This window comes from Streptomyces sp. S3(2020), from assembly GCF_013044505.1.
Classification (GTDB): Bacteria; Actinomycetota; Actinomycetes; order Streptomycetales; family Streptomycetaceae; genus Streptomyces.
In genome coordinates this window covers 1-54,133 of sequence record NZ_JABERD010000049.1, presented here as the reverse complement: position 1 = coordinate 54,133, position 54,133 = coordinate 1, and the positions used below count along the sequence as shown (strand labels likewise).

The 54,133-nt window shown below is 71.1% G+C and carries 57 protein-coding genes; 34 read left to right on the top strand and 23 right to left on the bottom strand.

Annotated features, from left to right (window positions below):
* Positions 1-40 precede the first annotated feature (40 nt).
* Together HLK59_RS18120 and HLK59_RS18115 are read right to left on the bottom strand one after the other, a co-directional pair.
* Complete coding sequence (locus HLK59_RS18120; RefSeq protein WP_171142483.1) at positions 41-766, bottom strand: Clp protease N-terminal domain-containing protein; 726 nt, start codon at positions 764-766, stop codon at positions 41-43.
* Between the two features lie 112 nt (positions 767-878).
* Positions 879-1,505, bottom strand: a complete 627-nt coding sequence (locus tag HLK59_RS18115; RefSeq protein ID WP_171142482.1) for a LysE family translocator — start codon at positions 1,503-1,505, stop codon at positions 879-881.
* Between the two features lie 65 nt (positions 1,506-1,570).
* On the opposite strand from HLK59_RS18115, the gene HLK59_RS18110 reads away from it, so the two are divergent.
* A complete protein-coding gene (locus tag HLK59_RS18110; RefSeq protein ID WP_171142481.1) occupies positions 1,571-2,752 on the top strand; it encodes a DUF2786 domain-containing protein in 1,182 nt (393 codons plus the stop codon).
* 4 nt (positions 2,753-2,756) lie between these two features.
* Here the strand turns inward: HLK59_RS18110 and HLK59_RS18105 are convergent, their stop codons facing one another.
* From HLK59_RS18105 to rpmB, 4 genes are all read right to left on the bottom strand, one after another.
* Positions 2,757-3,284, bottom strand: a complete 528-nt coding sequence (locus HLK59_RS18105; RefSeq protein ID WP_171142480.1) for a DUF4232 domain-containing protein — start codon at positions 3,282-3,284, stop codon at positions 2,757-2,759.
* Positions 3,285-3,364: 80 nt separating this feature from the next.
* Positions 3,365-3,898, bottom strand: a complete 534-nt coding sequence (locus HLK59_RS18100) for a hypothetical protein (RefSeq protein ID WP_346779756.1) — start codon at positions 3,896-3,898, stop codon at positions 3,365-3,367.
* Positions 3,899-3,942: 44 nt separating this feature from the next.
* Positions 3,943-4,248 carry a 30S ribosomal protein S14 gene (gene rpsN / locus HLK59_RS18095; protein ID WP_171142479.1) on the bottom strand — a complete coding sequence of 102 codons (306 nt, stop codon included), beginning with the start codon at positions 4,246-4,248 and terminating at the stop codon, positions 3,943-3,945.
* A complete protein-coding gene (rpmB, locus tag HLK59_RS18090) occupies positions 4,248-4,484 on the bottom strand; it encodes a 50S ribosomal protein L28 (RefSeq protein ID WP_171142478.1) in 237 nt (78 codons plus the stop codon). Before rpmB ends, rpsN begins: the two co-directional genes overlap by 1 nt.
* A gap of 62 nt (positions 4,485-4,546) precedes the next feature.
* On the opposite strand from rpmB, the gene rpmG reads away from it, so the two are divergent.
* From rpmG to HLK59_RS18065, 5 genes are all read left to right on the top strand, one after another.
* The gene (gene rpmG / locus HLK59_RS18085; RefSeq protein WP_171142477.1) at positions 4,547-4,711 is read left to right on the top strand and encodes a 50S ribosomal protein L33; all 165 of its coding nucleotides are present in this window, start codon (positions 4,547-4,549) and stop codon (positions 4,709-4,711) included.
* A gap of 8 nt (positions 4,712-4,719) precedes the next feature.
* Positions 4,720-4,968 carry a type B 50S ribosomal protein L31 gene (locus tag HLK59_RS18080; RefSeq protein ID WP_171142476.1) on the top strand — a complete coding sequence of 83 codons (249 nt, stop codon included), beginning with the start codon at positions 4,720-4,722 and terminating at the stop codon, positions 4,966-4,968.
* 4 nt (positions 4,969-4,972) lie between these two features.
* The gene (locus tag HLK59_RS18075; protein ID WP_171142475.1) at positions 4,973-6,169 is read left to right on the top strand and encodes a GTP-binding protein; all 1,197 of its coding nucleotides are present in this window, start codon (positions 4,973-4,975) and stop codon (positions 6,167-6,169) included.
* A 5-nt stretch (positions 6,170-6,174) separates the two neighbouring features.
* Positions 6,175-6,408, top strand: coding sequence for a 30S ribosomal protein S18 (rpsR, locus tag HLK59_RS18070; protein ID WP_171142474.1), 234 nt, complete (start codon positions 6,175-6,177; stop codon positions 6,406-6,408).
* A gap of 352 nt (positions 6,409-6,760) precedes the next feature.
* Positions 6,761-6,979: a DUF397 domain-containing protein gene (locus HLK59_RS18065; RefSeq protein ID WP_206327272.1), complete on the top strand. Its 219-nt coding sequence runs from the start codon at positions 6,761-6,763 to the stop codon at positions 6,977-6,979.
* Positions 6,980-7,085: 106 nt separating this feature from the next.
* Here HLK59_RS18065 and HLK59_RS18060 read toward each other — a convergent pair whose 3' ends face one another.
* A complete protein-coding gene (locus HLK59_RS18060) occupies positions 7,086-7,562 on the bottom strand; it encodes an ATP-binding protein (protein WP_240982482.1) in 477 nt (158 codons plus the stop codon).
* A 354-nt stretch (positions 7,563-7,916) separates the two neighbouring features.
* Here HLK59_RS18060 and HLK59_RS18055 point away from each other — a divergent pair, with 354 nt between their 5' ends.
* The 7 genes from HLK59_RS18055 to HLK59_RS18025 all read left to right on the top strand — a co-directional run bounded on the left by HLK59_RS18055 (position 7,917) and on the right by HLK59_RS18025 (position 14,952).
* Positions 7,917-8,741: a helix-turn-helix transcriptional regulator gene (locus HLK59_RS18055; protein ID WP_171142485.1), complete on the top strand. Its 825-nt coding sequence runs from the start codon at positions 7,917-7,919 to the stop codon at positions 8,739-8,741.
* Between the two features lie 152 nt (positions 8,742-8,893).
* Entirely contained in the window at positions 8,894-10,354 is a 1,461-nt protein-coding gene (locus HLK59_RS18050; protein ID WP_171142471.1) for an aldehyde dehydrogenase family protein, read from the top strand.
* Positions 10,355-10,541: 187 nt separating this feature from the next.
* Positions 10,542-11,078: a DinB family protein gene (locus tag HLK59_RS18045; protein ID WP_171142470.1), complete on the top strand. Its 537-nt coding sequence runs from the start codon at positions 10,542-10,544 to the stop codon at positions 11,076-11,078.
* An 18-nt stretch (positions 11,079-11,096) separates the two neighbouring features.
* Entirely contained in the window at positions 11,097-11,738 is a 642-nt protein-coding gene (locus HLK59_RS18040) for a PadR family transcriptional regulator (RefSeq protein WP_171142469.1), read from the top strand.
* Between the two features lie 73 nt (positions 11,739-11,811).
* Positions 11,812-12,780 (top strand): ATP-binding cassette domain-containing protein, encoded by a 969-nt coding sequence (locus HLK59_RS18035; protein WP_171142468.1) that lies wholly within the window; start codon positions 11,812-11,814, stop codon positions 12,778-12,780.
* Between the two features lie 77 nt (positions 12,781-12,857).
* Complete coding sequence (locus HLK59_RS18030; RefSeq protein ID WP_171142484.1) at positions 12,858-13,586, top strand: ABC transporter permease; 729 nt, start codon at positions 12,858-12,860, stop codon at positions 13,584-13,586.
* Between the two features lie 205 nt (positions 13,587-13,791).
* Positions 13,792-14,952 carry an exo-alpha-sialidase gene (locus HLK59_RS18025; RefSeq protein ID WP_171142467.1) on the top strand — a complete coding sequence of 387 codons (1,161 nt, stop codon included), beginning with the start codon at positions 13,792-13,794 and terminating at the stop codon, positions 14,950-14,952.
* Positions 14,953-14,993: 41 nt separating this feature from the next.
* Here the strand turns inward: HLK59_RS18025 and HLK59_RS18020 are convergent, their stop codons facing one another.
* Both HLK59_RS18020 and HLK59_RS18015 read right to left on the bottom strand, forming a co-directional pair.
* On the bottom strand, positions 14,994-16,394 hold the full coding sequence (locus HLK59_RS18020; protein ID WP_171142466.1) for a glutamate decarboxylase: 1,401 nt from the start codon (positions 16,392-16,394) through the stop codon (positions 14,994-14,996).
* Between the two features lie 24 nt (positions 16,395-16,418).
* Positions 16,419-17,693 (bottom strand): ion channel protein, encoded by a 1,275-nt coding sequence (locus HLK59_RS18015; protein WP_171142465.1) that lies wholly within the window; start codon positions 17,691-17,693, stop codon positions 16,419-16,421.
* 133 nt (positions 17,694-17,826) lie between these two features.
* Here HLK59_RS18015 and HLK59_RS18010 point away from each other — a divergent pair, with 133 nt between their 5' ends.
* Positions 17,827-18,588 carry a MerR family transcriptional regulator gene (locus HLK59_RS18010; RefSeq protein WP_171142464.1) on the top strand — a complete coding sequence of 254 codons (762 nt, stop codon included), beginning with the start codon at positions 17,827-17,829 and terminating at the stop codon, positions 18,586-18,588.
* Between the two features lie 25 nt (positions 18,589-18,613).
* Here HLK59_RS18010 and HLK59_RS18005 read toward each other — a convergent pair whose 3' ends face one another.
* Positions 18,614-18,979: a YbjQ family protein gene (locus HLK59_RS18005; RefSeq protein WP_171142463.1), complete on the bottom strand. Its 366-nt coding sequence runs from the start codon at positions 18,977-18,979 to the stop codon at positions 18,614-18,616.
* Between the two features lie 133 nt (positions 18,980-19,112).
* On the opposite strand from HLK59_RS18005, the gene HLK59_RS18000 reads away from it, so the two are divergent.
* Complete coding sequence (locus HLK59_RS18000) at positions 19,113-20,045, top strand: VTT domain-containing protein (protein WP_171142462.1); 933 nt, start codon at positions 19,113-19,115, stop codon at positions 20,043-20,045.
* 12 nt (positions 20,046-20,057) lie between these two features.
* On the opposite strand, the gene HLK59_RS17995 is transcribed toward HLK59_RS18000, so the two are convergent.
* Together HLK59_RS17995 and HLK59_RS17990 are read right to left on the bottom strand one after the other, a co-directional pair.
* Complete coding sequence (locus HLK59_RS17995) at positions 20,058-21,725, bottom strand: threonine/serine exporter family protein (protein ID WP_171142461.1); 1,668 nt, start codon at positions 21,723-21,725, stop codon at positions 20,058-20,060.
* Positions 21,726-21,825: 100 nt separating this feature from the next.
* Positions 21,826-22,317 carry an inorganic diphosphatase gene (locus tag HLK59_RS17990; protein ID WP_171142460.1) on the bottom strand — a complete coding sequence of 164 codons (492 nt, stop codon included), beginning with the start codon at positions 22,315-22,317 and terminating at the stop codon, positions 21,826-21,828.
* A gap of 79 nt (positions 22,318-22,396) precedes the next feature.
* Between HLK59_RS17990 and dacB the strand changes: the two genes are divergently transcribed.
* From dacB to folE, 6 genes are all read left to right on the top strand, one after another.
* Positions 22,397-23,977, top strand: coding sequence for a D-alanyl-D-alanine carboxypeptidase/D-alanyl-D-alanine-endopeptidase (gene dacB, locus HLK59_RS17985; protein WP_171142459.1), 1,581 nt, complete (start codon positions 22,397-22,399; stop codon positions 23,975-23,977).
* A 131-nt stretch (positions 23,978-24,108) separates the two neighbouring features.
* Positions 24,109-25,233 carry a zinc-dependent metalloprotease gene (locus HLK59_RS17980; RefSeq protein WP_171142458.1) on the top strand — a complete coding sequence of 375 codons (1,125 nt, stop codon included), beginning with the start codon at positions 24,109-24,111 and terminating at the stop codon, positions 25,231-25,233.
* 193 nt (positions 25,234-25,426) lie between these two features.
* Positions 25,427-26,452 carry a tRNA lysidine(34) synthetase TilS gene (tilS, locus tag HLK59_RS17975; protein WP_171142457.1) on the top strand — a complete coding sequence of 342 codons (1,026 nt, stop codon included), beginning with the start codon at positions 25,427-25,429 and terminating at the stop codon, positions 26,450-26,452.
* A gap of 71 nt (positions 26,453-26,523) precedes the next feature.
* Complete coding sequence (hpt, locus tag HLK59_RS17970; protein ID WP_046260375.1) at positions 26,524-27,084, top strand: hypoxanthine phosphoribosyltransferase; 561 nt, start codon at positions 26,524-26,526, stop codon at positions 27,082-27,084.
* 196 nt (positions 27,085-27,280) lie between these two features.
* A complete protein-coding gene (ftsH, locus tag HLK59_RS17965; RefSeq protein WP_171142456.1) occupies positions 27,281-29,320 on the top strand; it encodes an ATP-dependent zinc metalloprotease FtsH in 2,040 nt (679 codons plus the stop codon).
* A gap of 120 nt (positions 29,321-29,440) precedes the next feature.
* Positions 29,441-30,046, top strand: a complete 606-nt coding sequence (gene folE, locus HLK59_RS17960; RefSeq protein WP_171142455.1) for a GTP cyclohydrolase I FolE — start codon at positions 29,441-29,443, stop codon at positions 30,044-30,046.
* Positions 30,047-30,098: 52 nt separating this feature from the next.
* Here folE and HLK59_RS17955 read toward each other — a convergent pair whose 3' ends face one another.
* From HLK59_RS17955 to HLK59_RS17930, 6 genes are all read right to left on the bottom strand, one after another.
* Positions 30,099-30,584 carry a DUF3180 domain-containing protein gene (locus HLK59_RS17955; protein ID WP_171142454.1) on the bottom strand — a complete coding sequence of 162 codons (486 nt, stop codon included), beginning with the start codon at positions 30,582-30,584 and terminating at the stop codon, positions 30,099-30,101.
* A 56-nt stretch (positions 30,585-30,640) separates the two neighbouring features.
* Positions 30,641-31,252, bottom strand: coding sequence for a 2-amino-4-hydroxy-6-hydroxymethyldihydropteridine diphosphokinase (gene folK, locus HLK59_RS17950; protein ID WP_171142453.1), 612 nt, complete (start codon positions 31,250-31,252; stop codon positions 30,641-30,643).
* Positions 31,249-31,608: a dihydroneopterin aldolase gene (folB, locus tag HLK59_RS17945; protein WP_171142452.1), complete on the bottom strand. Its 360-nt coding sequence runs from the start codon at positions 31,606-31,608 to the stop codon at positions 31,249-31,251. The genes folK and folB overlap by 4 nt, the downstream gene beginning before the upstream one ends.
* A 292-nt stretch (positions 31,609-31,900) precedes the next feature.
* Positions 31,901-32,404: a nuclear transport factor 2 family protein gene (locus HLK59_RS17940; RefSeq protein ID WP_171142451.1), complete on the bottom strand. Its 504-nt coding sequence runs from the start codon at positions 32,402-32,404 to the stop codon at positions 31,901-31,903.
* On the bottom strand, positions 32,401-33,360 hold the full coding sequence (folP, locus tag HLK59_RS17935; RefSeq protein ID WP_240982480.1) for a dihydropteroate synthase: 960 nt from the start codon (positions 33,358-33,360) through the stop codon (positions 32,401-32,403). Before folP ends, HLK59_RS17940 begins: the two co-directional genes overlap by 4 nt.
* A gap of 86 nt (positions 33,361-33,446) precedes the next feature.
* Positions 33,447-35,258 carry a phosphatidylglycerol lysyltransferase domain-containing protein gene (locus HLK59_RS17930; protein WP_171142450.1) on the bottom strand — a complete coding sequence of 604 codons (1,812 nt, stop codon included), beginning with the start codon at positions 35,256-35,258 and terminating at the stop codon, positions 33,447-33,449.
* 232 nt (positions 35,259-35,490) lie between these two features.
* Between HLK59_RS17930 and HLK59_RS17925 the strand changes: the two genes are divergently transcribed.
* Together HLK59_RS17925 and HLK59_RS17920 are read left to right on the top strand one after the other, a co-directional pair.
* On the top strand, positions 35,491-36,618 hold the full coding sequence (locus HLK59_RS17925) for an alpha/beta hydrolase-fold protein (RefSeq protein WP_171142449.1): 1,128 nt from the start codon (positions 35,491-35,493) through the stop codon (positions 36,616-36,618).
* Positions 36,619-36,812: 194 nt separating this feature from the next.
* Complete coding sequence (locus HLK59_RS17920; protein ID WP_240982479.1) at positions 36,813-38,138, top strand: hypothetical protein; 1,326 nt, start codon at positions 36,813-36,815, stop codon at positions 38,136-38,138.
* A gap of 153 nt (positions 38,139-38,291) precedes the next feature.
* Here the strand turns inward: HLK59_RS17920 and HLK59_RS17915 are convergent, their stop codons facing one another.
* Both HLK59_RS17915 and HLK59_RS17910 read right to left on the bottom strand, forming a co-directional pair.
* The gene (locus HLK59_RS17915; protein ID WP_171142447.1) at positions 38,292-39,626 is read right to left on the bottom strand and encodes a PH domain-containing protein; all 1,335 of its coding nucleotides are present in this window, start codon (positions 39,624-39,626) and stop codon (positions 38,292-38,294) included.
* Entirely contained in the window at positions 39,623-40,126 is a 504-nt protein-coding gene (locus tag HLK59_RS17910; RefSeq protein ID WP_171142446.1) for a PH domain-containing protein, read from the bottom strand. Before HLK59_RS17910 ends, HLK59_RS17915 begins: the two co-directional genes overlap by 4 nt.
* Before the next feature lie 31 nt (positions 40,127-40,157).
* Between HLK59_RS17910 and HLK59_RS17905 the strand changes: the two genes are divergently transcribed.
* Positions 40,158-41,309 (top strand): NADH-quinone oxidoreductase subunit D, encoded by a 1,152-nt coding sequence (locus HLK59_RS17905; protein WP_171142445.1) that lies wholly within the window; start codon positions 40,158-40,160, stop codon positions 41,307-41,309.
* Here HLK59_RS17905 and HLK59_RS17900 read toward each other — a convergent pair.
* Positions 41,274-42,311: an SAM-dependent methyltransferase gene (locus HLK59_RS17900; RefSeq protein WP_171142444.1), complete on the bottom strand. Its 1,038-nt coding sequence runs from the start codon at positions 42,309-42,311 to the stop codon at positions 41,274-41,276. The genes HLK59_RS17905 and HLK59_RS17900 overlap by 36 nt on opposite strands.
* A gap of 118 nt (positions 42,312-42,429) precedes the next feature.
* Between HLK59_RS17900 and HLK59_RS17895 the strand changes: the two genes are divergently transcribed.
* The 3 genes from HLK59_RS17895 (at position 42,430) to HLK59_RS17885 (ending at position 45,092) form a co-directional block, all read left to right on the top strand.
* A complete protein-coding gene (locus tag HLK59_RS17895; RefSeq protein ID WP_171142443.1) occupies positions 42,430-43,629 on the top strand; it encodes a sensor histidine kinase in 1,200 nt (399 codons plus the stop codon).
* Positions 43,630-43,734: 105 nt separating this feature from the next.
* Complete coding sequence (locus HLK59_RS17890; protein ID WP_171142442.1) at positions 43,735-44,406, top strand: response regulator transcription factor; 672 nt, start codon at positions 43,735-43,737, stop codon at positions 44,404-44,406.
* A gap of 53 nt (positions 44,407-44,459) precedes the next feature.
* A complete protein-coding gene (locus HLK59_RS17885) occupies positions 44,460-45,092 on the top strand; it encodes an AAA family ATPase (protein WP_171142441.1) in 633 nt (210 codons plus the stop codon).
* 4 nt (positions 45,093-45,096) lie between these two features.
* Here HLK59_RS17885 and HLK59_RS17880 read toward each other — a convergent pair whose 3' ends face one another.
* Entirely contained in the window at positions 45,097-46,203 is a 1,107-nt protein-coding gene (locus HLK59_RS17880) for a DUF5937 family protein (protein WP_171142440.1), read from the bottom strand.
* 154 nt (positions 46,204-46,357) lie between these two features.
* On the opposite strand from HLK59_RS17880, the gene HLK59_RS17875 reads away from it, so the two are divergent.
* Positions 46,358-46,582, top strand: coding sequence for a hypothetical protein (locus HLK59_RS17875; protein WP_171142439.1), 225 nt, complete (start codon positions 46,358-46,360; stop codon positions 46,580-46,582).
* 15 nt (positions 46,583-46,597) lie between these two features.
* Here the strand turns inward: HLK59_RS17875 and HLK59_RS17870 are convergent, their stop codons facing one another.
* Positions 46,598-47,764 carry an aminotransferase class I/II-fold pyridoxal phosphate-dependent enzyme gene (locus tag HLK59_RS17870; RefSeq protein WP_171142438.1) on the bottom strand — a complete coding sequence of 389 codons (1,167 nt, stop codon included), beginning with the start codon at positions 47,762-47,764 and terminating at the stop codon, positions 46,598-46,600.
* 173 nt (positions 47,765-47,937) lie between these two features.
* On the opposite strand from HLK59_RS17870, the gene HLK59_RS17865 reads away from it, so the two are divergent.
* The 6 genes from HLK59_RS17865 to HLK59_RS51090 all read left to right on the top strand — a co-directional run.
* Entirely contained in the window at positions 47,938-48,867 is a 930-nt protein-coding gene (locus HLK59_RS17865) for a DUF2520 domain-containing protein (protein WP_171142437.1), read from the top strand.
* Complete coding sequence (gene panC / locus HLK59_RS17860) at positions 48,864-49,865, top strand: pantoate--beta-alanine ligase (protein ID WP_171142436.1); 1,002 nt, start codon at positions 48,864-48,866, stop codon at positions 49,863-49,865. The genes HLK59_RS17865 and panC overlap by 4 nt, the downstream gene beginning before the upstream one ends.
* Complete coding sequence (locus HLK59_RS17855; protein ID WP_171142435.1) at positions 49,862-51,577, top strand: L-aspartate oxidase; 1,716 nt, start codon at positions 49,862-49,864, stop codon at positions 51,575-51,577. Before panC ends, HLK59_RS17855 begins: the two co-directional genes overlap by 4 nt.
* A gap of 5 nt (positions 51,578-51,582) precedes the next feature.
* Positions 51,583-52,560, top strand: coding sequence for a carboxylating nicotinate-nucleotide diphosphorylase (nadC, locus tag HLK59_RS17850; RefSeq protein ID WP_171142434.1), 978 nt, complete (start codon positions 51,583-51,585; stop codon positions 52,558-52,560).
* 5 nt (positions 52,561-52,565) lie between these two features.
* Positions 52,566-53,363 (top strand): type III pantothenate kinase, encoded by a 798-nt coding sequence (locus HLK59_RS17845; RefSeq protein ID WP_171142433.1) that lies wholly within the window; start codon positions 52,566-52,568, stop codon positions 53,361-53,363.
* A 126-nt stretch (positions 53,364-53,489) separates the two neighbouring features.
* Positions 53,490-54,133: hypothetical protein (locus tag HLK59_RS51090; protein WP_240982483.1), on the top strand; the 644-nt coding region annotated here is incomplete at its 3' end.

Genomic DNA, 54,133 nt, shown 5'->3' with positions numbered 1-54,133 from the left:
CCCCCGTCCACGCCCACGTCCACGGGATACGTCCAGGGGATCAGCCCTGCTTGCCCTGGATCTCCGCCAACGCCGCCGTCACGTTCTCCTCCGCCGCCTCCTTCGTGATGCCCAGTCCCGACAGCACGCCCTCGCCGTTCTCGAACTCCAGCACGGCCAGCAGGATGTGTTCGGTGCCGACGTAGTTGTGGCCCAGGCGGAGGGCCTCGCGGAAGGTGAGTTCCAGGATCTTCTTGGCGTCCGAGCCGTAGGGGACGAGCTCCGGGGCGTCCTCGGCGGCCGGCGGCAGTGCGGCGGTGGCGGCCTGGCGTACGGAGTCGAGGAGGACGCCCTGTGCGGTGATCGCCTTGGCGGCCAGGGCGTCCGGTTCGGCCAGCAGGCCGAGGACCAGGTGTTCGGGGCGGCCCTCGGCGTTGCGGGCGGCGACGGCCTCGTTGTGCGCGGCCATCACCGTGTTGCGGGCACGCGGCGTGAAGCGGCTGAAGTCCTGGTTGGCACCTGGGTCCGCGCTCTCCTTCGGCACGAACCGCTTCTGCGCGGCCTGCCGTGTGACGCCCATGCTCCTGCCGATGTCGGTCCAGGAGGCGCCCGAGCGCCGGGCCTGGTCCACGAAGTGGCCGATCAGATGGTCGGCCACGTCACCGAGGTGGTCAGCCGCGATCACCGCGTCCTCAAGTTGGTCGAGCGGCTGGTCGTGCACCTTCTTGATGGCCGCGATGAGGTCGTCGAGGCGTACGGAGGACGTGATGTTGGGGTTCGTCGTCATACTGTCAACGTTAGGTTGACACCCACAAGGTGTCAACCGAGAGTTGACAGTGAAATGCCTCCACGCGTGCGTGGCTCCACGCCCACGCCCACCCCCACGCACGCGCGTGCCCCTACTTCGGCGACACGGCCACCAACCGCACGGCCAGCCCCGTGAACACCGTCCCGCTGAAGATGTTGAGCCCCCGCGCCACCCGCCGACTGCGCCGCAGCAGCGCGGAGAGCTTGCCGGAGAGCAGTCCGATCGAACCGTCGACCGCGAAGCCCATGACCGTGATCGTGAGCCCGAGCACCAGGAACTGCTCCCACACGTGCCCCTTCTCGGGCGCCACGAACTGGGGCAGGAACGCCACGTTGAAGAGGATCACCTTGGGGTTGAGGAGGTTGGTGACGGCGCCCTGCCAGAAGGCCCGCCGCATGCCCGGCCCGGTCACGATCCCCTCGCCGACCGGCGAACGGTCCCGGAACGCCTTCACCGCGAGGTACAGCAGATAGGCCGCGCCCGCCCAGCGCAGCACGTGATACAGCGTCGGCAGCGCCAGGAACAGCGCCGACAGTCCGAGCGCCGCGGCCACCGTGTGCACGAACATCGCACAGGCCACCCCGAACGCCGCCATCACCCCGGCCGCGGGGCCACCCCGTCCGCCCATCGCCACGATGAACATCATGTCGGGGCCGGGAGTCACACAGAGCGCGAAAGCGGCCACGAGGAAGGCCGCGTAGAGAGACATGTCCACCATGCGGCCATGCTCGAAGCCCGCACGGGCGGCGGCACCCGATTTTCGGAGAGTGAGACGATCGCCCCGTGACCAGCAGCACCCCCGGCGGCAGGACCCGCAGAGGCAGCACCCACGGCGGCAGCACGCCCGGCAACAGCACGCCCGGAGGCAGTTCCCCCGGCACCGTCGACCGCGCCTTCGAAGCGGCCCTCTACACGGACGCCGACTCCGCCCTCGACACCGCGGCCTCCCTCCTCGCCGCCGACAGGACGGCCGACGCCGAACTGGAGCGCCGGGGAAGGGAGTTCGTGGCGGCGGCCTGGCGGCGCGGCTGGCAGCCCGCCGACGTCGTACGGATCGTGCGACGGGAGCTGGACGACGTCCACGTACGCCTGGCATCGGCGCTGATCCACGCGCAGGCGCCCGACGACCGTGCGCGCGGTCCCCGCTGGCGGGCCCAGCTCGAAGAGCTGACGGCCGACGCCCCGCCACAGGACCGTTTCTCCCGGGCCACCGCGGTGCTGGAGCTGTACCGGCTGCTGCTGCGCCTGCCCGCCCTGGAGCCCCTCGACGAGCCGGCCGGCCGCACGGCGCACCCCGAGTCCCGCATGCTCACCCGCATCCGCGCGCTGCTCGCGAAGGCCGAGGGGACGGACTACCCGGAGGAGGCGGAGGCGCTCAGTGCCAAGGCGCAGGAGCTGATGGCCCGGCACAGCGTCGACGAGGCGCTCCTGGACGCGCGGGCGCCCACGCACGACACCCCCGGCGCCTGCCGGATCGGGGTCGAACCGCCGTACGAGCAGGCCAAGGCGGTGCTGCTGGACGCGGTGGCGACGGCGAACCACTGCCGGGCGGTGTGGAACGAACCGCTCGCCTTCTCCACGGTCGTCGGCTTCGAACCCGATCTGGAGGTGGTGGAACTGCTCTACACCTCCCTGCTCGTCCAGGCCACGACGGCGATGGCCGGGGCGGAGGCGGCCCAGCGGGCGGGCGGCCGGAAGCGGACCAAGACCTTCCGGCAGTCCTTCCTCGCGGCCTACGCCCACCGCGTGGGAGTCCGCCTGCGGGCCGCGGCCGAGACCCAGGTGAGCGACGACCTGCTCCCGGTCCTCGCCACCCGCGAGGTCGCGGTCACCGGCCGCCTCGACCGGATGTTCCCCGAGACGACCACGACCCGGCTGCGCGGCGTCAGCGACGAGGCGGGCTGGGTCGAGGGCTCGGAGGCGGCGGACCGGGCGCAGGTGAGGTCCCGACGGCGACTCGGCTAGTCGCCTAGTCGCCGGACGTCTGGAACCCGCTCACCGAGGCGTCCGGTGTTTTCCCGTCGCTCCGCACGGCGACATCGCCGTACGACCACGTGAAGTCGTGTGTGTCGGAGGACCCGGGCAGGCTGAACCTGCCCTCCGTCACGGCGAGGCTGTCGCCGCCGGCCTCGCCCATGACGTAGGTGAGCGTGAAGGAGGTCTCGGCGCCCTTGGCGAGCGTCGTCCTCGTGGCCTTGGCGGACGGGTCCGGCTCGACGGCGACCGTGCCGAGGGTGACGGAGGGCAGGCCGTCGAGGGTGCACTTGGCGCCGCTGCCGTTGGTGATCGTGACGGGCACGTTGCCGGTGTCGCCGGCGGCGGGCGCGGCGTTGGCGGGCCCGACCCGCACCGTCATCGCGCCGATCGCGCAGGCGGTGTCGCCCTTGGCGCTGCTCGTGGCGGCCTTGTCCTTGGTGTCTCCGCTGTCGTCGGAGGAGCAGGCGGTCAGCGTCAGGGCCGCGGTGAGGACGGCGGCGGCGAGGGGGAGGGCGCGCATGAGGTGTCCTTGGGTGCTCAGGTGCTGGGTGTACGCGTGCGTGGATCATCACGCACGAAGCGGGGGATCCGTGACGAGGATCAGCCCAGGCTCGCCGTCGGCAGTCCGGACGGCAGCTGGCCGCCCTCCGCCTTCTGGTACGTCTCCGTGCCCAGACCGCCCTCCCACGTCACCTTGAGGCCGCTCTTGCTGACGGAGTCGACCATTCCGGCCTGTCGGTCCTTGCTGCCGTCCGTGCACTTGAGGCGGATCATCCGCATGCCGTCCTCCTCGCCCGCGGTCCCGCTGCAGATGGTCCCGCCGGTTGCGAAGAGCCCGGCCTCCGTGCCGTTGACCATCAGCACGACGGCCTTGCCCTTGGTGGTGGCGAGCCAGCTGCCCGCGAGCTCGTCCGACGCGGAGGCGGAAGCCGACGAGGAGGCCGATCCGCCGGTCCCGCCTCCCGTGTCCGCGGTCGCCGTCGACGATGTACCGGTGCTCGGCGACGAGGAGTCGTCGGAGTCGCCGTCCCCGCTGCACGCGGTCAGCGCGAGCACGCCCGCCAGGGACACGGCCGCCGCCGCGACCCGCATCCGCCGGTGGGACGTGGTGCGCGAGAAGATCGCCGAAGTCACTGGAGGCTCCTAGCTGTAGCGGTCGACGCAACGACCGCAGCAAGCTACCAGGAGGACTTACGAACCCCCGGAAGGTACCCGGCGTGCGCCTGCTCCCGGAGGCCGACGCGGGAGAGGCCGAAGGCGCGGAAGTAGCCGCGCGGCCGCCCGTCCACCTGGTCCCGGTTGCGCACGCGCGTGGCGCTGGCGTCCCGTGGCTGCCGGTCCAACTCCTGCCGGGCGGCGATCCGTTCGGCATCCGTCGAGGACGGGCGCCGGATGATCTCCTTCAGCTCGGCGCGGCGCCCGGCGTACCGGGCGACGATCTCCTGCCGCTTCCCGTTCTTCGCGATCTTGCTCTTCTTGGCCATCAGACCTTCACTCCCCGGGCGCGGATGCGGGCGACGGCCGCCTCGACGCCGATGACGTCGACGGTCTTGATCCCCTTCGTGCTCAACCGCAGCCGGACGTGCCGGCCCTCGCTGGGCAGCCAGTAGCGCTTGGACTGGATGTTGGGGTCGAAGCGGCGCGAAGTGCGCCGGTGGGAGTGGGAGATGCGGTTGCCGAAGCCGGGACGGGCGCCGGTCAGCATGCAGTGGGCGGACACGGGTGACGCACCTCTCTCGAAGCAGTTGTGTAAATGGAATTCATTTTCAGTAAGATACCAGCATGGCACGCAACGAACTCCGCCCGGTCATCAAGCTCCGCTCCACGGCGGGGACCGGCTTCACCTACGTCACCCGCAAGAACCGCCGCAACGACCCGGACCGTATGACGCTCCGCAAGTTCGACCCGGTCGTCCGTCGGCACGTCGACTTCCGAGAGGAGCGCTGACCACCGCCATGCGCAACGGAATCCACCCGTCCTACGGCCCGGTCGTCTTCCGCGACCGCGCGGCGGACTACGCCTTCCTGACCCGCTCGACGATGACGAGCGAGAAGACGATCGACTGGGAGGACGGCCACACCTACCCGGTCGTCGACGTCGAGATCTCGAACGTCAGCCATCCCTTCTACACCGGCACCGCGCGCGTGCTGGACACCGCCGGACGCGTGGAGCGCTTCGAGCGCCGGTACGGAAAGAAGGGCTGACCCCGTGACATCGTCCTCGGGGCTCTCCGTCGTGATCGTCGGCGGGCTGCACGCCGACGCCCGCAAGGCGGCCGTCGAGCGGCTGCTCGCCGACGTGCCGGGCAGCGTCGTCCTCCACCACGACCTGGCGACGGCCGCGGCGGGCACGGTCGTACGGACCATCCGCGACGTCTCCGGGATCCTCGCCGCGGGGGAGGCGCCCCTGGTCAACGACTGCGCGTGCTGTGCGCTGCGCGAAGACCTGGTGCCCGAGCTGCTCCGACTGGCCGACGACGGTTTCACGCGGCTCGCGGTCGTCGAGCTGTGGGACTCGGTGGAGCCCAAGGCCATGGCCGAGGTCGTCACGGCCGGCGGGCTCACCGTCACCGGCGTCGTCACCGCCGTCGACCCGGCGCTGGTCCTGCCGTACCTGGGCAACGGCGACGACCTCGCCGAGCGCGGCCTCGCCGCGGCCGCCACCGACCAGCGCACGGTCGCCGACACCTTCGCCCGCCAGCTGGAGTACGCCCCCGTCCTCGCCGTGGCCGACTCGGAGGCGGCCGACGACGAGGACCGCGAGCTGCTCGCGCAACTGCATCCGACGGCCCGCCAGGTCCCGATCGGCCACGCCGACCCGGCGGACGTGCGGCCCGGCGCACAGCCCGATGCGCGGGCATCCGCACACTCGCCCCTCGCGGCGGCCGCCCTCGCCGGCTTCGACGTGGAGGCCGCGGCCGCCGCCCAGCATCCCGCCTGCGCCCTCCTCCCCGCCGAGGCGGACGCCCACGGTGTCTCCACGCTGGTCTGGCACCGGTGCCGTCCCTTCCACCCGGAGCGGCTGTACGAGGCGCTGGAGGACATCACCTGTGCGGCCGCCCGCAGCCGTGGCCGGTTCTGGCTGGCCGACAAACCGGATGTGCTGCTGCACTGGGACGCGGCCGGCGGGGCGCTGTGCGTGGAGAGCGCGGGCCCCTGGCTCGCCTCCCTGCCGGACGCGGCCTGGGAGTTGGTGCCGCCGGTGCGCCGCGCCGCCGCCGCGATGGACTGGCACCCCGAGCACGGGGACTGCTGTCAGCACCTGGTGTTCACGTCGCCCGCCCTGGACCGCGACGGCCTCGAACGGCTGCTGGAGCACTGCCTGCTCACCGACACCGAGTACGCCGCGGGCCGCGACGCCTGGAAGCGGCTGCCGCCCGCCTTCGACACCCTCCTGGAGGTCTGACCCGCATGCCCCGCAAGCCCGAGCGCAAGCCCGCCAAGAACCGTCCCAACCCGCTGGACCAGGCGAAGATCACCTATATCGACTACAAGGACACCGATCTGCTGCGGAAGTTCATCTCCGACCGCGGCAAGATCCGCAGCCGCCGGGTCACCCGCGTCACGGCCCAGCAGCAGCGCCGGCTGGCCCGCGCCATCAAGAACGCCCGGGAGATGGCACTGTTGCCGTACGGCAACCGCTGATCGCCCGCCCCCTCCCGAGGCCCCGGCGTGGACACGGTTCACGCCGGGGCCGAACTTTGCCTCCGCACGATTAGGTGAAGCTTGGAACACAACAGGCGCGGTACGCGTCTATACCTCATACACGCGGGGGTTAAGCCGAGGGGCCAGGGTGCGGGGGAACGTATCCGGCGCCCCGTACGTCACATCTGTAACCACAGGACCACCCCGCGTGCACGTGCATCTGCTCATGCATCTGCACGTGAACAGAGCTATGATCCGGACCAGTTGACCTCTGCATCAATGGCCCCAAGGCCACCGCACCACCGGGGAGCGACCTGTGGACCACGACGTGTACAACGACGTGTACAACGGCATGGCAGCCACGGAGCTGAACGGGGTGGCCTGGCAGAAGAGCCGGCACAGCAACTCGCAGGGTTCCTGCGTCGAGTTCGCACGCCTCCCCGACGGAGGCGTGGCCATGCGCAACTCCCGGTTCCCCGACGGTCCGGCGCTCGTCTACACGCGCGCCGAGATAGAGGCGATGCTGCTCGGGGTGAAGGACGGCGAGTTCGACCACCTGGTACTGGGCTGACCTGCGGGAACCGGCATCCCGGCACAGCGTGGACGACTCAGGGCGATCGACGTCTCACGCCCTGTGACGCGCGTAGAACCGTGGCCTCGAAAAACGCCGCGGCGCCTCACTCGGCGGACTGCAGACGGAACAGCGCCCAGACGACCTTGCCGTTGAGCGTGCCCGCGAGCGGATGCCATCCCCAGCCGTCCGCGAAGGAGTCGACGAGGAACAGACCCCGCCCGGACTCCGCCGAGAAGTCGTCCGAGTCGCGCGCGACCGGACTGTCGTGGCTGGGATCGCGCACCGCGCACACCAGTCGCTCGGTCCAGCGCATCAGATGCAGCCGCACGGGCGGAATCTGTTCGGGCGCGTGTCCGTTGCTCGTCGGCAGACCGTGCCGCAGGGCATTGGTGACCAGTTCGGAGACCACCAGGCAGACGTCGTCGAACCGGTCGCCTATGTCCCACTGGTCGAGCGTTCTGCGGGTGAACTGCCGTGCCTCGCGCACCGCTTCGTAGCGGGCGGGAAGGGCACAGGAGGCGGCGTTGGACACGGCCGCGGGATCCAGCGGCGGAAGGCCCTGCCGTAACGGCTCGAGCATGGTCGATCCATTCGTCCCCATGCGAGGCACTCCCGGAGGTTCGCGGTCGTTGCGATGCAGCGGTTGCGCGGGACCATGGTTTCGGATGAGGAGTGCAGATGCAAGGTGCAGATGCACGTGCACGTGACCGAATTGGATGCTCCCGTACCGCTTGTTGGGCATTTTTTCCGCCAACTTCCTTACCTCTCTTGCCTTCTCCTCCCCTCCTGCTGTGTGGAATCTTTGGCTTCTTTCCATCTCTGTAATCGGACGAGTACAGCTCGAAGTGTTTTAGTGGCAGACTTCGGCTCCTGAAGACGGCTGGGGAGGCTGGCGAACGTGAGCGCGGGAGAGCCCGGATCGGTGGTGCGGCGCATGCTGCTCGGCTCGCAACTCAGGCGACTGCGTGAGGCACGCGGAATCACCCGCGAGGCCGCGGGCTACTCCATCCGCGCCTCGGAGTCGAAGATCAGCCGGATGGAGTTGGGCCGGGTGAGCTTCAAGACGAGGGACGTCGAGGACCTGCTGACGTTGTACGGCATCACGGACGAGCAGGAGCGCGCCTCGCTGCTCTCCCTCGCCCGCGAGGCCAATGTCGCGGGCTGGTGGCACAGTTACTCCGACGTCCTGCCGAGCTGGTTCCCCACCTATGTCGGCCTGGAGGGCGCGGCCACCCTGATCCGGGTGTACGAGGTGCAGTTCGTGCACGGCCTGCTCCAGACCGAGGCCTACGCCCGCGCGGTGGTGCGGCGCGGTATGAAGGGTGCGAGCGAGGCCGACGTCGAGAAGCGGGTGGCGCTGCGTCTGGAACGCCAGAAGTACCTCGCCGAAGTGGGCGGCCCCGAGTTCCACATCGTCCTCGACGAGGCGGCCCTGCGCCGGCCGTACGGCGACCGCGAGGTGATGCGGGGTCAGCTCCAGCATCTCATCGAGGTCTCCGAGCAGCCCAACGTGCGGTTGCAGGTCATGCCGTTCGGCTTCGGCGGCCACTCCGGCGAGTCCGGCGCCTTCACGCTCCTCAGCTTCCCCGAGTCCGACCTCTCGGACGTGGTCTATCTGGAGCAGCTCACCAGCGCCCTGTACCTGGACAAGCGCGAGGACGTCGCCCAGTACGAGAAGGCGCTCAAGGAGCTCCAGCAGGACAGTCCGGGCCCGGACGAGAGCCGGGATCTGCTGCGCGGCCTCCTCCAACTCTCCTGAGTGCTCCCGGGATCTTCGCAAAGTCTCCTAGGGTTTTCCCCAGAACATCGCTCTGCGTCCCCAACTCGCTTGTCGCACAAGTACGATGACGCGTGATCAGACCGTGACGTCGATCGCGCGTCGCGTGCGTCTGCTAGCGATTTGGGGATCACATGTCGTCGTACTTCACTGATCTGGCCCAGCAGTACATCGACGGTGAGTGGCGCCCGGGCACCGGCTCGTGGGACATCATCGACTTCAACCCGTACGACGGTGAGAAGCTGGCGTCGATCACCATAGCCACGGTCGACGAGGTCGACGAGGCGTACCAGGCGGCCGCCCGCGCCCAGAAGGAGTGGGCCGACACCAACCCGTACGCCCGTCGCGGGGTCTTCGAGAAGGCGCTCGGCCTGATCAAGGAGCGCGAGCAGGAGATCACCGATGTGATCATCGCCGAGCTCGGCGGCACGCGCGTCAAGGCCGGCTTCGAGCTCCACCTCGCCAAGGAGTTCCTGCGCGAGGCGATCCATCTGTCGCTGCGCCCCGAGGGCCGCATCATCCCGTCGCCGATCGACGGCAAGGAGAACCGCGTCTACCGGGTGCCGGTGGGCGTGGTGGGTGTGATCAGCCCCTTCAACTTCCCGTTCCTGCTGTCGATCAAGTCGGTGGCCCCGGCGCTGGCGCTCGGCAACGGCGTCGTGCTGAAGCCGCACCAGAACACCCCGATCACCGGCGGCACCTTGGTCGCGAAGATCTTCGAGGACGCGGGCCTGCCCAAGGGTCTCCTCAACGTGGTCGTCACCGACATCGCGGAGATCGGCGACGCCTTCATCGAGCACCCCATTCCGAAGGTCATCTCCTTCACGGGCTCCGACAAGGTCGGCCGCCACGTCGCCACCGTCACCGCCTCGCACTTCAAGCGCTCGGTCCTCGAACTCGGCGGCAACAGCGCCATCGTGGTGCTCGACGACGCCGACATCGACTACGCCGTCGACGCCGCGGTCTTCAGCCGGTACGTCCATCAGGGCCAGGTCTGCATGGCCGCCAACCGCGTGCTCGTGGACCGCTCGATCGCCGACGAGTTCACCGAGAAGTTCGTCGCGAAGGTCAAGAGCCTCAAGGTGGGCGACCCGCGCGACCCGGAGACGGTGATCGGCCCGGTCATCAACTCCTCCCAGGCGGACGCCCTCGCGAGCACCGTCGAGCAGGCGATAGCCGAGGGCGCGACGGCCCTGGTGCGCGGCGAGACGACCGACAACCTGGTCTCGCCGTCGGTCCTCACGGACATCCCGGCCGGCTCCGCCCTCCTCCACCAGGAGGTCTTCGGCCCGGTCGCCTTCCTCATCCCGGTCGACGGCGAGGAGGACGCGGTCCGTGTCGTCAACGACACCCCGTACGGCCTCAGCGGCGCCGTCCACACCGCGAACATCGAGCGCGGCGTCAACTTCGCCAAGCGCGTCGACACCGGCATGTTCCACGTCAACGACGGCACCGTCCACGACGAGCCGATCGTCCCCTTCGGCGGCGAGAAGAGCTCCGGCGTCGGCCGCCTCAACGGCGAGACGATGCTGGACGCCTTCACCACGCTGAAGTGGATCTCGGTCCAGCACGGCCGCAGCGGCTTCCCGTTCTGAGCGACGCGCACGAACCGTACGGAGCCGGCGACCGGGCCCTGAGGGGCCAGGTCGCCGGCTCCGGCGTTCTCCCGGCGGATCCCTCAGCGAGCCTTGTCCTTGAGGACAGAAGCTGACCGCAAGCCCCCGTAACTTCGTCTGTGTCAGGAGGCCTCCGGGCCCCGATCCCCGACGAAAGGCACCGGTCATGGTCACTCACGTGCGAGCCGAGGCGTACGGCGACGAGCGCGGCGCACTGCTCTCCTTCCTCGCCGAGCAGCGCGGCGGCATCCGCCGGTCCGTGCTCGGGCTGACCGACGAACAGGCGTCCGGCAGGCCCAGCGCGAGCGAACTGTCCCTGGCGGGCCTGCTCAAGCACGTCGCCGAGGTCGAGCAGGGCTGGGTCGCACGGGCCAAGGGCGAGGCGCCGGCGGTGAAGCGGGACGAGTCGAACTGGCACGAGTGTTTCGCTCTGGTCGACGGCGAGAGCGTGGAGCAGCAACTGGCGTACTGGGAGAAGGTCGCCGCCGAGACGGAGGCGTTCGTCCGCTCGGTGCCCAGCCTCGACGACACCTTCGCGCTCCCGGACGAACCCTGGTTCCCGCCGGACGAGTCGGTCTCCATGCGCTGGCTGGTTCTGCACCTGATCCGCGAGACGGCCCGGCACGCGGGGCACGCCGACATCATCCGCGAGTCCCTCGACGGGAAGACGGCTTTCGAGCTGGTGGGACTGGCGCAGAGCTGAGGTCATAACCTGGACCGCATGTCAACGATCCGTCTCCTCGTGCTGGCCGCGGTGCGCCAGCACGGGCGGACCCACGGCTACCAGGTGCGCAACGACCTGGAGTACTGGGGCGCGCACGAGTGGTCCAACGCCAAGCCCGGCTCGATCTACCACGCCCTGAAGCAGATGGCCAAGCAGGGACTGCTGCACGCGCACGAGATCGCGCCGTCCACCGCGGGCGGACCACCGCGCACGGAGTACGAGATCACCGAGGCCGGCACCGAGGAGTACCTCGGTCTGGTGCGCGAGGCGCTGACCTCGTACGACCAGAAGATGGACATGAAGTCGGCGGCCATCGGCTGCATGGTCGACCTGCCGCGCGCCGAGGCGGTGGCCCTGCTCAAGGAGCGCACCCGCAGGATCGAGGAGTGGCGCTCGGCCGTCACCGAGCACTACATCCCCGAGGAGGGGCCGGGGCAGCTCGGTCATATCGGCGAGATCATGAATCTCTGGGTGCACACGGCCGACGCGGAGGCCGAGTGGACCCAGGGGCTGATCTCCCGGATCGAGGACGGCGCCTACACCTTCGCGGGGGAGGGCGAGCCGTTCGTCGGTGTCCTCGCCGAGGACCAGGTGAACCCGTACGCGACGGGGGAGCGGCATCCGGAGGACGCCCGCTAATCAAGTTTGACCAATTGGCTTCGGGGTATTAGCTTCGAGCTGGTAGTCAAGTTTGACTAGCGAAGGAGTCCCAGTGGCCGACGCGGCGATCACCGTCGAAGGGGCACGCAAGAAGTACGGCAGCACCACCACCGCAAAGAACGCACTGGACGGCCTCGACCTGGAGGTCGGGCGAGGCACGGTGCACGGAGTGCTCGGGCCCAACGGCGCGGGCAAGACGACCCTGGTCCGCATCCTGTCCACCCTGCTCCGGCCGGACGCGGGCCGTATCGAGGTGGCAGGCCACGACGTCGTACGGCAGGCGCACGAGGTGCGCTTCCGCATCGGCCTGCTCGGCCAGCACGCGGCGCTCGACGAGGAACTCGGCGGCCGGCAGAACCTGGAGATGTTCGGCCGCCTCTACCACCTGGGCGCCCGCCGGGCACGCGCGCGTGCCGACGAGCTCCTGGTCCGCTTCGACCTGACCGGCACCGGCCGCAAACCGGTCCGCGCCTACAGCGGAGGCATGCGCCGCCGCCTGGATCTCGCGGCCTCCCTGATCACCGAGCCGGAGGTGCTCTTCCTGGACGAACCCACCACCGGCCTCGACCCGCGCGGCCGCGCCGAGGTGTGGTCCGCGGTCCGCACCCTCGTCGGCGGCGGTACGACGGTCCTGCTGACCACGCAGTACCTCGACGAGGCCGACCAGCTCGCCGACCGCATCTCGGTCGTCGACGCCGGCCGGGTGATCGCCGACGGCACACCGGACGAGCTGAAGGCCCTGACGGGCGGCGACCGCATCGACGTAGTACTGCGCGACGAGGGCCAACTGGGCGCGGCGGTCGCCCTGTTGCCGCTGCCAGAGGCGGGCGTCTCGGTCGACACCGACCGCCGGCTGCTCAGCGCCCCGGTCACCGACCGGATGGCGGCGCTCTCCGGGGTCGTACGGGCGCTGGAGGAGGCCGGGATCGAGGCGGAGGACGTGGCGCTGCGGCGGCCGACGCTGGACGAGGTGTTCCTGCACCTCACGGATGGGGACCGACGGGTCGAGGAGGCCGCGTGAGTACGAGTGTGGGTGCGGGTGCGGGTGCGGGTGCGGTGGCGTCGGGGCGTTCGTACGCGCTGACCGACTCCTGGACCATGACCCGGCGTGAACTCGCCCACTGGGCGCGGCAGCCGGTGCAGGTCGTGGTCGGGCTGGTCTTCCCGGTCATGCTCCTGCTGATGTTCGCCTATCTGGTCGGCGGCGGCCGGGGCGTGAGCGGTGACTACGTCGACTACCTGGTCCCCGGCATGCTCGCGCTCACCATGGCCTTCGGCCTGGAGGGCACGATGCTCTCCGTCACCCAGGACCTCAACAAGGGCGTCATCGACCGGTTCCGCGCGATGCCCATGACCAACGGGGCGGTGCTGGTGGGGCGTTCGGTGGCCGACATGCTCCAGTCGGCGCTGGGCCTGGCGGTGATGATCGGTGTCGCCTGCGCGCTCGGCTGGCGGGCGCACGGCGGAGTGTCCGGCTTCCTCGGCGCCGTCGGCCTCCTGCTGCTGTTCCGCTTCGCGATGCTCTGGATCGGCATCCACCTGGCGATGGTCGCGGGCAAACCGGAGCTGGTGCAGGCCGTGCAGATACTGGTCTGGCCGGTGGGCTTCCTGTCCAACGCCTTCGCCACGCCCGAGTCGATGCCGGGCTGGCTGGGGACGGTCGTGGAGTGGAACCCGATGTCCCAGACGGCCACGGCGGTACGGGACCTGTTCGGCGGGCCGGGCGGGGAGCCGGGGCATGTGTGGGCGGCGGTGGTGTGGCCGGTGGCGCTGGTGGCGGTGTTCTTTCCGCTGGCGGTACGGCGGTTCGGGGCGCTGAGCAAGTAAGCAGTCCGGGCTGTCGGCCCACATGCTGCCCGTCCGTACGGGCTGTCGGCCCGCACGCTGCCCGTCCGTCCGGGCCCGGTGACCGGGCCCGGACGGGCCGCCCGGAAAGCCGTCGTGAGGAAGTCGCGAGGAAGTGGGAACCCCGGCGCGGCGAGCGGTGTACCAGAGATGTCGGTGCATCGCGGACCGGGATCGGGGGGACGGCATGGAGTGGGTCAGGGGAAGGGCGGCGGTCGTGGTGGCCGTCGTGCTGGGCTTGCTGACGGTGATGACGGCGTGTACCCGGACGGACTCGGGCGGGCGGGCCGCCATCTCTCAGACAGCGGTGCCCGCCCGCGTCCCGTCGGGGACCGGACTGCCCGGGAGCGCGGTCGATGTCGGGTTCGCCGCGGACGGCAGCGGGTTCGCGCTGCTCGCGGAGTGCGGGAAGACCCGGTGCGTGCAGAGAGTCGCCGTGCTGGAGAAGGGCGCCCGGGCCTGGAGGCTGGGGACCTCGCCGCTTCCGGATGTGACGGGCGACCTCGGCATCACCGCCGGACTCGTCGTCCTCGGACCCGGCCGCGCGCTCATCACCGAAGGCAAGTGGCCACCGCCGGAGCGCACGTGGTTCACCGGCGACGCGGGGAACAGCTGGCGAGAGGCGACCAACGAGCCGACGGGCACCACGACGGCGGTCCCCGAGGGCGGGATCCTGGTCGAGAACTGCTCACGGCCCGACGAGGAGGGCAACGGCTGTGCCCGGTCCCGGCTGGCGGCGGTGCTGCCGGACACGGGGGAGTACCGGGTGCTGGCCGACCAGCCCCCGCTGAAGGGGGACGTGACCCTGGCGGGTCGGATCGGTGCCCGGCTCTACACCTCCGGCCTGGACCCGCTCTCCGGCAACCCCACGCTCGCCGTGAGCGAGGACCGGGGAAAGAGCTGGCGTACGTCCGTGATGCCCGCCGCGCCGAAGGGCTGGAGCATGAGCGTGGTGACCGACGGCTCCGTGCTCTACGCCGCCCACCACGGCCAGCTCCTCGACGAGGACGACGTGAAGAACGGCCTGCTCGCGATCGACCGCAGCACCGACGGCGGCCACACCTGGGAGCAGGTCTGGAAGCATCGCGAGGGAGTCGAACCCCGCTCGATCCTCGGCGCCCCGATCGCCGCCGCCGACGGCAGCCTCACGGTCCACGGCGAGGACGGCGTCTGGCGCAGCACGGATGACGGCCGTTCCTTCACCCGCTCCGGCGGCCGGGGACCACAGGGCTGGGTGTCCACGACCCCGCTCGGCTATCTGTGGGGCGACAGTTTCGGCGCCGGGAGGTACCGCATATCCGCCGACGGGGTCCACTGGACGACCTTCGACCTGGGCGACGGCACCTGACGGACCCGGACCGGCCGCCCCGCCCGGTGGTGGCACCCGGCTCAGTGGTGGAACCCGGTCGCCGCCTCCTTGTCCCGGGTCAGCGGATGCGTCTGGCGGCGCAGCTCCGGCAGCAGCCGGCGCAGGTCCTCCACGAACAGCTCGGCGAGATCGGCCGAGAAGCCGTTGCGGCACACCACGCGCAGCACGGACAGGTCCTCCCGGTTCGGCGGGAAGGTGTACGCCGGGACCAGCCAGCCGCTCTCCCGCAGCCGCCGGGACACATCGAAGACGTCGTACGCCGTGACATCGGGGCCGGTCGTGAAGGCGAAGACCGGCAGCTGGTCGCCCCGGGTCAGCAGCCGGAAGTCGCCGAGCGCCTCGACACGTTCGGCGAGGCGCAGGGCCACGTCCCGGGTGGACTGCTGCACGGCCCGGTAGCCCTCGCGGCCCAGCCGCAGAAGGGTGTAGTACTGCGCGACGACCTGGGCGCCGGGCCGGGAGAAGTTGAGGGCGAAGGTCGGCATGTCGCCGCCCAGGTAGTTGACCCGGAAGACGAGTTCCTCGGGCAGGGCCTCCTTGTCGCGCCACAGTGCCCAGCCGACACCCGGGTAGACGAGCCCGTACTTGTGCCCCGAGGTGTTGATGGAGGCGACCCTAGGCAGCCGGAAGTCCCAGGCCAGTTCCGGGTCGAGGAAGGGAGCGACCATGGCGCCGGACGCGCCGTCGACATGGACGGGGATGTCGAGGCCGGTCCGTTCCTGGAGTCCGTCGAGCGCGGCGCAGAGCTCGGCGATCGGCTCGTAGGAACCGTCGAAGGTGGAGCCGAGGATGCCGACGACACCGATGGTGTTCTCGTCGCACAGCGCGGCGGCGGCCTGCGGATCGAGGTGGAAGCGGTCGCCCTCCATGGGAACGAGGCGGGGCTCCACCTCCCAGAAGTTGCAGAACTTGTCCCAGCAGACCTGGACGTTGATCCCCATGACGAGATTGGGGCGGGCCCCGGGCGTCGGATTCCGCTTGCTCCACCGCCGTTTGAACGCCATCCCGGCGAGCATGCACGCCTCGCTGGAGCCGGTCGTCGAGCAGCCCACGGCGGTCGACGGATCGGGGGCGTTCCACAGGTCGGCGAGCATCGCCACACAGCGCCGCTCCAGTTCGGCGGTGCGTGGGTACTCGTCCTTGTCGATCATGTTCTTGTCCCGGCACTCGCCCATCAGGATCCCGGCCTGCGGTTCCATCCAGGTGGTGACGAAGGTGGCGAGGTTGAGCCGGGAGTTGCCGTCCAGCATCAGTTCGTCGTGGACGAGCTGGTACGCGGTCGAGGGCGGCAGCGGAGTGTCCGGGAGCCGGTGTTTGGGCGGTGCCTCGGTCATACCGGCGACCGGGTTGGCCTCGCCGAAGAAGGGGTTGACGGACAGCGGGCGCTCGTCGGGCGTTTCGGGGCCTTGGTGGAGCGGCATCGATCGACTCCTCAGGGGTGGGGTTCAGCGGACCGGGGTTCCGTCTGCGCGCAGTTGCATCTGGGGGCGGCCGGTCACCAGCAGCCAGGCGGGCAGCGAGGCGATGCACAGCAGGGCGATGATCGCCGGAGAGGACACCAGCACGGCGGCGGTGAAGAGGCTCACCCAGCCCTGCCGGGTGATGGCGAGGAGCATGCCCAGCACCCCGGCGGCGACACCGACCGCGGGATGGACCCCGGGCACCAGGGCATGGGCGCACAGCCCGAAGGCGACGCCCACGAACACGGCCGGGAAGATCCGCCCGCCGCGGAAGCCGCAGGACGCGGCGACGAGCAGCGCGGCCAGCTTCACCACCGTCATCGTGGCGAACTCCCCGGCCGACCAGCCGTCGGGGTCGGCCGCGATCTCCCCGACCTCCTCCAGCCCCTTGAAAAGGGTGAGGTGACCGCCGAGCGCCCCCAGCAGCCCGAGCACGAGCCCGCCGGCCGGCAGCATGAGCATCGGATGGCGCAGCCGCGCGAAGGCGCCGTGGACGTAGGGGAAGGCACGGACGGCGCACATGCCGAACAGCGCGGCGGCGGACGCGATCACCAGCACCGCCAGCAGATCGCCCCAGCCGGGCCGCCCGAGCGCGGGCAGATGCAGATCGAAGGTCGGATGGGCCACCAGAGTGGTCGTGATGGCACCCGCGGCGGCGGCGACGAGCGGCGCGAAGACGTTGTCCCACAGCGCGCCCTTGAGCTGCCGTCCCGCCAGCGCCTCGGAGATGAGGAGCGCCGCCGCCACCGGGGTGCCGAACAGCGCGCCGATGGTCGCCGCCTCCGCCAGCGCCGCCCACAGCCCGCCCGGCAGCCGGGGGAGCAGCCGACGGCCCAGCCAGAAGGCGAGCCCGACGTTCACGGCGATGATCGGGTTCTCGGGACCGAGACTGGGACCGCCCGCGAGCATCAACGCGGTCGCCAGCAGCAGCCCGGGCAGCACGGCGGGCGCCAGGACGGGAGCGTTCAGGCCCATGGTCGCCGGGTCGGGACCGGCGTGCCCCGGCACCTTCCACACCACGAGGCCGACCACCACACCGGTGGCGGTGAGCATGACGATCGTCCACAGCACGGAGTACCGGCCGACCCCCAGGGCATCGGGCAGGTTCTGCCACAGCACGTCCTGGAGCGCCTCGGCCGCCTCGCTCACTCCGAGGAAGAGCAGACTCGCGCCCACGCCCACGACCAGAGCGGGGAGGATCAAGGGGAGGAGCGCGCGAGCCGGGGCTGCCGTTGCCTGTTGCGCGGTGTCCTGGGCCACGGGCTCACGATAAACGGACAAAACCGGCGCGACACCTGGAGGAACCGGCTCGGGATCCCGAGCGGATCGGACTTGCACCTCACGCGGCGTGAGGCAGCACCGTGGAGGGCGTACCGAGAAGGGAGCGGACGAAGTGAGCTATTCCGTGGGACAGGTCGCCGGTTTCGCCGGAGTGACGGTGCGCACGCTGCACCACTACGACGACATCGGACTGCTCGCCCCCGGCGAGCGCAGCCACGCGGGCCACCGGCGCTACAGCGACGCCGACCTCGACCGGTTGCAGCAGATCCTGTTCTACCGGGAGCTCGGCTTCCCGCTCGAGGAGGTCGCCGCCCTGCTCGACGATCCGGCCGCGGACCCGCGCGCCCACCTGCGCCGCCAGCACGAGTTGCTGACCGCCCGGATCGAGAAGCTGCGGAAGATGGCGGTGGCCGTGGAGCAGGCCATGGAGGCACGGAAGATGGGTATCAACCTCACGCCCGAGGAGCGGTTCGAGGTCTTCGGCGACAAGGATCCGGAGCAGTACGCCGAGGAGGCGGAAGAGCGCTGGGGCGGCACGGACGCGTACGCCGAGTCGCAGCGCCGTGCCGCGGGCTACACCAAGGACGACTGGAAACGCATGCAGGCCGAAGTGGCCGACTGGAGCGAGCGCTACAGCGGCCTGATGGCAGCCGGTGAGCCTCCGGCGTCCGAGGCGGCCATGGACATGGCCGAGGAACACCGGCGGCACATCTGCGGCTGGTTCTACGAGTGCCCCTACGACATGCACCGGTCCCTGGGCGGGATGTACGTGTCCGACGAGCGATTCAGGGCGTTCTACGACTCCATGCGCCCAGGGCTCGCCGAGCACCTCAGGGCCGCGATCGACGCGAACGCGGCCCGGCACACCCCGTGAGGTCCCGGCCCGGGAGGGAGAGGGTCTACTCCCGGGTCACGATCACGGCCGTCCCGTACGCGCACACCTCGGTGCCGACGTCCGCCGCCTCGGTCACGTCGAAGCGGAACATCAGCACCGCGTTCGCACCACGCGCGCGTGCCTGCTCGACGAGCCGCTCCATGGCCTGGTTGCGGGTCTCCACGAGCGTCTTGGTGAGCCCCTTGAGCTCACCGCCGATCATCGACTTCAGCCCCGCCCCGATCTGGCTCCCCAGGTGCCGGGAGCGGACCGTCAGCCCGAACACCTCACCAAGAACCTCCTGTACCCGGAAGCCGGGTATGTCGTTCGTGGTCACGACCAGAACGTCGGGCCGGGGTCCCTGACCGCCGCCGTACTCTTCGATACCCATGCCCCACAGCTTTGTCCCAGCGGGCGCACAGTGCATCCTGGGAGACCGCATGGAACCTGGGTCATGACGGCTGCGTTGATACTTTTGGACAGCCAGCCCCAGCCCGTCTCCCAGCACCAGGAGCCACAGACCCGTGACCACGCTCGCGCTCGCCCCCGAGTGGCTCAGTCCGAACTATCTGATCGAGACGTTCAGCCTGCCCGGCATCCTGCTGATCGTCTTCGCCGAGTCGGGTCTGTTCGCGTTCCTGCCCGGTGACTCGCTGCTGTTCACGGCGGGTCTGTTCGTGGCCCAGGGCGAGTACATCAGCCAGCCGCTGTGGCTGGTCTGCTTCCTGATCGTGCTGGCGGCCGTCCTCGGTGACCAGGTCGGCTACATGATCGGAAAGTTCTTCGGGCCCAAGCTCTTCAACCGTCCGGGCTCCAAGCTCTTCAAGCAGGAGAACCTGGACAAGGCCCACGAGTTCATGGAGAAGTACGGCCCCAAGGCGATCGTCCTGGCCCGCTTCGTGCCGATCGTGCGTACCTTCGCCCCCATCGTGGCGGGCGCCGGCCGTATGAAGTACCGCACGTTCCTCACGTACAACGTCATCGGTGGTATCGCCTGGGGCTCCGGCGTCACCCTCGCGGGTTACTGGCTCGGCCAGATCGACGTCATCCACAAGAACGTCGAGGCGATCCTCGTCCTCATCGTCTTCGTCTCGGTCGTCCCGATCATCATCGAGTACCTCCGCGAGCGCTCCAAGAAGAGGAAGGCGGCAGCCGAGGCCCCGGCCCCCCAGCCCCAGGCCTACCAGCCCCCGTCCATGGACGACGCGACGACCCAGCTCCGCCGCATCCCGTCCGACGACGAGCAGCACCAGCAGTACGGCAACCAGCACGACCAGGGCTACGGCCAGCAGGGCCATCAGGGTCAGCAGCAGTACGGCTACGACCAGTACTACGCCCCGCAGCCCCAGCAACAGCCGCAGCAGCCGTACGCCCAGCAGTACCCCCAGGGATACGGCGACCAGCAGCAGTACGGCGGTCAGCAGAACCAGCAGTACCCGCCCAACCAGGGTTACTGAGACACCGGCTTCCTAGAAGCCGCGCGTCCGCTTCGCTGCCCGGCGTCCCGCCGCCGAAGCCCCGCCCGGAACCCTCAGGAACAACCGCGAGATCTCCGAACCCAGGTTCACCCCGATCGCGATGGCCATGGCCAGGGACGCGGCCGTGGCCAAGGACACCAGCCCCTTGTCCACGTCGTTCTGGGCGATGGCCAGCAGTCCGAAGTACGTGGCGGAACCGGGCAGCAGAGGCCCGATCGCAGCGGTCGTGTAGGGCAGCGCGGAAGCGAACCGGTACCGCGACATCATCTGTCCGAACAGCCCCACCAGCCCCGCCGCCACCGCCGTGGAGGCGACCGGTGAGATCTCGCCGACGTAGTGCATCGCGCCGTACACCGACCACGCGACCCCGCCGTTCAGGGTCACCGCCAGCACGGTCGACCGCTCCTGCTGGAGCAGTACGGCGAAAGTCAGTGACAGCATCATCGACGCCCCGATCTGCCACAGCGGCCGCTCGGGGATGGTCACCGCCACCTCGGGATTCAGCTCCGCACCCACCTGCACGCCGAAGTACAGGACCAGCAGCACACCCACCACGATGCCTACGAAGAAGTACATGACCTCCAGGAGCCGCGCCGACGCGGTGATGTAGAAGCCGGTCAGCCCGTCCTGCACACCCGCCACCAGCGCCCGCCCCGGCAGCAGCGCGAACAGCCCACCGGTGATGACCGCGGAGGCCTTCACATCGATGTCGGCCAGCGTCAGCGCGATCCCTATGGCGGCCGGAGGCATCGCGGCCACCGTGAACTGGTAGAACTCCGGCAGCCCGCGCCCCGCGCACAGCCATGCCAGCCGGTCGCCGAGCATCGCGCCCAGCGCGGCCGCGACGAACACGATCAGGTCACCGCCGACGAGCACGGAGGCCGCGCCGGCGAGCAGCCCGCCCGCCGAGGTCAGCACCCAGCCCGGGTACGGGTGCCGGTTGCGGCGGATCTCGGCGAGCCGCCGGTAGGCCTCCTCCAGGGAGATCGCCGACTCGGGGTCGCTGAGGTCGTCCACCAGATGGAAGACGGCCGCGAGCCGTGTGTAGTCGGTGCCGCGCCGTCGTACCGTCCGGGACGCGGTGACCGGATCGTCGACCAGCGACGGCTGGTACGAGATCGACAGCAGGGTGAAGGTGACGTTCGGCTCGCAGCGGTCCAGGCCGTAGGAGCGGCAGACGGCGAACATCGCCGCCTCCACGTCCTCCGCGCCCTCACCGCCCGCGAGCAGCAGCTCGCCGATACGCAGCGTCAGGTCGAGCACGCGCGGGACGGCCGGTCCCTCGTCCTCGACCTTCGGTGCCGACTCCGGGGCGGGCCGCTCGGTCACCGGCATCCGCAGCATCGTGCGCATCCGGTCCTGCCAGGGCGCGTCCTTGGTCAGACTGACCACCGGCACGCCGGTCGCCGGGGTGAACGTGGGCGCCTGCTTGGCGCTGTAGGTGCGCGGCGTGTTGAACGCCGACCCCTCCGACTCGGCCGAGGGCACCTGCGCGACGTCCAGCCCGTCGGGGACGGCGAACTCGCTCGTCGTCTCCGGCTCGGTGCCGCCTCTGGACACGGCGAGCCCCTCGGGGATCGCGAACTCGGACGTGATCTCGGGGTCGTAGCCACTCCGCGCCTCGTCCGACGGCGGCTTGCGGTCCTCCGCTTCCGTCACTCACAGCTCCTGTGTACGCACCTCCGGTTCGCACCAGTATGCGCACAGACACACAGCGGGCCGCACGCGTGTGCGTGCGGCCCGCTGGACATCAGGGGGCTCAGTGGCCGCCGGACTCCTTGAAGCGCTTGTACGACCGCTCGATCTCGATCTCGGCGTCGACGCGACCGACCCAGTTGGCGCCCTCTACGGACTTGCCGGGCTCCAGGTCCTTGTAGACCTCGAAGAAGTGCTGGATCTCCAGGCGGTCGAACTCGGAGACGTGGTGGATGTCACGCAGGTGCTCCTGGCGCGGGTCCGTCGCCGGCACGCACAGCAGCTTGTCGTCGCCGCCGGCCTCGTCCGTCATACGGAACATGCCGATCGCGCGGCACTTGATGAGGCAGCCCGGGAAGGTCGGCTCGTCAAGAATGACCAGCGCGTCCAGCGGGTCGCCGTCCTCGCCGAGGGTGTTCTCGACGAATCCGTAGTCGGTCGGGTAGGCGGTCGAGGTGAAGAGTCGACGGTCCAGGCGGATCCGACCGGTCTCGTGGTCCACCTCGTACTTGTTCCGCGAACCCTTCGGAATCTCGATCGTGACGTCGAACTCCACCGGTGGCTCCTCCATGATCAGCACATAGTTCTGGTGGTTAAGTGTCCCTCACGCCGGTGTGTGATCGCGAAAGGGGCTGGTGGTCGTGCCTGAACTGAGGCCTTGGCGGGCCGCGAGACCGCATGTGGCGCGGGTCGCGAACGCCGTACGACCCCGTCTGGCACGGGCCGCGACCGCCGCGAAGCCACGGGTCGCACGACTCGCCCGAACCATGTCGGTGCAGGTCACGAGGCCGAGAACCTGGCAGTACACGGCCGGAGCCGCCACCGCGGGACTGGCACTGACCGCCGTCGTGGTGACGGCCGCCGGTCCCTGGGACTCCTCCGGCCAGCGTACGGCCGAGCGGGACCGGGCCGCCGCCCAGGAGCACACGGGTGGCACAGATCACGGTCGCGATTCCGGTACGACGCAAGCGGCGCCCAAGCCCGCCCCCAGCGCCGCCTCCGTCCTCACCGGCCTCGGCGGGGCGGGCAACACGGTCAAGTCGGCGCCGAACGGACCGGCCCTCGCGGACGTCCTGGGCCCGCTCCTCAAGGACGCCGCGCTCGGCAGCAGCCGTGCGGCCGAGGTCGTCGACGTCGCCACCGGCAAGCATCTCTACGGCACCGGTGCGGACACCGCCCTCACCCCCGCCTCCACGACGAAGATCGCCACCGCGGTGGCCGCCCTGTCCGCCATGGGCTCCGACCACCGCCTCACCACGCGCACGGCCCTGGAACCCGACACCGGCGAACTCGTCCTCGTCGGCGGCGGCGACCCCACGCTCACGGCCCGCAAGGACACCGAGGGCTCGGCGAGCCTGCGCGACCTGGCCACCGAGACCGCCGAGGCACTGAAGAAGGACGGTGTGCGCAAGGTCACCCTCTCCTACGACACGACCCTGTACGCCGGCTCCGGGATCCATCCGATCGGCGCCGACAACGACAACCTCGCCCCGGTCAGCGCCCTGACTGCCGACGAGGGCCGCACGGACGACAGCACCAGCGGCACGGCGATCCGAGTGGAGAACCCGGCACTGGACGCGGCCCGCAAGTTCGCCGGCTTCCTGGAGGACGCCGGGATCAAGACCACGTCCCCCGGCCCCTCCAAGGCGACGACCCGCGCGAAGACACTCGCCGAGGTCTCCTCCCCGCCCCTGTCCGCCCTGGTCGAGCGCATGCTGACCAACAGCGACAACGACATCGCGGAGGCCCTGGCCCGCCAGACGGCCGTGGCGACGAAGGTACGCGCCGACTTCGAGGGCGGTGGCGCGGCGATCCTGGCGCAGCTGAAGAAGCTCGAACTCCCGGTCTCCGGCGCCTCCTTCAAGGACGGCAGCGGTCTCAACCGAGAGGACAAACTGACGGCGGAACTGCTGACGGCCCTCCTGGTGAAGGCGGGCGATCCGGCCCACCCCGAACTCCGCCCCGTCCTCACCGGCCTTCCGATCGCAGGCTTCACCGGCACCCTGAGCGGCCGTTACACGGACGGCGCGGCAGGCGTCGTACGAGCCAAGACGGGCACGCTGACCGGCGTGAACACCCTGGCGGGAACCGTGGTCGACCAGGACGGCCGCCTGCTGGCGTTCGCCTTCCTCGCGTCGGACACGACGAGCAAGGACGCGGCCCAGTCGGCGCTGGACCGGACGGCCACCGCACTGGCGGCCTGCGGCTGCCGCTGACCGGGGGCGCCGCCACCGCCGTATCGCCCTCGCGTCGAGCACACCCGTCCCGGTCGGCCTCACACCGCACGCCAGCGGCAACCGACCTCTGTGGCCTGCCCCAAGCGGGAACGCTCACGTACGGTTGACGCATGACGAGCATCGGTGGTGCCGAGATGGTCGACTGGAATCTCGCGGTGGCGACCGCGACCCGGCTCGTGCGGCCGGGCCCGGAGGTGAGCCGCGACGAGGCCAGGGCCGTCGTCGCCGAGCTGCGCAAGCACGCCAAGTCCTCGGAGGAACACGTCCGCGGCTTCACCCGAATGGGTACCGCGGAGACCCACGACACCCCGGTCCTCGTCGTGGACCGCCCCGGTTGGGTCAGGGCGAACGTCGCCGGCTTCCGCGAACTCCTGAAGCCACTGCTCGACAAGATGCAGGAGCGGCGCGGCAGCACTCCGGGCGGCGCGGTCCTCGGCGCCGTCGGCGGCAAGGTGACCGGCGTCGAACTCGGGATGCTGCTGTCCTTCCTCTCCTCCCGTGTCCTCGGCCAGTACGAGACCTTCGCACCGGCCACCCGCGAACTCCCCGCCGGCGCCAACGGCGGCGGGCGCCTCCTGCTGGTCGCGCCGAACATCGTGCACGTGGAGCGCGAACTCGACGTACAGCCCCACGACTTCCGCCTGTGGGTGACCCTGCACGAGGAGACGCACCGCACGCAGTTCACCGCGGTGCCCTGGCTGCGGGACCACCTGGAGGGCGAAATCCAGTCGTTTTTGGGGGAGACCGAGGTCGACCCCATGACCGTTCTGGAACGCGTCCGGGAAGCCGCCCAGTCGCTGGCCGGCGGGCGCCCCGAGGGCGAGGAGGACGACGGCGGCCGGTCGCTCGTGGAGATCGTGCAGACGCCGGCCCAGCGGGAGATCCTCGGTCGTCTCACCGCCGTGATGTCCCTCCTGGAAGGCCACGCCGACTTCGTGATGGACGGAGTGGGTCCGGAGGTCGTGGGGACCGTCCAGGAGATCCGCGAGAAATTCCAGCAGCGTCGCGCCAAGGGCGCCTCCCGACTGGACATGGCCCTGCGCAAGCTGCTCGGTCTGGACGCCAAACTCAGGCAGTACCGCGACGGCGAACGCTTCGTACGGGCCGTCGTCAACGAGGTCGGCATGGACGGCTTCAACCGTGTGTGGACCTCGCCCAACACCCTCCCGACGAAGACGGAGATCGCCAAACCGGCGGACTGGATCGCGCGGGTGCACCGCAAGACCGAGTCGTGAGACCTGCGGAAGGGTGGTGAAAGAAAACCGGCCGACGGCAGGCGAACGCCCCTTCAATCACCCGTCCGAGGGACCGTGGGCCCTGGGTAGGCGTGCAATGCTCGGGGAACGGCCCGGTTCTGTCACCATCTACACACTCTGAGTGACCGAACCTCGGGCTCACCCCCCGAAAACTTCATGAAGGGAACCGGACATGGGTCCCCATCCTGCGGTCGCGGCGATACGCCTGGCGGTCCGCCGCGTCCTCCACGACATCCTCAACGACCATCACACCTCTGCCGAGAAGACCCCGCATGAGCGCCCGCCGTCGCCGCTCGTGCTCGTGGCGTGCTCCGGCGGCGCCGACTCCATGGCCCTCGCCTCCGCCCTCGCGTTCGAGGCCCCCAAACTCGGCATCCGCGCCGGCGGCATCACCGTCGACCACGGCCTCCAGCCCGGCTCCGATCTGCGCGCCGACGAAGTCGCCCTGCGCCTGCGCGAACTCGGCCTGGACCCCGTCGAGTCCATCGCCGTGACCGTCGGCCGCGAAGGCGGACCCGAAGCGGCCGCCCGCGACGCCCGCTACGCCGCCCTCGACGCCGCCTCCGCACGCCACGGAGCCTGTGGCGTCCTGCTCGGCCACACCCGCGACGACCAGGCCGAGACCGTCCTGCTCGGCCTCGCCCGCGGCTCCGGCATCCGCTCCCTGTCCGGAATGGCCGCGGTCTCGGGGGCCGACGGCCGTTACCGCCGCCCCTTCCTCCAGCTCGACCGGCAGACCGCCCGCAAGGCCTGCCTGGTCCAGTCGCTCCCCGTCTGGGACGACCCGCACAACGCGGACCCCGCCTACACCCGCTCCCGCCTGCGCCACGAAGGCCTGCCCGCTCTGGAGAAGGCCCTCGGCAAAGGCGTGGTCGAGGCACTCGCCCGTACGGCCCAGCTCTCCCGCGACGACGCCGACGCCCTCGACACCTGGGCGCGCCAGGCCGAGGCCTCCGTACGCGACGCCGCAGGCCTCCTGGAGTGCGCCAAGCTCTACGCCCTGCCGCCCGCCGTGCGCCGCCGCGTCCTGCGCCAGGCCGCCATCGAGGCCGGCGCCCCCGCGGGCTCGCTGTTCGCCCGCCACATCGAGGAAGTCGACCGGCTGATCACCGGCTGGCGCGGCCAGGGAGCCATCAATCTCCCGGGCAAGGTCGTCGCCCAGCGCCAGGGTGGCAGACTGGTGATTCGGCAAGGCTGAATCCTTACGCCCCTCTCGGGGCCGGAACGCCCCTCACCGGGGGCGGACAGCCGGTGGGACGACCGAAAGTGATGCGGGTGGACGCGAAAGACATGGGCACCGACCTCAAAGAGGTGCTCATCACCAAGGAAGAGATCGACGCCAAGCTCGTCGAGCTGGCCGCGAAGATCGACGCGGAGTACGCGGGCAAGGACCTGCTCATCGTCGGCGTCCTCAAGGGCGCGGTGATGGTCATGGCCGACCTCGCGCGGGCGCTGTCCACCCCCGTCACCATGGACTGGATGGCCGTGTCGTCGTACGGCGCGGGCACCCAGTCCTCCGGTGTCGTCCGGATCCTCAAGGACCTCGACACCGACATCAAGGGCAAGCACGTCCTGATCGTCGAGGACATCATCGACTCCGGCCTGACCCTGTCGTGGCTGCTGTCCAACCTCGGCTCGCGCGAACCGGAGACGCTCAAGGTCTGCACCCTGCTGCGCAAGCCGGACGCCGCCAAGGTCGCCATCGACGTCGAATGGGTGGGCTTCGACATCCCCAACGAGTTCGTCGTGGGCTACGGCCTCGACTACGCCGAGAAGTACCGCAACCTCCCGTTCGTCGGTACGCTCGCGCCCCACGTCTACGGCGGCTGAGCCGGCCTTGGGGCCAAGCGAGCCTTCTTCGTAAGACGATCGGGAACCCCGGCGGGTTTCGCGCCGTTGAAGCATGCAGACGGGCTCGTTCAGCCGTCCCGTGCGGCTTTGGGCAACAAAGCTGGGGTACCGTCAGAAGAACTGTCTTATCAAACTCACTATGGCAGGAGGGACGGGGCGACACCGCTCCGTATGGATGGACGTGAAGCGATACTTCCGTGGGCCGGTCATGTGGATCGTGCTGGCCGTCCTTGCCGTGGTCGTGTTGATGCAGGTCGTCGGCTCGTCCGGCGGCTACAAGACGGTGGACACCGGCCAGGTCGTCCAGGCGATCAATGAGAACAAGGTCGAATCAGCCAAGCTCACCACCGGCGACGAGCAGACCATCAAGGTCCAGCTCAAGGACGGCGAAAAGGTCGAAGACAGCTCGAAGATCCAGGCGAGCTACATCGGCGACCAGGGTGTGGACATCGCCAACACCCTGCAGGGCAAGTTCCAGCAGAAGCAGATCCCCGACGGGTACACCGTCTCGCCGACGAAGCAGAACGCCTTCGTCGGGATCCTGCTCTCCCTGCTCCCCTTCGTCCTCATCGTGGTCGTCTTCCTGTTCCTGATGAATCAGATGCAGGGCGGCGGCTCCCGGGTCATGCAGTTCGGGAAGTCCAAGGCGAAGCTCATCACCAAGGACACCCCCAAGACGACGTTCGCCGACGTCGCCGGATCGGACGAGGCCGTCGAGGAACTCCACGAGATCAAGGAGTTCCTCCAGGAGCCGGCGAAGTTCCAGGCCGTCGGCGCCAAGATCCCCAAGGGCGTACTGCTGTACGGCCCTCCCGGAACCGGCAAGACCCTGCTCGCGCGCGCTGTCGCGGGCGAGGCCGGCGTGCCGTTCTACTCGATCTCCGGCTCCGACTTCGTCGAGATGTTCGTCGGTGTCGGTGCCTCCCGAGTCCGTGACCTCTTCGAGCAGGCCAAGGCGAACGCCCCGGCGATCGTCTTCGTCGACGAGATCGACGCGGTCGGCCGCCATCGCGGCGCCGGCCTCGGCGGTGGTCACGACGAGCGCGAGCAGACCCTGAACCAGCTGCTCGTCGAGATGGACGGCTTCGACGTGAAGGGCGGCGTCATCCTGATCGCCGCCACGAACCGGCCCGACATCCTCGACCCGGCCCTCCTGCGCCCCGGCCGCTTCGACCGCCAGATCGCGGTCGACCGCCCGGACATGCAGGGCCGTCTGGAGATCCTCAAGGTTCACCAGAAGGGCAAGCCGGTCGCACCGGACGTCGACCTGTCGGCGGTCGCCCGCCGCACACCGGGCTTCACCGGCGCGGACCTGAGCAACGTCCTCAACGAGGCCGCGCTGCTCACCGCCCGCTCGGACAAGAAGCTCATCGACAACCACATGCTCGACGAGGCCATCGACCGCGTCGTGGCGGGCCCGCAGAAGCGGACCCGGATCATGTCGGACAAGGAGAAGAAGATCACCGCGTACCACGAGGGCGGACACGCCCTGGTCGCGGCGGCTTCCCCCAACTCCGACCCCGTCCACAAGATCACCATCCTGTCCCGCGGCCGTGCCCTGGGCTACACGATGGTGCTCCCGGACGAGGACAAGTACTCGACCACGCGCAACGAGATGCTCGACCAGCTCGCCTACATGCTGGGTGGCCGCGCGGCCGAGGAACTGGTCTTCCACGACCCGACCACGGGCGCCGCGAACGACATCGAGAAGGCCACGGCGACGGCCCGCGCGATGGTCACGCAGTACGGCATGACCGAGCGTCTCGGCGCGATCAAGTTCGGCGGTGACAACACCGAACCGTTCCTCGGCCGCGAGATGTCGCACCCGCGCGACTACTCGGAAGAGGTCGCCGCGCTGGTCGACGAGGAGGTCAAGAAGCTCATCGAGACGGCGCACAACGAGGCCTGGGAGATCCTGGTCGAGAACCGCGACGTACTCGACGCGCTCGTGCTCCAGCTGCTGGAGAAGGAGACGCTGAACAAGGAGCAGATCGCCGAGGTCTTCGCTCCCATCGTCAAGCGTCCCCCGCGGCCGGCCTGGACCGGCTCCTCCCGCCGCACGCCGTCCACCCGTCCGCCGGTGCTCTCCCCCAAGGAGCTCGCACTGACGAACGGCGCCAACGGCGCGACGCCGGCGATCACGACGGCCAAGTCCACGGTGACGGAGTCGGCCCCCGTGGCCGAGCCGGCCCCCGAGGAACGTCCGGAGAGCTGACACCCCGGACCCCGGTGACCCCACCGGGCCCGGAATGGATGCCGCGCCCCCCAGGATCTAGCCTGGGGGGCGCGGCGCTTTTCGGCCGCGTCGGCAGGCACACCGAGGAACGAGGCAGAGATGACCGACCCCGTGACGCTGGACGGCGAGGGCTCGATCGGCGAGTTCGACGAGAAGCGCGCAGAGAACGCCGTGCGCGAGCTGCTGATCGCGGTGGGGGAGGACCCAGACCGCGAGGGGTTGCGGGAGACGCCGGGGCGGGTGGCTCGGGCGTACCAGGAGATCTTCGCGGGGCTGTGGCAGAAGCCCGAGGATGTGCTGACGACGACTTTCGACCTGGGGCACGACGAGATGGTCCTCGTGAAGGACATCGAGGTGTACTCGACGTGTGAGCATCATCTGGTGCCGTTCCGGGGCGTTGCCCACGTCGGCTACATTCCGGCCACCACCGGCAAGATCACCGGCCTGTCCAAGCTGGCGCGGCTCGTGGATGTCTACGCCCGTCGGCCGCAGGTGCAGGAACGACTCACCACGCAGATAGCGGACTCCCTGATGGACATCCTGGAGCCGCGCGGTGTGATCGTCGTCGTCGAGTGCGAGCACATGTGCATGTCGATGCGGGGCATCCGCAAGCCGGGCGCGAAGACCCTCACGTCGGCGGTACGGGGGCAGCTGCGGGACGCGGCGACCCGCAACGAGGCGATGAGCCTCATCATGGCCCGCTGACACGGCAGAGTGCCGCGGGGCTGTGGCACGGTGCCCTACGGCAGGTTCGGCGCTATGCGGCCGACGCCGCTCCCGTGTTCCGGTCGTCGTCCTCCGGGAGCTTGCAGACGTGCTCCAGGAAGATGGCGGCCACTATGACCGCGATGCCTGCCAGGACCGAGAAGCCGGCGTAGATGGCCTGGTCGCGCCGGGCGGGGATGTCGAGGGATTCCAGGAGGAAGACGCCCGTGCCGCCGTACATGCCGGCGACGAGGGCGGCGACCAGGGCGCTGGCCTGGCCGAAGACGACCGCGCGGGCCGCCATCAGGGGGTCGACGCCCTTGGCCTCGGGGCGGCGCTCGCGCTGGGCCTTGAGGCGGGATCGGATCGAGAGCGCCGTGGCGACCAGGACCACGGCGATCAGGGCGAGGACGATGGGGGCGGCCAGGGGGACGCTGGGCAGGGTCCCGATCGAGTTCCACAGGCGGGCGCCCGCCCAGGACAGGACTCCGGCGATGACGAAGACGCCGGCCAGCAGCCTGATGCGCAGCTCTCTCACGGTGACCCTTCAGCTCCCCCGGAACCCACGAACAGTGGTTGCCTTGACCTTAACGACTATTCGGGCAGCCGGAGTTCCAGGTCCGTACGGGGTTCCACGCCGATCCGGGTCACGGTGGCCAGCAGACCGGACACCGGGCCGCGGCCGGGCAGCTGGGCCTGCGGTTCCACGTCGTGCCACGGCGCCAGGACGAAGGCTCGTTCGTGGGCGCGCGGGTGGGGGAGCGTGAGCGTCGGGTCGTCGGAGACGACGTCGGCGTAGGCCACGATGTCGACGTCGAGTGTGCGCGCGCCCCAGCGCTCGTCCCGTACGCGGTGGAAGGCCTCCTCGACCGCGTGGGCCCGTTCCAGCAGCGAGGACGGGGGCAGCGTCGTCTTCACCACGACGACCGCGTTGAAGTACGACGGCTGGCTGCCGGGCTCCACGCCCCACGGCTCCGTCTCGTAGACGGGCGAGACCGCCTTCACGCGGACGCCCGGGGTGTCCTCCAGGGCGTCGATGGCGCCCTGGAGGGTCTCCAGGCGGTTGCCGAGGTTGGCGCCGAGGGAGATCACGGCCCGTTTCGGGTTGTGGAGGGTGGTGTCGGCGGCGTCGACCTGCTGCACGACGGAGGCGGGCACCGGTTGTACGGTCGGGTCGCTGTGACCCTCGGTGAACGAGGCAGTCATACTCGGCTCCGGATGATGGTGATCGTCACGTCGTCGAAGGGGACCGTGATCGGCGCGTCCGGTTTGTGGACGCAGACCTCGACCTCCTGGACCTCTTCGTGCTTCAGACAGGCCTGCGCGATGCGCTCGGCGAGCGTTTCGATGAGGTTGACGGGCTCGCCCTGGACGACGGCCACGACCTCCTCCGCCACGATTCCGTAGTGCGCGGTCTTCGACAGGTCGTCGTCGGCGGCGGCCGGCCGGGTGTCGAGTCCCAGGACGAGGTCCACGATGAAGGTCTGGCCCTCCTCGCGTTCCTCGGGGAACACACCGTGGTGCCCGCGGGCCTTCAGGCCGCGCAGCGCGACACGATCCACGCGAATCACTCCTGCAATCGTCGGTAACGGCCGGTTCGTGCCGTGTGCGGGCGGCACACCGGCCTCGAACGAATCTACCTGCGGGCACTGACAGGGCCGGGCCACGGGGGCTCGGGCCGAGCCGGGGCCAGGAGGTTTCATCGGGTGTTTCCCCTGGGGAACCCGGTGGCTCACGGGTTGGTAGCCGCCCCTACCCGGGGGTCCGTGATTCCAACCACTTCTTGGTCCCTGTGGGCGTTCCGGTGAGGCACACGTGGGTCGCCGGCGGGTGATCCGTGGTGTGTCCGCCCGTTCAGGAGGGTGTGTCGTCCGGTTCGTCCTCGTCGTTCTCGGCCAGCACGGGGGAGGCGTGGTGGGACCAGAGTTTCCAGCCGGACGGGGTGCGGCGGTACACGTTGGTCGCGACCACCAGCTGGCCGACGAGCGGGCCGAGTTCCTCGCCGCCCTCGGGAGCGGGACCGCCGCTGAGGATGTTCTCGGTGCAGGTGACGAGGGCGGTGTCGCCGGTGACGGAGACGTGCACGTCGGTGAGGAAGAACTGGATGTAGTCGGTGTTCGCCATGATCAGCGCGTACGACCTGAGGACCTCGCCGCGGCCGGTCAGCACCGGCCAGCCGGGGTGCACGCAGGAGACCACGCCGGTGTCGGCCGGATCGTGGTACTCCTCGTCGACGCCGAGGTCGGCCGGGGTGAGCCAGAGGGAGGACAGCTCTTCGAAGTCGCCGCGCTCCATCGCCTCGTAGTAGGTGGTGTTGGCGGCTTCCACCTGTTCGACGTCGGTGTGGGGGGCGCTCACAGGGCGCCTTCGGGGGATTGGGCGGAGTGGGTGCCCGGCGCGCGGCTTGTGGTGTGCGCCCCGCTTGCGGTGACCGAACCCGGCGTACCGCCCGGCTCGCGTGCTCCCTCCACGGCGCGTGCGACCCGTACCGCGTCCGCCGTCGCGCGCACCTCGTGCACGCGTACCGCCCACGCGCCGGCCTGCGCCGCGAGGGCGGAGACGGCGGCCGTCGCGGCGTCGCGCTCACGGGCGGGGGGCGGGGCGCTCTCCGGGCCGGCGAGGACGCGGCCGAGGAAGCGCTTGCGGGAGGCGGCGACGAGGAGGGGGTGGCCGAGAGTGAGCAGGCGGTCGAGGTGGGCGAGGAGGACGAGGTCGTGCTCGGCGTCCTTGGAGAAGCCGAGGCCGGGGTCGACCACGACGCGGTCGGGGGCGATGCCGCCGGCGAGGACGGCCTCCACGCGCGTGTGCAGTTCGTCGACGACTTCACCGACGACGTCGGCGTAGACGCCCTTGACGTTGCCGCCCTCCAGGAAGCCGCGCCAGTGCATGACGACGAAGGGGGCGCCGGAGTCGGCGACGACGGGGATCATCGCGGGGTCGGCGAGGCCGCCGCTGACGTCGTTGACGAGGGATGCGCCGGCGGCGAGGGCCTGTGCGGCGACCGAGGCGCGCATGGTGTCCACGGAGATGGTGACGCCCTCGGAGGCGAGACCGCGGACCACGGGGATGACGCGCTTGAGTTCTTCGGCCTCGTCGACGCGGGTGGCGCCGGGGCGGGTGGACTCACCGCCGACGTCGACGAGGTCGGCGCCCTCCGCGACCAGGGCGAGGCCGTGCTTGACGGCGGCCGTCGTGTCGAACCAGCGCCCGCCGTCGGAGAAGGAGTCGGGGGTGACGTTGACGACTCCCATGACCGCGCAGCGGTCCCATTCCGGAAGCCCGACGACGCGCCCGCGTCCGCTCTGCTTGCTCATACGTTCAGCCTAGGCCCAGACAGGAGCCGCAAGGCCGTCCGGCCTGGAGAGCGGGGTCCGCCCTCCGGATGCCGGGCCGGTCGAGGTCATGCCGCGCGGACGTCTCTTTCCCCGACGGCGTGGGCACACGCGCGTGCGCTGGTCCGGCGGCGGCGCAGGAAGCGCGGCACCGGGAGGGCGAGATTGACGAAGCCCTCGGCCTGCATGGCGGCGAAGCCGATGCGGGGCAGGTCGCCGGAGGCGCGGTAGACGACGAAGCGGGGCTCCCAGCGGGGCTGGAACTTCGCGTTGAACTTGTACAGGGACTCGATCTGGAACCAGCGGGAGAGGAAGACCAGCAGCCCGCGCCAGGCGCGCAGCACCGGACCCGCGCCGATCTTCTCGCCGCGCGCGAGGGCGGCGCGGAACATGGCGAAGTTCAGGGACACGCGCGCGATGTCGAACTTCGGTGCCGCCTGGAGCGCGGCCACGATGAGCAGTTCGTTCATGCCGGGGTCGGCGGAGCGGTCGCGGCGCATCAGGTCAAGGGAGACGCCGTCGGTGCCCCACGGGACGAAGTGCAGGATCGCCTTCAGGTCGCCGTACTCACCGGGTACGGCGTCGGCCTTGTGGGCGGTGGCGATCAGGCAGTCCCCGTCGGTGGGGTCGCCGATGCGGCCGAGCGCCATGGAGAAGCCGCGCTCGGTGTCGGTGCCGCGCCAGTCGTCGGCGGCGCGGCGGATGCGCTCCAGTTCGGCGTCGCCGAGGTCACGGACGCGCCGTACGCGGGTCTCGTAACCGGCGCGCTCGATGCGCTTGACCATCTGGCGCACGTTGCGCATCGCGCGCCCGGCGAGGGAGAAATCCGCGACGTCCACCACCGCCTCGTCGCCCAGTTCGAGGGCGTCCAGGCCGGTCTCGCGGGTCCAGACCTCGCCGCCGGTCTCCGAGCAGCCCATGACGGCGGGCGTCCAGGAGTGGGCCTGGGCCTCGTCCATGAAGCGCTCGATGGCACCCGGCCAGGCCTCGACGTCGCCGATGGGGTCGCCGCTGGCGAGCATCACGCCGGACACGACGCGGTAGGTCACGGCCGCCTTGCCGCTGGGGGAGAAGACGACGGCCTTGTCGCGGCGCAGGGCGAAGTGGCCGAGGGAGTCGCGGCCGCCGTGCTTGTCCAGGAGGGCCCTGAGACGCTCCTCGTCGTCCTCTGTGAGCTGCGCGGCGGGGTGTTCGGGGCGGAAGGCCAGGTAGATCGTCGTGATCGCCGTGAGCAGGCCCAGGGCGCCGAGGGAGAAGGCGACCGTCCAGGAGGTGTTGCCCTGGTAGTCGACGGGGCCCTCGAAGCCGAACAGGCCGTACAGGACGTGGGTGATGCGGTCGGCCAGGCTCGGGTCGCCGACGAGCGTCTTCGGATGGACGCTGACGATGACCAGCCCCAGCGCGAGGGAACCGGCGCCCATGAGGACGAAGTTGGCGAGCGCGCGCCACCGGCTGCGCGGGTCGGGCAGCGCCCTGAACTGGTCGCGGTGGATCAGCAGCGGCGCGAGCAGGGCGAGCGAGATGAGCGCGCCCACGGGGGAGTGGCGGTACGTGAACTGGGCGATCGCGCCGGCCGGCAGCAGGGCCACGGCGGCCCGCCAGGCCCGCCGCTTGCGGCGCCTGAGGCCGTGGGCGAGCAGGAGCAGCAGCACGCCCGTGCTCAGCGAGAGCGCCGCGGCGAACGGGCCGAGCGCGCCGGGGAGCACCTCGGCCATGGTGTGCATACGGCTGTGCCGGAAGCGCGGGAAGACGCCCGCGGCGATGTCCAGCAGGCCCACGATCGCGCAGGCTCTGGCGACCAGGACGGGGACTGCCTCGGGGCGCGGACCACGCAGTGCGTGCCGTGCCCACCGTGATCGGTTCGGAACCCCGCCCGACATTTCCACATCTGTCCTGACAGACATCGCATCCCGTAGTTCCGCGAGAGACCTTGGATCCGGGCCCGTATCGGGCGTCCGGCGACATTGCGCCCTCTAGGACGGTGTCTTCGAGGGAGAGGTTCACTCACTTCCTCAAAGCCGGTTCAAAGGCCGGGAAAAGGGCCGGACAAGCCTTCGCGAAGATCCGCGGGGAGTGCCGGCACGGGGAGAAAGCGCAGGCGGGAAACCAACCATGGGTCTCACGGGGAACAACGTGCTGGTGCTGGCGGTCGGGTCGGCGGTGCTGCTGTTCGTCGGCACGGTGTGGCTGTGGCCGCGGCTGTCGCGGCAAAGCTGGCGGGCCGTCGGCGGACGGGTGGGACTGCTGCTCGCGACCCAGCTGGCGCTCTTCGCGGCGGTCGGCCTCGCCGCCAACCAGGCCTTCGGGTTCTACGCCAGCTGGGCCGACCTGTTCGGCCAGGAGGACGAGCAGGGGGTGGTCGTCGACCACACGGCGAACGGCGGCTCGGGCGGCCCGCTCCAGGTGACGGACATCCGGCGGGTCAGGGAGACGGGCAGCGCGCGGCCGCAGAACGGCGGCCAGATCCAGAAGGTCGCCATTGTCGGCCGTACGACGCACATCGCCACGTCCGCCTTCGTCTACCTGCCGCCCGAGTACTTCCAGCCGCGGTACCGCGCGCGGACGTTTCCCGCCGCCGTGGTCCTCACCGGATATCCGGGCACCGCGCAGGCGCTGGTCGACAAACTCCACTACCCGGGCACGGCCCTGGACCTCGCCAAGGACGGCCGTATGCAGCCGATGATCCTGGTGATGATGCGGCCCACGGTGGCGCCGCCGCGGGACACGGAGTGCGTCGACGTTCCGGACGGACCCCGGACGGAGTCGTTCTTCGCCAAGGACCTGCCCGACGCCGTTCTCGCGCACTACCGGGTGGGGCGGAAGCCGGGCAGCTGGGGCATCATCGGCGACTCCACAGGCGGCTATTGCGCGCTGAAGCTCGCCATGCACCATCCCGAGGTGTACGCCGCGGGCGCGGGCCTCTCGCCGTACTACAACGCGCCGAGCGACCCCACCACCGGCGATCTCTTCCAGGGCGACAAGGGACTGCGCGATCGCGCGAACCTGTTCTGGTACCTCAAGCACATGCCCGCGCCCGACACTTCACTGCTCGTCAGCAGCAGCAAGATCGGTGAGTCGAACTACAAGGACACACTGAGGTTCATCGACCGCGTGAAGGCGACGAACCGGACGCACATCTCGTCGATCATCCTCGAAAGCGGCGGGCACAACTTCAACACCTGGCGGCGGGAGATTCCGGCGACGCTCCAGTGGATGAGCGGGCGGTTGAGCGATCGATGACAAATGATCTTGCTGTGGAGCCGGCGGATCATGTCCCGGTTGTCGAATTCGGTGGCGGGTCTGATTCCTGATGTCGTGTGAAGGCTGCGGTATGGCTGTGTTTTTACGGGCCGGGGCACCACGATTCGCCTACGCGCGGTAAGTTTCTGGCCATGCCACGTGGACGTCACCGCCATTCCCCGCCCTTGCACAGGATGCTTCCCCCGTCGGCGATCGCAGGCGTCTCCGTCGTCTGCGCCTTCGGCCCCTGGGCGTTCTCGCAACCTGCCGTGCTGCGCGTCGTCGCCGCGGCCGCCGCGGCGACGGCGGTCGTCGGTGCGGCCGTCATGCGCCGCTGGGACACGCAGGCCGGCAAGCAGGTCGCCGACCTCATACGCGCGCGTGCGAGCGACGAATGGCGATTCGAGGAACGGGTCGCCGAACTGGAGACCGACCTTGAGGAGTCGCGCGAACTGCGCGGCAAGCTGGAGCAGCGGCTGAGGTCCAAGCGCACGGAACTGGCGGGCCTGCGCAACGAGCATGCCGCCCTGCTGCGCCGGTACGCCACGGCGGAGACCGAGCGGGCGAGCGCCCTGGAGGGCCGCCGGCTGCTCGAGATAGAGGCGGCTCCGCCGCGCGAGCTGCCGCCCGTGCCGGTCGATGCCGACGAGGAGGCCGAGGCTGTGGCTGCCCCGGCCGAGGACGAAGCGGTGGAGACCGGGGACGAGGCGGCGGAGACCGAGGGCGAGGCGGCGGAGAGCGCCGAGTCCGCTGAGAGCGCCGAGTCCGTCGACGACGAGTCCGAGGCGCCCGCGATCTTCTCGCCGGAGGGCTCCAAGCTGTTCCTGCGGGCGAAGGCGGCGCTGTCGCGGTTCGAGGGTGGCGAGGGCGCCAAGAAGGACGACGCCCCCGAGGCCTCGGCCAAGGACGACTCGGCGAAGGACAGTTCGACGAAGGACGGCTCGTCCGACGGCTCGTCCAAGGACGACGGTTCCCCCAAGGACGACGGCACCCCGGACGGCGACGGCGGCCCGAAGGGCGACGGCCCCGCGAAGGACGTTCCGGCGCAGGCCGGTCCCGTCACCGCGCGCGTGGTCACCTCCGGTGACTCCGGAGCGGAGGCCGCGCAGGAGGACGAGGCGCAGGGGCAGCCCGTGGCGGTCGACGGGCATACGCGCGCGGCCGCCGTCACCACCACGCAGGCCAAGCCCGCCCTGCCCGCGCAGCAGCCTTCCGGGCACTTCGTCGCACCGACGGCGGTGGCCGTCGTGCCGGCCGCGCCCGTGCGGCGTGCCGCCGTCGAGGGCGGCTTCGACTTCTTCGGCATGCAGAAGGAGTCCGCCGCGCTGGAGTCCGTGCAGAACGAGGACCTCGCCGACGTGGTCGGCCAGGAGGCGCTCGCCCTCCACAAGGCCGAGTCCGAGGCGGAGTTCAAGCCGGCGGACGAGCAGTCCCGGGGCATCAGCCAGGTCATCGACCTGACGGCGCACGACGAGACCGAGCAGATCGATATGCAGGGGCTGCGGAGCGCGGTTTCCTGAACGACGCGTCGACGAGAGCCGCGCGGACTCCCGAGGGGGCCGCGCGGCTCTCTTTTTCCGCCGCGGCCCGGGCGCGGACCCCCAGCGGCCCGGGCAGGGGCCCAGCGGCCCGGCCAGGCGCCCAGCCGTCCCGGCAGACACCCGGCGGACCGGTCAGGCCATCCACCGGTCGGGCCGGGCGTCCCGCCGCCCCGTCCGTGATCTCTCCGCCTGCGCCCGCAGCAGCTCCGCGGCCTCCTCCACGTCCCGCAGACGCGCTGTGACGGTCTTGTTGGCCCCGGTGTCCACATGGACGTCGGCGAGCCGCCAGACGCGCTGCCAGGGCCCCTGGGCGAGCCGTACGCTCTGGACCTTCGCGTGCGGGACGAGGGCGAGGCTGCGCCGCAGCAGTCCTGTCCGGGCCGCGAACACCGCGTCGGTGACGGCGAGTCCGTGGCCCCGCCACCACACCGGCACGCAACGCCCGGCGCGCCGCGGCGGCCGGGACAGCGCCGACAGGGGCGGTACGACCACGCCGGGCAGCACGCGCGCGACGATCGCCTCGGCGACCTCGCGCGCGGCGACCGGCACCAGCACGGAGTTGGACGACCCGGCCACGTCCAGTTCGACCCGCACCCAGCCGCGCCGCCGCCACAGCAGCGGCTCCACGATCCGTACGGTCTGCACGCGCCCCGGCGGCACCGTCTCGTGGGTGCGGTCCAGGAGCCCGTGGTCGATCCGCAGCCCGTCGGGCGACTCGCCCACGGTCCAGTCGTACTCGCCGACGAACCGCCCCACGCTGCTCGCGCCCGCCGCGCCGAGCAGCGGTACGCCGGTCGCGAGGACCGTCCACAGGCTGTGGGTGGCGAACCACAGGAGGGGCGGTACGACGAGGGCGGCGGCCAGCGTGGCCCAGGTGGCGCCCGTCAGGACGAGGGCGATCGCGAGGTCGCGCGGAGGCGTGCGCAGCAGCTCGCGCGCCGGAGCCTCGCCGACTTCGTGCGCCGTCTCGGGTGCGAACCCGGCGGCGCGGGCGAGGAGTTCCGCGCGCAGCGCACGCGCCTCGCGCTCCCCCAGGAAGGCCAGTTCGTCCTTCTTGTCGGTGCCTATGACGTCGAGTTTGAGCTTCGCGACGCCCGCCACGCGCGCGAGGAGCGGCTGGGTGATGTCGATCGCCTGGATGCGTTCCAGCCGGATGTGCGCGGTGCGCCGGAACACCAGGCCGGTACGGATGCGCAGTTCGGCCTCGGTCACCGCGAAGTGCGTGTACCACCAGGTGAGGAAGCCGTAGAGGGCGGCGGCGGGGACGAACACGGCGAGGACGATCAGCAGGACCGTGGGGGTGAGCCGGGTCAGCTGGCGCTGCGCCTGGTCGGGGTCGTGCACCGCCCACCCGATGAGCACCGCGACGGGCGCCCACGCCCGCCTGAGCGGCGTCACGGGATGCAGCCGCCGCTCGGTCACGGGCGGCTTCTGCCGTACGTCGTCGTCGATGCCCGGCGTCGTCACAGGCCGGCCGATCGTGCCTGGCCGAGCTCGGTGAGCCGGTCGCGCAGCCGTTCCGCCTCGGCCGGGTCCAGGCCCGGGATGGTCGCGTCGGTCGCCGCGGCCGCCGTGTGCAACTGCACGCTGGACAGCCCGAAGTGCCGTTCCACGGGCCCGGAGGTGACCTCGACCAGCTGCATCCGCCCGTACGGCACGATGGTCTCCTCGCGCCACAGGACGCCCTTGCTGATCAGCAGGTCGTCGGCGCGCTCGGCGTACCGCCAGGAGGCCCAGTTGCGGCCCAGCATCACCCAGCCCCACGCCATGAGGGCGAGCGGCAGCAGCGCGAACGCGGCCCATGAGGGGCCCGCGACCCAGTTCAGCAGCAGGCCGACCGCCACGGTCAGCAGCCCCAGCCACACCACCAGCAACAGCCGTCGCATCCGCAGCAGCCCCGGAGGCAGGCCGATCCACACCGGCTCACCCTCCGCCGCCTCCGTATCCTGCCCGTTCCCCGTCTCCATGAGGTCAGCGTACGTAGGACAGACTGTGTCCATGACTCCCACGACGGAGACCACGGTCGGTATCGGCGGCGCCGCGGAGAGCACCGACATGGTGCTCAACATCGGACCCCAGCACCCGTCGACGCACGGTGTGCTGCGCCTCAGGCTCGTCCTGGACGGCGAGCGGATCCAGCACGCGGAGCCGGTGATCGGCTATATGCACCGGGGCGCGGAGAAGCTCTTCGAGGCGCGCGACTACCGCCAGATCATCATGCTCGCCAACCGCCACGACTGGCTGTCGGCCTTCTCCAACGAGCTGGGCGTGGTCCTCGCCGTGGAGCGCATGCTGGGCATGGAGGTCCCCCCGCGCGCGGTGTGGACGCGCACCCTGCTCGCGGAGCTCAACCGGGTGCTCAACCACCTGATGTTCCTGGGCTCCTACCCGCTGGAACTCGGCGGCATCACGCCGGTCTTCTACGCGTTCCGGGAGCGCGAGGTGCTCCAGAACGTCATGGAGGAGGTCTCCGGCGGCCGCATGCACTACATGTTCAACCGCGTCGGCGGCCTCAAGGAGGACCTGCCGGCCGGCTGGGCCACGCGCGCGCGTGGCGCCGTCGCCGCCGTGCGCGGGCGGATGGGCGTGTACGACGACCTGGTGCTCGGCAACGAGATCTTCCGGGGACGCACGCGGGGCGTGGGCGCGCTCTCGCCGCAGGCCGTGCACGCGTACGGCGTGAGCGGGCCGATCGCACGCGCCTCCGGGGTCGACTTCGACCTGCGCCGCGACGAGCCCTACCTCGCCTACGAGGAGCTGAAGGACACCCTGAAGGTGGTGACCCGCGAGGAGGGCGACTGTCTCTCCCGCTTCGAGGTCCTCCTGGAGCAGACCCACAACGCCCTCGACCTCGCCGACGCCTGCCTCGACCGCCTCGCCGAGCTCGCGCCCGGCCCGATCAACCAGCGGCTCCCCAAGGTCCTGAAGGCGCCCGAGGGCCACACGTACGCGTGGACCGAGAACCCGCTCGGCATCAACGGCTACTACCTCGTCAGCAAGGGCGAGAAGACCCCGTACCGCCTCAAGCTCCGCTCGGCCTCGTACAACAACATCCAGGCCCTCACAGAACTGCTCCCGGGCACCCTGGTCGCGGACATGGTCGCGATCCTGGGGTCACTGTTCTTCGTGGTCGGGGACATCGACAAGTAGCGCCGCCAGGGGTGTGGCCGCCGTGTCCGGGAGGGCGACCGGCTGGAGCAGCCAGCCGAAGTCGCCGAGGCCGCCGGGCGCGGTGAGTTCGGCGGCCTCGCCGGCGCTCGCGAGGGCGCGTACGTAGGCCGCGGGCTGTGTCGAGGCCAGTGCGAGCGGGGGGCGTGCGCCTGCGAGGCCCAAAGCGCGCAGGGCGGCGCGCTGTGTCAGTACGCGCCCCCCGGGCAGTGCGCACGCGTCCAGCGCGACGTGCGCCGTGATGTCGCACGACCCGTCCGGTACGGGCGCCGTCTCGCGCCCCGCGCGGAAACCGGTGAGCGTCCCGAAGAGGGGGCGCGCGCCGAGCGTGTGCGCGTAGTCGACCGCGACCGCGAGCCCCCGTCCGACCGCGGCGACCGCGGCGGCCCACGCCTCGTCCCGGGGCAGCCCCACCTCCGCCCGCAGCCCCTCCTCGGCCGGCAGCGGCCACCACCGCGCCAGCCACTCCGCCTGCGCACCCGAGAACGGCTCCCCGAGCCGCTCGGTCCCGTCAGACCGTACGAGCACCGTGCGCGGCACCCCCGCGGAGTCGGTCTCGGCGATCTCCACGGGCACGTTGTCCAGCCATTCGTTGGCGAACAGCAGCCCGGTGATGCCGCGCGGGGGCTCGGTCAGCCACTCGATCCGGTGGTCGAGGCCGGGCGGGCGTTCGGCGAGTTCGACGGCGTACGCGCGCGTGCGGGCGGCCACGTCGGAGGGCAGCGCGGCGAGCACCCCGGTGACCAGCTCGCCGCGGCCGGCGGCCATGTCGACGAAGTCGAGCGTGGCGGGCCGGCCCAGGGCCTCGTCGACCCGGCCCAGCAGCCGCGCCACGGCCCCGGCGAACAACGGCGACGCGTGCACCGACGTACGGAAGTGACCGGCCGGGCCCTCGGGCCGGTGATAGAAGCCCTCAGGTCCGTACAGGGCGGTCTCCGCGGCCGCGCGCCAGCCACGCCATCGGCCCGCCGTCTCGTCCGTCACGCCGCCAGATTAGGCGTACAGGGGAACGGGGCCTCCACCTTGGGGAGTACGTGGGCCGGGAATGGATCGGTCCTCCGGTTGACCCCTGCACGCTTCACGCTTCCCTACGCTGGGTTACGTGCAGCGCCTCTATGACTTCCTCCGCAGACACCCGACAGGGGTCGACACCTTCTGGGCCGTCTTCCTGTTCGGGATCTCGCTGCTGAGCGGAACCGCCAGCTCGGCGGTGCGGGGCAACGACTCCCCGGCGTTGATCGTTCCGATCGCGTTCCTGTTGTGCCTGGTGATCGCGCTGCGCCGGCTCATGCCGGAGAAGATGCTGATGCTGTCGGTCGGGATCGGGCTGGCGCAGCTGGTGCTGAACGTCCAGACGATGGCTGCCGACTTCGCGATGCTGGTGATCGTCTACACGGTGGCCGCGACGGGCTCCCGATGGGCCTCCCGGCTCGCGCTCGCCGTGGGGCTGTGCGCGGCGCCGATGGCGCAGACGCGCTGGCCGCTGGACGGCAGCGCGCTGGGCAACGCCGCGAAGGCGATCTTCCTGACGGTGCCGTTCGCCCTCGCCTGGGTGCTCGGCGACTCGATCCGCACCCGGCGCGCCTACTTCGCGCAGCTGGAGGAGCGCGCGAGCCGGCTGGAGAAGGAGCGCGAGGCGCAGGCGAAGGTCGCGGTGGCCGCCGAACGCGCCCGTATCGCGCGTGAGCTCCACGACGTGGTCGCGCACAACGTGTCGGTGATGGTGGTGCAGGCCGACGGAGCCGCCTACGTCCTCGACACCGCGCCCGACCAGGCGAAGAAAGCCCTGGAGACGATCTCCTCCACCGGCCGCCAGGCCCTCGCCGAGATGCGCCGCCTGCTGGGCGTGCTGCGCACCGGTGAGCACCAGGAGGTCGGCGAGTACGTCCCGCAGCCCGACGTCGAGCAGATCGACGACCTCGTCGAGCAGTGCCGCACCTCAGGGCTGCCGGTCGACTTCAAGGTGGAGGGCACACCGCGCCCGCTGCCCAGCGGCGTCGAACTCACGGCGTACCGCATCGTGCAGGAGGCGCTCACCAACACCCGCAAGCACGGCGGGCCGAACGCGGGCGCCAGCGTGCGCCTGGTGTACTTCGACGACGGGCTCGGCCTGCTCGTAGAGGACGACGGCAAGGGCGCCCCGCACGAGCTGTACGAAGAGGGCGGCACCGACGGACAGGGCCACGGCCTGATCGGCATGCGTGAGCGGGTCGGGATGGTCGGCGGCACCCTGGACGCGGGACCCCGCCCCGGCGGAGGGTTCCGTATCAGTGCGCTGCTCCCGCTCAAACCGGCGCATTGATGCCGACGCACGCCCTGTGTTGACACCTGTAACAACCCCGCTGTGAACCCCGCCGCCGTAATCAGCAGAGCCCCAAGAGCCCGGAAGAGACGGAAGAGGAACCCGATGGCGATCCGCGTGATGCTCGTCGACGACCAGGTGCTGCTGCGCACCGGGTTCCGGATGGTGCTCGCCGCCCAGCCGGACATGGAGGTCGTCGCGGAGGCGGGCGACGGCGTCGAGGCCCTCCAGGTCCTGCGCGCGACCGCTGTCGACGTCGTCCTGATGGACGTGCGCATGCCGAAGCTCGACGGCGTGGAGACCACCCGCCGCATCTGCCAGGAGGCCAACCCGCCGAAGGTGCTGATCCTGACCACTTTCGACCTCGACGAGTACGCCTTCTCCGGGCTGAAGGCGGGCGCGTCCGGTTTCATGCTCAAGGACGTGCCGCCCGGCGAGCTCCTCACCGCCATCCGCTCGGTGCACAGCGGCGACGCGGTGGTGGCCCCCTCGACCACCCGCCGCCTCCTGGACCGGTTCGCGCCGATGCTGCCGAGCACCGGCAAGGAGCCCCGGCACAAGGAGCTGGAGCGGCTCACCGACCGCGAGCGCGAGGTCATGATCCTGGTCGCCCAGGGGCTGTCCAACGGCGAGATCGCCGCCCGGCTCGTCCTGTCCGAGGCGACCGTGAAGACCCACGTGGGCCGCATCCTCACCAAGGTCGGCCTCCGGGACCGGGTCCAGGTGGTGGTCCTGGCGTACGAGACGGGGCTGGTGCGGGCCGGCGGGCACGGCTGAGGCACCGCCCGGAACGTGACTCCCGCGTAACCGGCGCCCACTAGGGTCTGCGCATGCTTCTCTGGATCAACGGCCCCTTTGGGGGCGGGAAGACACAGACGGCGTACGAGATCCAGCGGCGGCTGCCCGGCAGCGTCGTCTGCGACCCCGAGCACGCCGGCTTCGGCCTGCGCCGCATGCTGCCACCCGAACTGCGCGGGAACTTCCAGGACTTGACGTCATGGCGGCAGGGCGTGGTCGAGGTGCTCGACCTCGCCCTCACCAAGCACGAGGGTGTGGTCATCGTCCCCATGACGGTCACCGACTCCAGCTACTTCGCCGAAACGGTGGGCCGGCTCGGCGAACTGGGCCACGACGTACGCCACTTCACCCTCCTCGCCCAGCGCGAGACCGTCGTCAAGCGGCTGCGCGAGCGCGTTTTCGGACACCTCCTCCAGTACGTGGGCGGGAAGAACGCCGGTCTGGGACGCGAGACCTGGGCCGTGCAGCAGCTCGACCACTGTCTGGAGCGGTTGCGGGAGCCCGAGTTCGCCGAGCATCTGTGGACGGACGAATCGACCGTGCCGAAGACGGCCGACCGCATCGCCGTCCTGGCCGGGCTGAGGCTGCGGCCGAACAACGAGGGCGCACTGCGGACGAGGCTGCGGCAGGTACGGATCGGGGTGAAGCACATCCGGTTCGACTGACCGGCTACCGGAGGATCCCCTCCAGGAAGTCGCTGCCCAGCCGGGCCACGACCGCGATGTCCAGCTGGTGCTGCACGTACCGGCCGCGACGGCGCGTGGTGATCAGACCCGCCTTCTTCAGGACGCCCAGGTGCCGGGATATCTCGGGGGCCGTCATCCCGTGCGCCTGCGCCAGCTCGCTCGTGGTCCAGGCGCTGCGGGCCAGGTGGCGGCAGATCCGCATCCGGACGGGGTGGGACAGGGCGGTCATGCGCAGGGCGAGCTGCTCGACGGAGGGCGGCGCGGCGAGCTCCGGGCTGCCGACCGGGTAGTGCACCACGGGCTGCCAGCCGGGCCGGTACAGGACGGCCAGGTGGGGCCAGCCGAGACTGGTCGGTACGAGCAGCAGGGTGCCGTCCCCCGTGGTGGTGCGGCCCACGCTCAGTTTGTCGACGGTGATCTCGGCGGCGGCCTCGTCCAGCGTGATCGCCGGGGACGCGGCGGCCAGCGCCTCGGCCAGGCCCTTGCGGCGCACCAGGTCGGTCTTGTGGCGGGCGTCGGCCGTGAGCTGGTGGCGCAGCCGCGACCAGGCCTCCGCGAAGAACGCCTCGTCGCAGTCCTGGAGGAACTGCCGCAGCCAGGCCCGGATCCTGGGCGGATCGGTCAGCAGCAGCTCGGTGAACCGCACCTGGCGCGGCCCCCGCGCGGCCGCCAGTTCCAGGGCACGCCGACGGCCCTGCTCGGCGTCGACCAGCCAGTCGGCCCCGATGTCGTAACAGGTCGCGCAGCTGAACTCCAGCGCCGCATTGACGAACTGCTCGTCCGTGAGCTTGTCCAGCAGGTCCAGCTCCTCGGCGAGCGTGGCCCCGGGAAGGGTGGCGCCGCCGGGGATGCCCGCGTAGGGCAGGAACAGGTCCGCGAAGGTCGTCGTCCACAGGAAGTCCGCGTCGCACATCCGGTCGGCCAGATGCGGGTCGAGGCCGGCCTGTACGCCGGTCACCCAGCCCTGGAGTCCCGGATGGTGACCCGGCTCGGCCAGCGCGTGCAGCGCCATGCCGAGCTCGGCCAAGGGGGAGGGCACGACGGCGACCCTCTCCGGCCGCAGCCCCGCGATGTCGATGCGCACGCTCATGACCTCATGGTGCACCCCGCCACTGACAACGCCGCCCCCGATTGACGGCCGCCGTCAATCGGCGCGACGTCGCCGCCGTACCGGCGCAACCTGGGATCACGGGGCAACCGCGGAGCCCGACCCATCGGAAAGCGTCCCGAGAAGGCGATTCGCCATGAGTCTCACCCAGCAGTACCTCCTCGACACCTACCGTGCCCAGCGCCTCGGGCAGCCCGCCCCGCCCGCGCCCGGCGCCCACGACTGGCAGGTCGTGCGCGAACTGCGCGACCACCGGCAGTTCCGGGCGGTGCTCGCCGAACGGCCGGCCCACGGGCGGATACGGCGGGCCCTGAGCCGGTGGCTGCACCGGCGGCCGCGGCGGCCCGCGACGCCGGCATGATCCACCGGACAGGCCCTAGCCGCTGAGCCGGGCCACGAAGTCCGCCACCGCCGCCTTCACGTCGTCGGCCGTCCACTCCAGGCCGGCGGCGCCGACGGTGACCTCGGCGAGGGCCAGACCCGGCCCGCCGCGGTCCCAGTAGCCGGTGAACAGATACGTCCCCGTCTCCTCGGCCTGCCGTACCGCCGTCTCCAGCAGCACGTCGGCGTCGTACGGCAGCCAGATCTGGAACTGGTGGGTGTGCGGCTCCTCGGGGTGCACGCGCGCCCATGGCACGCCCGCCTCGGCGAACCCCTCGCGCAGCGCGGCAGCCACCACGCGCGCGTGACGGACGTACTCCGGCAGCCTGGGCAGCTCCCGCTCCAGGCCGACGAGCGCCGACAGCGCGGTGGGGAACTGCTGGAAGGCCATCCCGCCGTACCGGTGGCGCCAGGTCTTCGCCTCCTCCACGAGCGTCTTCGGGCCGGCGAGCGCCGCGCCGGCCAAACCGTCGAGCGACTTGTAGAACGACACGTAGACGCTGTCCGCCAGGCTCGCGATCTCGTCCAGGGGTCGGCCGAAGTGGACGGTGGTCTCCCACAGGCGCGCCCCGTCGAAGTGCACCACCGCGTCCCGCTCGCGCGCCGCCTCCACGATCTCGGTGAGCTCCTCCCAGGACGGCAGGACGAATCCGGCGTCCCTGAGGGGCAACTCGAGCATCAGCGTGCCATAGGGCTCCTCGAAGTCGCGCACCTCGTCCGCGGTGGGCAGCCGGGGCTCGGCGGTCAGGCGCACCGGGCGCAAGCCGCTGACCTGGGCGAGGGCATGCCGTTCATGGACCTCGGGGTGGGCCAGGGCGTGCAGGGCGACCATCTGGTTGCCGGTGCGGCCCGCCCAGCAGCGCAGGGCGACCTGCTGGGCCATCGTGCCCGTGGGGAAGAACGCGGCGGCCTCCTTGCCCAGCAGGGTCGCGACCCGCTCCTCCAGGGCCGCCACGACCCCGTTCCCGTAGATGTCCGCTGACTCGTCCACGTCGTACACCTCGGGTGCGGCCTCCGCGAGCGACGCGAGCCGCTGCCGGATCGTGCCGCTGAGTCCTCCGCGCCACAGGACCCGCCGGGCCGCTCGCAGGGCGGCCCGGCGCCGCTCCCGCAACTGCTCCTCCGCCGACTGCTCTTCCACCTGATCCGCAGCATCGCTCATGCCTCGGATCATCCCGCGCGGCCCTTCCCGCGGGCACGCGCATTTCCCTTCACGTACGACGTGTGACAACCCACAGCCTGTGGACAACCGAACGCCCCTCGAACCAATCGCGTTAACATGACGAGAAATCGTCCGGTACCCGGAGCGGACTGGAACGGGAAGGCCGTCGTCGAGTGAGTACAAGCCAACTGCCAGACCCCAAGGACCGCCCCGCGCGGCTCACCGTCGGCGTCGTCGGTGCCGGTCGGGTGGGCCCCGCGCTGGCCGCTTCCCTCCAGCTCGCCGGGCATCGTCCGGTGGCCGTCTCCGGGGTCTCCGACGCCTCCCGCAGACGGGCCGCGCAGCTGCTCCCGGACGTCCCCCTGGTGCCGCCCGCCGAGGTGCTCCAGCGTGCCGAACTGGTGCTGCTGACGGTCCCGGACGACACCTTGCCCGGCCTGGTGGAGGGCCTCGTCGAGACCGGGTCCGTCCGGCCGGGACAGCTGCTCGTGCACACCTCCGGGCGGTACGGCACGAAGGTCCTCGACCCCGCCCTGCGCGCGGGCGCGCTGCCGCTGGCCCTGCACCCCGCGATGACCTTCACCGGCACCCAGGTGGACGTCCAGCGGCTGGCCGGCTGCTCCTTCGGGGTCACCGCGCCCGACCAGCTGAGGCTGGCCGCCGAGGCCCTCGTCATCGAGATGGGCGGCGAGCCCGAGTGGATCGCCGAGGAGCGGCGCCCGCTCTACCACGCGGCCCTCGCGCTCGGCGCCAACCACCTCGTCACCCTGGTGGCCCAGTCCATGGAGCTGCTGCGCGAGGCCGGCGTCGAGGCCCCCGACCGGATGCTCGGCCCACTGCTCGGCGCCGCCCTCGACAACGCCCTGCGCTCCGGCGACGCGGCCCTCACCGGCCCCGTCGCGCGCGGCGACGCGGGCACCGTCGCCGCGCACGTCACCGAACTGCGCAAGCACGCCCCGCAGACCGTCGCCGGCTATCTCGCGATGGCCCGCGCGACCGCCGACCGGGCGCTCGCCCACGGGCTGCTGAAGCCCGAGCTCGCCGAGGACCTGCTCGGGGTACTCGCCAACGGGACCGACGGCACCAAGGGAGATGCCGGATGACCACCACCCTGCTGCGCACCGCCGAGGAGCTCCACGCGCGCGTCCGCCACGGCCGCCGTGCCGTCGTGATGACCATGGGCGCCCTGCACGAGGGCCACGCCACCCTGATCCGCAACGCGCGCGAGATCGCCGGCCCCGAGGGCGAGGTCGTCGTCACCGTCTTCGTGAACCCCCTCCAGTTCGGCAAGGGCGAGGACCTCGACCGCTACCCGCGCACCCTCGACGCCGACATCAAGATCGCCGAACAGGCGGGCGCGGACGCCGTGTTCGCGCCCTCCGCAGAGGAGGTCTACCCCGGCGGCGAGCCCCAGGTCCGGGTCAGCGCGGGCCCCATGGGGGAACGCCTGGAGGGCTCCTCGCGCCCCGGGCACTTCGACGGCATGCTCACCGTCGTCGCCAAGCTGCTGCACCTCACCCGGCCCGACGTCGCCCTGTACGGCCAGAAGGACGCCCAGCAGCTCGCCCTGATCCGGCGCATGGTGCGGGACCTGAACTTCGGCGTCGAGATCGTCGGCGTACCGACCGTCCGCGAGGACGACGGCCTGGCGCTGTCCAGCCGCAACCGCTTCCTCTCGGCGAAGGAGCGGCGCACCGCGCTCGCGCTGTCCCAGGCGCTGTTCGCGGGCCGCGACCGGCACGCGGCGCAGGAAGCACTGCGTGCGCGGGCGCGCGAAGTGCCCGCCACACGCGCGCGTGCCGAGGCGCTCAGCGCCATAGGGGAGTCCCGCGCGGCGGCCGACACCCACGCGGTCGCGAAAGCGCTTCCGGGCGACCCCTCCGCCGTCCGCTCGGCCGCCCGGCTGGTCCTCGACGAGGCCGCCCGCCTCGACCCGCCGATCGCCCTGGACTACCTCGCGCTCGTCGACCCCTCCGACTTCTCGGAGGTCGACGACGACTTCACCGGCGAGGCCGTCCTCGCCGTCGCCGCCCGGGTCGGGACGACCCGGCTGATCGACAACCTCCCCCTCACCTTCGGAACCCTCGGAGCCGCCTCGTGACCAGCACAGGCATACGACTGCACGCGCCCGCGCCCGGGTGGTCCATCGACGCGGACGTCGTCGTCGTCGGCTCCGGCGTCGCCGGTCTCACCGCGGCCCTGCGCTGCGAGGCCGCCGGCCTGCGCACGGTCGTCGTCACCAAGGCCCGCCTGGACGACGGCTCCACCCGCTGGGCGCAGGGCGGCATCGCCGCGGCGCTCGGCGAGGGCGACACCCCCGAACAGCACCTCGACGACACCCTGGTCGCGGGCGCGGGCCTGTGCGACGAGGACGCGGTACGGATCCTCGTCACCGAGGGCCCGGACGCCGTGCACCGTCTCATCGAGACCGGCGCGCACTTCGACGAGTCCGAGGAAGGCGGCCTGGAGCTCACCCGAGAGGGCGGCCACCACCGCCGCCGCATCGCGCACGCCGGGGGCGACGCGACCGGCGCGGAGATCTCCCGGGCGCTCGTCGAGGCGGTACGCGCGCGGGGGCTGCGCACGATCGAGAACGCGCTCGTCCTGGACCTGCTCACCGACGCCGACGGCCGTACGGCGGGTGTCTCGCTGCACGTCATGGGCGAGGGCCAGCACGACGGCGTGGGCGCCGTGCACGCCCCCGCGGTCGTCCTCGCGACCGGCGGCATGGGCCAGGTGTTCTCCGCGACCACCAACCCGTCCGTGTCCACGGGCGACGGCGTGGCACTGGCGCTGCGCGCGGGCGCGGAGGTCTCCGACCTGGAGTTCGTCCAGTTCCACCCCACCGTGCTCTTCCTCGGCCCGGACGCCGAGGGCCAGCAGCCCCTCGTCTCCGAGGCGGTCCGCGGCGAGGGCGCGCACCTGGTCGACGCCGGCGGCGTGCGCTTCATGGTCGGGCAGCACGAGCTGGCCGAGCTGGCGCCCCGGGACATCGTCGCCAAGGGCATCATGCGCCGTATGCAGGAGCAGGACGTCGAGCACATGTTCCTCGACGCCCGGCACTTCGGCGCCACCATGTGGGCGCACCGCTTCCCGACGATCCTCGCCGCCTGCCGCGCCCACGGCATCGACCCGGTCACCGAGCCCATCCCGATAGCCCCGGCCGCCCACTACGCCTCCGGCGGCGTGCGCACCGACTCCCAGGGCCGCACGACCGTCCCGGGCCTGTACGCGTGCGGCGAGGTCGCCTGCACCGGCGTGCACGGCGCGAACCGGCTCGCCTCCAACTCCCTCCTGGAAGGCCTCGTCTACGCCGAGCGCATCGTGGAGGACATCGCCGCCGTCCACGCGGCGAACGGCCTCCACGCGCGCGTGCCCGCACCGGTCGAGCGCCCCGAGACCCCCGCGCACCCCCTCCAGTCGCCCGAGGCCCGGTTCGCGATCCAGCGGACCATGACGGACGGCGCCGGCGTCCTGCGCTCGGCGGACTCCCTGGAGAAGGCCGCCGAACAGCTCCAGCGGCTGCACACCGACGCCCGCGACGCCCTCGCCGAGAACGGCAAGACGGCCGAGCCCGGCGTCGACACCTGGGAGGCCACCAACCTCCTGTGCGTGGCCCGTGTCCTGGTCGCCGCCGCACGCGTGCGTGAGGAGACGCGCGGCTGCCACTGGCGCGAGGACCGGCCCGACCGCGACGACACCGCATGGCGCCGCCACATCGTCGTACGGCTGAATCCGGACCGCACACTCGCCGTACACACCACCGATACCGCAGACTTCCCCCCGACCCGGCAGCCCCTTCAGGAGCAGTGACAGACGTGAGCACCCCCGACCTTCCCCTCGCTGAGACCGGCGGTTGCGGCGACGGCTGTGCCTGTGGCGCAGACGGCGGCGAGGAGTACCTGGAGTGCGGGCTCGACCCCGCGCTCGCCCAGCTCCTGGCCGACGCCGGGCTCGACCCCGTGGAGGTCGAGGACATCGCCAACGTGGCCATCCAGGAGGACCTCGACCACGGCGTGGACGTGACGACGGTCGCGACCATCCCCGAGGACGCCGTCGCCACCGCCGACTTCGTCGCGCGCGAGGCGGGCGTCGTGGCCGGCCTCCGGGTCGCCGAGGCGGTCGTCTCCGTCGTCTGCGAGGACGAGTTCGAGGTCGAGCGGCACGTGGAGGACGGCGACCGGGTGGAGGCCGGGCAGAAGCTCCTGTCGGTCACCACGCGCACCCGCGACCTGCTCATCGGGGAGCGCAGCGCGCTGAACCTGCTGTGCCGGCTGTCCGGCATCGCGACCGCCACGCGCGCGTGGGCGGACGTGCTGGAGGGCACGAACGCACGCGTGCGTGACACACGCAAGACGACGCCCGGCCTCAGGTCGCTGGAGAAGTTCGCGGTGCGGTGCGGCGGCGGGGTCAACCACCGCATGTCGCTGTCCGACGCGGCGCTCGTCAAGGACAACCACGTGGTCGCCGCCGGCGGCGTCGCCCAGGCCTTCAAGGCCGTACGGGAGGCCTTCCCGGACGTGCCGATCGAGGTCGAGGTCGACACCCTGCACCAGCTGGGCGAGGTCCTGGACGCGGGTGCAGACCTGATCCTGCTCGACAACTTCACGCCCGCGGAGTGCGAGGAGGCGGTCGCGCTGGTGCACGGGCGGGCCGCGCTGGAGGCCTCGGGGCGGCTCACGCTGGACAACGCGCGCGCGTACGCCGACACCGGCGTCGACTACCTCGCCGTAGGCGCCCTCACCCACTCCTCGCCGATCCTGGACATCGGCCTGGACCTGCGCGAGGCGGAGTAACCGCGATGCTGCTCACGATCGACGTAGGAAACACGCACACCGTCCTCGGCCTGTTCGACGGCGAGGAGATCGTCGAGCACTGGCGCATCTCCACGGACGCCCGCCGCACCGCCGACGAGCTGGCCGTCCTGCTCCAGGGCCTGATGGGCATGCACCCGCTGCTCGGCGAGGAACTGGGCGACGGCATCGACGGCATCGCGATCTGCGCGACGGTGCCCTCGGTGCTGCACGAGCTGCGCGAGGTGACGCGGCGGTACTACGGCGACGTGCCCGCGGTGCTGGTGGAGCCGGGCGTCAAGACGGGCGTGCCGATCCTCACCGACAACCCCAAGGAGGTCGGCGCGGACCGCATCATCAACGCGGTCGCGGCGGTCGAGCTGTACGGCGGTCCGGCGATCGTCGTCGACTTCGGTACGGCGACGACCTTCGACGCGGTGTCCGCGCGCGGGGAGTATGTCGGCGGGGTCATCGCGCCCGGCATCGAGATCTCCGTGGAGGCGCTCGGGGTGCGGGGCGCGCAGCTGCGGAAGATCGAGGTGGCCAGGCCGCGGAGCGTGATCGGCAAGAACACCGTCGAGGCGATGCAGTCCGGCATCATCTACGGGTTCGCCGGGCAGGTCGACGGGGTCGTCGAGCGGATGTCCCGCGAGCTCGCGGAGAATCCGGACGACGTCACGGTCATCGCCACGGGCGGTCTGGCACCGATGGTGCTGGGCGAGTCCTCGGTGATCGACGAGCACGAGCCCTGGCTGACGCTGGTGGGGCTGCGCCTGGTGTACGAGCGGAACGTGTCACGCATGTGAGGCACGGGTGCCGGCGCGCGTCCGCCCGGGTGGCTCCGCCCGCGCCACACCCGCCCCCTATGACGAGTTTGTCTGATTAGCGCGTACTGTCGCCGCATGCCCACGCCATACGGATCCCGCGGCGGCATGGCGTTCGGTGTGGAGGAGCTGCGTGTGCTCCGCCGCGCTCTCGCCCTTGCCCTTCACCCCCGAACCGCCTCGGCCGAGGACGTTCAGGACTGTCTCCGCCTAGCCGACTCCCTCGACGAGGCGATGCGCGAGGGTGCCCGGCTGCGTGCCTTCCTGGTGGCCGACCTCGCCCGGTACCGCGCCGCCCTGCCCGGCACCGCCGCCGGCTACCTCACCCTCCTGGAGGAGGCGCTGAGCGCCGGTTACCGCCCGGAGGTCGACGACCTCGCCGCCCTGCGGGCCCTGCGCGGCAACCCCGTCGCGGCGGCCCTCCTCGACCGCTGTCTGGTCCTCGCCGAGCAGGACGTACGCGCCCGCCTCGCGCGCGGGACGGCCCGGCGGACCGCCCCGGCCGTCCCGGCCTCCCGCCGGCCGCGTCCGTCCTGCTCGGCGATGACCCGCCAGCGGTCGTGGCGGGCCCCCCCGACGGGGTTGCCGCGCACGGCCCGCCCGCCGGCGCGGTCGTCGACCTCCCGGCCGCAGCCGGCGCCCCGCGCCACCTCCCGGAGGTTGAGGCAGCCTGCGCCGCTGCCGGGCAGCCCGGCGCGCTGCCCGGAGCGGTCGGCCCCCACCGCGGCGCCCAGCCCGGCACCGCCACCCAC

What these genes read in the sequence shown, in the direction of transcription:
- HLK59_RS18120 (WP_171142483.1), bottom strand. Translation starts at nt 766, where the DNA reads ATGACGACGAACCCCAACATCACGTCCTCCGTACGCCTCGACGACCTC.
- HLK59_RS18115 (WP_171142482.1), bottom strand. Translation starts at nt 1,505, where the DNA reads ATGGTGGACATGTCTCTCTACGCGGCCTTCCTCGTGGCCGCTTTCGCG.
- HLK59_RS18105 (WP_171142480.1), bottom strand. Translation starts at nt 3,284, where the DNA reads ATGCGCGCCCTCCCCCTCGCCGCCGCCGTCCTCACCGCGGCCCTGACG.
- rpsN (WP_171142479.1), bottom strand. Translation starts at nt 4,248, where the DNA reads ATGGCCAAGAAGAGCAAGATCGCGAAGAACGGGAAGCGGCAGGAGATC.
- rpmG (WP_171142477.1), top strand. Translation starts at nt 4,547, where the DNA reads ATGGCACGCAACGAACTCCGCCCGGTCATCAAGCTCCGCTCCACGGCG.
- HLK59_RS18080 (WP_171142476.1), top strand. Translation starts at nt 4,720, where the DNA reads ATGCGCAACGGAATCCACCCGTCCTACGGCCCGGTCGTCTTCCGCGAC.
- rpsR (WP_171142474.1), top strand. Translation starts at nt 6,175, where the DNA reads ATGCCCCGCAAGCCCGAGCGCAAGCCCGCCAAGAACCGTCCCAACCCG.
- HLK59_RS18065 (WP_206327272.1), top strand. Translation starts at nt 6,761, where the DNA reads ATGGCAGCCACGGAGCTGAACGGGGTGGCCTGGCAGAAGAGCCGGCAC.
- HLK59_RS18060 (WP_240982482.1), bottom strand. Translation starts at nt 7,562, where the DNA reads ATGCTCGAGCCGTTACGGCAGGGCCTTCCGCCGCTGGATCCCGCGGCC.
- HLK59_RS18055 (WP_171142485.1), top strand. Translation starts at nt 7,917, where the DNA reads ATGCTGCTCGGCTCGCAACTCAGGCGACTGCGTGAGGCACGCGGAATC.
- HLK59_RS18050 (WP_171142471.1), top strand. Translation starts at nt 8,894, where the DNA reads ATGTCGTCGTACTTCACTGATCTGGCCCAGCAGTACATCGACGGTGAG.
- HLK59_RS18045 (WP_171142470.1), top strand. Translation starts at nt 10,542, where the DNA reads ATGGTCACTCACGTGCGAGCCGAGGCGTACGGCGACGAGCGCGGCGCA.
- HLK59_RS18040 (WP_171142469.1), top strand. Translation starts at nt 11,097, where the DNA reads ATGTCAACGATCCGTCTCCTCGTGCTGGCCGCGGTGCGCCAGCACGGG.
- HLK59_RS18030 (WP_171142484.1), top strand. Translation starts at nt 12,858, where the DNA reads ATGACCCGGCGTGAACTCGCCCACTGGGCGCGGCAGCCGGTGCAGGTC.
- HLK59_RS18025 (WP_171142467.1), top strand. Translation starts at nt 13,792, where the DNA reads ATGGAGTGGGTCAGGGGAAGGGCGGCGGTCGTGGTGGCCGTCGTGCTG.
- HLK59_RS18020 (WP_171142466.1), bottom strand. Translation starts at nt 16,394, where the DNA reads ATGCCGCTCCACCAAGGCCCCGAAACGCCCGACGAGCGCCCGCTGTCC.
- HLK59_RS18005 (WP_171142463.1), bottom strand. Translation starts at nt 18,979, where the DNA reads ATGGGTATCGAAGAGTACGGCGGCGGTCAGGGACCCCGGCCCGACGTT.
- HLK59_RS17980 (WP_171142458.1), top strand. Translation starts at nt 24,109, where the DNA reads ATGACGAGCATCGGTGGTGCCGAGATGGTCGACTGGAATCTCGCGGTG.
- tilS (WP_171142457.1), top strand. Translation starts at nt 25,427, where the DNA reads ATGGGTCCCCATCCTGCGGTCGCGGCGATACGCCTGGCGGTCCGCCGC.
- hpt (WP_046260375.1), top strand. Translation starts at nt 26,524, where the DNA reads ATGCGGGTGGACGCGAAAGACATGGGCACCGACCTCAAAGAGGTGCTC.
- ftsH (WP_171142456.1), top strand. Translation starts at nt 27,281, where the DNA reads ATGGACGTGAAGCGATACTTCCGTGGGCCGGTCATGTGGATCGTGCTG.
- folE (WP_171142455.1), top strand. Translation starts at nt 29,441, where the DNA reads ATGACCGACCCCGTGACGCTGGACGGCGAGGGCTCGATCGGCGAGTTC.
- folK (WP_171142453.1), bottom strand. Translation starts at nt 31,252, where the DNA reads ATGACTGCCTCGTTCACCGAGGGTCACAGCGACCCGACCGTACAACCG.
- folP (WP_240982480.1), bottom strand. Translation starts at nt 33,360, where the DNA reads ATGAGCAAGCAGAGCGGACGCGGGCGCGTCGTCGGGCTTCCGGAATGG.
- HLK59_RS17930 (WP_171142450.1), bottom strand. Translation starts at nt 35,258, where the DNA reads ATGTCGGGCGGGGTTCCGAACCGATCACGGTGGGCACGGCACGCACTG.
- HLK59_RS17925 (WP_171142449.1), top strand. Translation starts at nt 35,491, where the DNA reads ATGGGTCTCACGGGGAACAACGTGCTGGTGCTGGCGGTCGGGTCGGCG.
- HLK59_RS17920 (WP_240982479.1), top strand. Translation starts at nt 36,813, where the DNA reads ATGCTTCCCCCGTCGGCGATCGCAGGCGTCTCCGTCGTCTGCGCCTTC.
- HLK59_RS17910 (WP_171142446.1), bottom strand. Translation starts at nt 40,126, where the DNA reads ATGGAGACGGGGAACGGGCAGGATACGGAGGCGGCGGAGGGTGAGCCG.
- HLK59_RS17905 (WP_171142445.1), top strand. Translation starts at nt 40,158, where the DNA reads ATGACTCCCACGACGGAGACCACGGTCGGTATCGGCGGCGCCGCGGAG.
- HLK59_RS17890 (WP_171142442.1), top strand. Translation starts at nt 43,735, where the DNA reads ATGGCGATCCGCGTGATGCTCGTCGACGACCAGGTGCTGCTGCGCACC.
- HLK59_RS17885 (WP_171142441.1), top strand. Translation starts at nt 44,460, where the DNA reads ATGCTTCTCTGGATCAACGGCCCCTTTGGGGGCGGGAAGACACAGACG.
- HLK59_RS17880 (WP_171142440.1), bottom strand. Translation starts at nt 46,203, where the DNA reads ATGAGCGTGCGCATCGACATCGCGGGGCTGCGGCCGGAGAGGGTCGCC.
- HLK59_RS17875 (WP_171142439.1), top strand. Translation starts at nt 46,358, where the DNA reads ATGAGTCTCACCCAGCAGTACCTCCTCGACACCTACCGTGCCCAGCGC.
- HLK59_RS17870 (WP_171142438.1), bottom strand. Translation starts at nt 47,764, where the DNA reads ATGAGCGATGCTGCGGATCAGGTGGAAGAGCAGTCGGCGGAGGAGCAG.
- panC (WP_171142436.1), top strand. Translation starts at nt 48,864, where the DNA reads ATGACCACCACCCTGCTGCGCACCGCCGAGGAGCTCCACGCGCGCGTC.
- HLK59_RS17845 (WP_171142433.1), top strand. Translation starts at nt 52,566, where the DNA reads ATGCTGCTCACGATCGACGTAGGAAACACGCACACCGTCCTCGGCCTG.